General features: G+C 24.0%; 42 protein-coding genes and 1 pseudogene. 22 read left to right on the top strand and 21 right to left on the bottom strand.

Annotated elements, in window-relative coordinates; all coding sequences use genetic code 11:
- Window positions 1-75 precede the first annotated feature (75 nt).
- The 3 genes from nifS to cysS all read right to left on the bottom strand — a co-directional run bounded on the left by nifS (window position 76) and on the right by cysS (window position 4,514).
- Entirely contained in the window at window positions 76-1,275 is a 1,200-nt protein-coding gene (gene nifS, locus Q0087_RS00255; protein WP_297897028.1) for a cysteine desulfurase NifS, read from the bottom strand.
- A 571-nt stretch (window positions 1,276-1,846) separates the two neighbouring features.
- On the bottom strand, window positions 1,847-2,815 hold the full coding sequence (cysK, locus tag Q0087_RS00250) for a cysteine synthase A (RefSeq protein ID WP_297896960.1): 969 nt from the start codon (window positions 2,813-2,815) through the stop codon (window positions 1,847-1,849).
- A 262-nt stretch (window positions 2,816-3,077) separates the two neighbouring features.
- Window positions 3,078-4,514: a cysteine--tRNA ligase gene (gene cysS / locus Q0087_RS00245; protein WP_297896958.1), complete on the bottom strand. Its 1,437-nt coding sequence runs from the start codon at window positions 4,512-4,514 to the stop codon at window positions 3,078-3,080.
- 1,281 nt (window positions 4,515-5,795) lie between these two features.
- Between cysS and Q0087_RS00240 the strand changes: the two genes are divergently transcribed.
- From Q0087_RS00240 to Q0087_RS00180, 13 genes and pseudogenes are all read left to right on the top strand, one after another.
- Window positions 5,796-7,094: an O-acetylhomoserine aminocarboxypropyltransferase/cysteine synthase family protein gene (locus Q0087_RS00240; RefSeq protein ID WP_297896956.1), complete on the top strand. Its 1,299-nt coding sequence runs from the start codon at window positions 5,796-5,798 to the stop codon at window positions 7,092-7,094.
- Window positions 7,095-7,875: 781 nt separating this feature from the next.
- Window positions 7,876-9,345 carry a homoserine O-acetyltransferase gene (locus tag Q0087_RS00235; protein ID WP_297896955.1) on the top strand — a complete coding sequence of 490 codons (1,470 nt, stop codon included), beginning with the start codon at window positions 7,876-7,878 and terminating at the stop codon, window positions 9,343-9,345.
- Window positions 9,346-9,447: 102 nt separating this feature from the next.
- A complete protein-coding gene (cysE, locus tag Q0087_RS00230) occupies window positions 9,448-10,086 on the top strand; it encodes a serine O-acetyltransferase (RefSeq protein ID WP_297896952.1) in 639 nt (212 codons plus the stop codon).
- A gap of 295 nt (window positions 10,087-10,381) precedes the next feature.
- A pseudogene (locus Q0087_RS00225) lies at window positions 10,382-10,747 on the top strand (transcriptional regulator); the annotation flags it as partial.
- Window positions 10,748-11,224: 477 nt separating this feature from the next.
- Window positions 11,225-13,030 carry an asparagine synthase-related protein gene (locus Q0087_RS00220; protein WP_297896948.1) on the top strand — a complete coding sequence of 602 codons (1,806 nt, stop codon included), beginning with the start codon at window positions 11,225-11,227 and terminating at the stop codon, window positions 13,028-13,030.
- A 265-nt stretch (window positions 13,031-13,295) separates the two neighbouring features.
- The gene (locus Q0087_RS00215; protein WP_297896946.1) at window positions 13,296-14,381 is read left to right on the top strand and encodes a metallophosphoesterase; all 1,086 of its coding nucleotides are present in this window, start codon (window positions 13,296-13,298) and stop codon (window positions 14,379-14,381) included.
- A gap of 81 nt (window positions 14,382-14,462) precedes the next feature.
- Window positions 14,463-14,678, top strand: a complete 216-nt coding sequence (gene gatC / locus Q0087_RS00210) for an Asp-tRNA(Asn) amidotransferase subunit GatC (protein WP_297896943.1) — start codon at window positions 14,463-14,465, stop codon at window positions 14,676-14,678.
- Window positions 14,679-15,008: 330 nt separating this feature from the next.
- Window positions 15,009-15,494 carry an amino acid-binding protein gene (locus tag Q0087_RS00205; protein WP_297896941.1) on the top strand — a complete coding sequence of 162 codons (486 nt, stop codon included), beginning with the start codon at window positions 15,009-15,011 and terminating at the stop codon, window positions 15,492-15,494.
- A gap of 56 nt (window positions 15,495-15,550) precedes the next feature.
- On the top strand, window positions 15,551-16,570 hold the full coding sequence (locus Q0087_RS00200; RefSeq protein WP_297896938.1) for a homoserine dehydrogenase: 1,020 nt from the start codon (window positions 15,551-15,553) through the stop codon (window positions 16,568-16,570).
- 104 nt (window positions 16,571-16,674) lie between these two features.
- Window positions 16,675-17,889 (top strand): cofactor-independent phosphoglycerate mutase, encoded by a 1,215-nt coding sequence (locus tag Q0087_RS00195; RefSeq protein ID WP_297896936.1) that lies wholly within the window; start codon window positions 16,675-16,677, stop codon window positions 17,887-17,889.
- Window positions 17,890-18,397: 508 nt separating this feature from the next.
- Entirely contained in the window at window positions 18,398-20,002 is a 1,605-nt protein-coding gene (gene pyrG / locus Q0087_RS00190; protein ID WP_297897008.1) for a glutamine hydrolyzing CTP synthase, read from the top strand.
- A gap of 1,361 nt (window positions 20,003-21,363) precedes the next feature.
- Window positions 21,364-21,864, top strand: coding sequence for a hypothetical protein (locus Q0087_RS00185; protein WP_297896933.1), 501 nt, complete (start codon window positions 21,364-21,366; stop codon window positions 21,862-21,864).
- 262 nt (window positions 21,865-22,126) lie between these two features.
- Window positions 22,127-22,504 (top strand): hypothetical protein, encoded by a 378-nt coding sequence (locus tag Q0087_RS00180; protein WP_297896930.1) that lies wholly within the window; start codon window positions 22,127-22,129, stop codon window positions 22,502-22,504.
- Between the two features lie 129 nt (window positions 22,505-22,633).
- Here Q0087_RS00180 and Q0087_RS00175 read toward each other — a convergent pair whose 3' ends face one another.
- The 5 genes from Q0087_RS00175 to hdrC form a co-directional block, all read right to left on the bottom strand.
- Window positions 22,634-23,314 carry a TIGR00289 family protein gene (locus Q0087_RS00175; RefSeq protein ID WP_297896927.1) on the bottom strand — a complete coding sequence of 227 codons (681 nt, stop codon included), beginning with the start codon at window positions 23,312-23,314 and terminating at the stop codon, window positions 22,634-22,636.
- An 85-nt stretch (window positions 23,315-23,399) separates the two neighbouring features.
- On the bottom strand, window positions 23,400-24,197 hold the full coding sequence (locus Q0087_RS00170; RefSeq protein ID WP_297896925.1) for a hypothetical protein: 798 nt from the start codon (window positions 24,195-24,197) through the stop codon (window positions 23,400-23,402).
- 553 nt (window positions 24,198-24,750) lie between these two features.
- Window positions 24,751-26,004, bottom strand: coding sequence for a methanogenesis marker 16 metalloprotein (locus Q0087_RS00165; RefSeq protein ID WP_297896923.1), 1,254 nt, complete (start codon window positions 26,002-26,004; stop codon window positions 24,751-24,753).
- Between the two features lie 395 nt (window positions 26,005-26,399).
- Window positions 26,400-27,386 (bottom strand): ferredoxin:CoB-CoM heterodisulfide reductase subunit HdrB, encoded by a 987-nt coding sequence (gene hdrB / locus Q0087_RS00160; RefSeq protein ID WP_297896920.1) that lies wholly within the window; start codon window positions 27,384-27,386, stop codon window positions 26,400-26,402.
- A gap of 9 nt (window positions 27,387-27,395) precedes the next feature.
- Complete coding sequence (gene hdrC / locus Q0087_RS00155; RefSeq protein ID WP_297896918.1) at window positions 27,396-27,989, bottom strand: ferredoxin:CoB-CoM heterodisulfide reductase subunit HdrC; 594 nt, start codon at window positions 27,987-27,989, stop codon at window positions 27,396-27,398.
- A gap of 690 nt (window positions 27,990-28,679) precedes the next feature.
- Here hdrC and Q0087_RS00150 point away from each other — a divergent pair.
- Together Q0087_RS00150 and Q0087_RS00145 are read left to right on the top strand one after the other, a co-directional pair.
- Entirely contained in the window at window positions 28,680-29,432 is a 753-nt protein-coding gene (locus Q0087_RS00150) for a HesA/MoeB/ThiF family protein (RefSeq protein WP_297896916.1), read from the top strand.
- Between the two features lie 135 nt (window positions 29,433-29,567).
- Window positions 29,568-29,768, top strand: coding sequence for a MoaD/ThiS family protein (locus Q0087_RS00145; protein WP_297896911.1), 201 nt, complete (start codon window positions 29,568-29,570; stop codon window positions 29,766-29,768).
- 589 nt (window positions 29,769-30,357) lie between these two features.
- On the opposite strand, the gene Q0087_RS00140 is transcribed toward Q0087_RS00145, so the two are convergent.
- Both Q0087_RS00140 and thiI read right to left on the bottom strand, forming a co-directional pair.
- Complete coding sequence (locus tag Q0087_RS00140) at window positions 30,358-31,569, bottom strand: FAD-dependent oxidoreductase (RefSeq protein WP_297896907.1); 1,212 nt, start codon at window positions 31,567-31,569, stop codon at window positions 30,358-30,360.
- Window positions 31,570-32,042: 473 nt separating this feature from the next.
- On the bottom strand, window positions 32,043-33,188 hold the full coding sequence (gene thiI, locus Q0087_RS00135) for a tRNA uracil 4-sulfurtransferase ThiI (protein ID WP_297896902.1): 1,146 nt from the start codon (window positions 33,186-33,188) through the stop codon (window positions 32,043-32,045).
- A 739-nt stretch (window positions 33,189-33,927) separates the two neighbouring features.
- Here thiI and Q0087_RS00130 point away from each other — a divergent pair.
- The 5 genes from Q0087_RS00130 (at window position 33,928) to fdhD (ending at window position 39,753) form a co-directional block, all read left to right on the top strand.
- Complete coding sequence (locus tag Q0087_RS00130; RefSeq protein WP_297896897.1) at window positions 33,928-34,086, top strand: hypothetical protein; 159 nt, start codon at window positions 33,928-33,930, stop codon at window positions 34,084-34,086.
- A 541-nt stretch (window positions 34,087-34,627) separates the two neighbouring features.
- Window positions 34,628-35,497, top strand: a complete 870-nt coding sequence (gene nifH, locus Q0087_RS00125; protein WP_297896894.1) for a nitrogenase iron protein — start codon at window positions 34,628-34,630, stop codon at window positions 35,495-35,497.
- Window positions 35,498-35,678: 181 nt separating this feature from the next.
- Window positions 35,679-37,220 (top strand): nitrogenase component 1, encoded by a 1,542-nt coding sequence (locus tag Q0087_RS00120; protein WP_297896891.1) that lies wholly within the window; start codon window positions 35,679-35,681, stop codon window positions 37,218-37,220.
- Between the two features lie 96 nt (window positions 37,221-37,316).
- Complete coding sequence (locus tag Q0087_RS00115) at window positions 37,317-38,663, top strand: nitrogenase component 1 (protein ID WP_297896888.1); 1,347 nt, start codon at window positions 37,317-37,319, stop codon at window positions 38,661-38,663.
- A 328-nt stretch (window positions 38,664-38,991) separates the two neighbouring features.
- Window positions 38,992-39,753 (top strand): formate dehydrogenase accessory sulfurtransferase FdhD, encoded by a 762-nt coding sequence (gene fdhD, locus Q0087_RS00110; protein WP_297896885.1) that lies wholly within the window; start codon window positions 38,992-38,994, stop codon window positions 39,751-39,753.
- A 58-nt stretch (window positions 39,754-39,811) separates the two neighbouring features.
- Here the strand turns inward: fdhD and Q0087_RS00105 are convergent, their stop codons facing one another.
- Window positions 39,812-40,354: a nucleoside monophosphate kinase gene (locus Q0087_RS00105; protein ID WP_297896882.1), complete on the bottom strand. Its 543-nt coding sequence runs from the start codon at window positions 40,352-40,354 to the stop codon at window positions 39,812-39,814.
- Window positions 40,355-40,643: 289 nt separating this feature from the next.
- Window positions 40,644-41,387, bottom strand: a complete 744-nt coding sequence (locus Q0087_RS00100) for a 4-phosphopantoate--beta-alanine ligase (RefSeq protein ID WP_297896880.1) — start codon at window positions 41,385-41,387, stop codon at window positions 40,644-40,646.
- Window positions 41,388-41,629: 242 nt separating this feature from the next.
- On the opposite strand from Q0087_RS00100, the gene Q0087_RS00095 reads away from it, so the two are divergent.
- Window positions 41,630-42,655, top strand: a complete 1,026-nt coding sequence (locus tag Q0087_RS00095) for a M42 family metallopeptidase (protein ID WP_297896877.1) — start codon at window positions 41,630-41,632, stop codon at window positions 42,653-42,655.
- Between the two features lie 560 nt (window positions 42,656-43,215).
- On the opposite strand, the gene Q0087_RS00090 is transcribed toward Q0087_RS00095, so the two are convergent.
- Complete coding sequence (locus tag Q0087_RS00090) at window positions 43,216-44,265, bottom strand: Coenzyme F420 hydrogenase/dehydrogenase, beta subunit C-terminal domain (RefSeq protein ID WP_297897005.1); 1,050 nt, start codon at window positions 44,263-44,265, stop codon at window positions 43,216-43,218.
- Window positions 44,266-45,158: 893 nt separating this feature from the next.
- Between Q0087_RS00090 and Q0087_RS00085 the strand changes: the two genes are divergently transcribed.
- Window positions 45,159-51,878 (top strand): DUF3320 domain-containing protein, encoded by a 6,720-nt coding sequence (locus Q0087_RS00085; RefSeq protein ID WP_297896875.1) that lies wholly within the window; start codon window positions 45,159-45,161, stop codon window positions 51,876-51,878.
- An 81-nt stretch (window positions 51,879-51,959) separates the two neighbouring features.
- On the opposite strand, the gene Q0087_RS00080 is transcribed toward Q0087_RS00085, so the two are convergent.
- The 8 genes from Q0087_RS00080 to Q0087_RS00045 form a co-directional block, all read right to left on the bottom strand.
- On the bottom strand, window positions 51,960-52,271 hold the full coding sequence (locus tag Q0087_RS00080; RefSeq protein WP_297896872.1) for a hypothetical protein: 312 nt from the start codon (window positions 52,269-52,271) through the stop codon (window positions 51,960-51,962).
- A 31-nt stretch (window positions 52,272-52,302) separates the two neighbouring features.
- Window positions 52,303-52,653: a hypothetical protein gene (locus Q0087_RS00075; RefSeq protein ID WP_297896869.1), complete on the bottom strand. Its 351-nt coding sequence runs from the start codon at window positions 52,651-52,653 to the stop codon at window positions 52,303-52,305.
- A 123-nt stretch (window positions 52,654-52,776) separates the two neighbouring features.
- The gene (locus Q0087_RS00070) at window positions 52,777-53,064 is read right to left on the bottom strand and encodes a hypothetical protein (RefSeq protein ID WP_297896866.1); all 288 of its coding nucleotides are present in this window, start codon (window positions 53,062-53,064) and stop codon (window positions 52,777-52,779) included.
- A 16-nt stretch (window positions 53,065-53,080) separates the two neighbouring features.
- Complete coding sequence (locus Q0087_RS00065) at window positions 53,081-53,389, bottom strand: hypothetical protein (protein WP_297896864.1); 309 nt, start codon at window positions 53,387-53,389, stop codon at window positions 53,081-53,083.
- 189 nt (window positions 53,390-53,578) lie between these two features.
- Window positions 53,579-54,088 carry a PsbP-related protein gene (locus Q0087_RS00060; RefSeq protein ID WP_297896861.1) on the bottom strand — a complete coding sequence of 170 codons (510 nt, stop codon included), beginning with the start codon at window positions 54,086-54,088 and terminating at the stop codon, window positions 53,579-53,581.
- A gap of 130 nt (window positions 54,089-54,218) precedes the next feature.
- On the bottom strand, window positions 54,219-54,419 hold the full coding sequence (locus tag Q0087_RS00055; protein WP_297896858.1) for a hypothetical protein: 201 nt from the start codon (window positions 54,417-54,419) through the stop codon (window positions 54,219-54,221).
- A 27-nt stretch (window positions 54,420-54,446) separates the two neighbouring features.
- Window positions 54,447-55,193 (bottom strand): hypothetical protein, encoded by a 747-nt coding sequence (locus tag Q0087_RS00050; RefSeq protein ID WP_297896855.1) that lies wholly within the window; start codon window positions 55,191-55,193, stop codon window positions 54,447-54,449.
- A 25-nt stretch (window positions 55,194-55,218) separates the two neighbouring features.
- The coding region (locus tag Q0087_RS00045) for a right-handed parallel beta-helix repeat-containing protein (protein ID WP_297896852.1) at window positions 55,219-57,671 on the bottom strand (2,453 nt) is incomplete at its 5' end.

Genomic DNA, 57,671 nt, shown 5'->3' with positions numbered 1-57,671 from the left:
AATTTAATGTACAATTTAAAATAACAATTTAAGGTTATATTTAGTTTTACATTTAAAATTATAATTTTATAATAATTAAATATCACAACTCTTTGTATTATCTTTCCATAAAGAATCGTCTTTATTCCAAATTGAAGACATACTTCTAAGTCTTTCAACAATTGGAGGTATTTCTTTAATAACAGTTTCTATTTCTTCTTCTGTATTTTCGGGACCAATTGTTAACCTTAAAGATCCGTGCGAATCTACATCTTCTAAGCCTATAGCTTTTAACACATGAGAAGCAGTAAGTTTTTTTGATGAACATGCAGAACCAGTAGATCCATCAATTCCTTTTGCATCAAGCATAAGTACTAAAGATTCTCCTTCAATACCAGTAAACCTGAAATTAACATTTCCCGGAAGTCTTTTTTCGATATCTCCATTAACATAAGATTTTTCAACAGAATTTAATATTCCTTCAATCAATTTATTTCTTAGATTTGTTAAATAATAAATATTTTTTTCTAATTCTTCATTAGCTAGTCTACATGCTTCCCCTAAACCAACTATTCCTGCAATATTTTCAGTTCCTGGAGATAAATCTTTTTCTTGACCTCCTCCATATAAAATAGGTTCTAATCTAGTTCCTTTTCGTATGTATAATGCACCTATTCCTTTTGGGCCATAAATTTTATGGGATGATATTGAAAGTAAATCAACATTTAGTTCATTAACATCTACGGGTATTTTGCCAACACTTTGGACAGCATCTGTATGAAATTTAATATTATTTTCTTTAGCTATTTTTCCTATTTCTGAAATCGGTTGAATAGTCCCAATTTCATTATTAGCATGCATAATGGTTATTAATATTGTTTCTTCTTTAATAACGGATTTTAAATCTTCTATTCTAATTATTCCTTCTTCATAAACAGGGAGATATGTAATTTCGAAACCTTTTTTTTCAAGTGCAGAGCAAGTTTCCATTACTGCTGGATGTTCTATTGCTGATGTGATAATATGATTTCCTTTTCCTGAATTATTGAGTTTATATGCGATTCCTTGTATTGCGATATTATCAGATTCAGTTCCCCCGCTTGTGAATATTATCTCATCATTATTTGCACCAATTAAATCAGCTACATATCCTCTAGCTTCTTCCATACCTTTTTTAGCTTCTCTTCCAAGTGAATAGAATGTAGATGCATTTCCAAAAGATCTTGTAAAATAAGGTTCCATTACTTCAAATACTTCTTTCCTCACAGGTGATGTGGCTGAATGATCCATATATATCATAATATCACTCCATTAATAATTTACTATCTTGATATTTTGTTATTTATGTAAATTTTAAATTTAAGTTATTTTTATTATGTATGTAAAAATTAATCAGTAATATATCAATAGTTATTATATTTTTCTTTTATATTAAAACTATTGAAAATTTAATAATCAATATTATCTCTAAATAGATTTTTAAATTATTATTTGCTATAAATTATTTTCATTTTTGGAATATTTTATTTTCAAAATACAATTTTTTTAATTATAATTAATATAAATATTAAAATGAATGTTTATCAAATCATCTATGTATAATATCTAGGTGATTTTATATTAATTAAATTGATAATAAATTTCTAATTAATTATTAGTTAATTTAGGATAATAATTATTTAATTAAGTTATAGATTTATATAAAATAAACCTATAATTCGTTTATTATTCAAAATTTAGGGATTTAAGAGTTAATAGATATAAATATAAAAAAGAAGTATATAAAAATGTTTTTTATATATTTTTAAATATTTTTAATATTATAATAATTTTGTCAATTTATTACATTTAATGTAAAATTTAAATATTATAATACATCAGAATATTCTTTATAAATATCTTCAAATACCCAATCCATTGAAAGATATCTTTCACCAGTATCGGGTAATATTACTACTATTCTTTTTCCTTTATTTTCTTCTTTTTTAGCTAATTGGATTCCTGCATATGTAGCAGCTCCTGAGGATATTCCTACAAGAATACCTTCTTTTGCAGCTAAGTTTAACATTGTTTTAGAGGCATCTTCATCTCTAACTGGAATGATTTCATCTATTAGTTCACTTTGATATATATCAGGTACAAATCCTGCACCAATACCTTGTATTCTGTGAGGACCTGGGTTTTCTCCAGATAATACTGGGGAATAGGCAGGTTCAACAGCTACAATTTTAACATTAGGATTTTTATCAGTTTCTTTTAATTTTTTACCAATTCCAGTTATTGTACCTCCAGTACCCACACCTCCTATTACAATATCAACTTTTCCATTGGTGTCATTCCAAATTTCTTCGGCAGTAGTATTATAATGTGTTTCAACATTCACGGGGTTTGAAAATTGACGAACCGAAAAACTATTTTCGATTTCTTCTAATAACTCATCAGCCTTTGATATTGCACCATTCATTCCATTTGCACCGGGAGTTAGTACAATTTCTGCTCCAAAGATAGCTAACAATTTTCTTCTTTCAATTGACATGGTGTCTGGCATAGTTAAAATAAGTCTATAACCTCTACTAGCTGCAACAAAAGCAAGTCCAATACCAGTATTTCCACTAGTTGGTTCAATAAGAACAGTTTTTTCATCTATCAAACCTTCATCTTCTGCTTTATCAATCATTCCAACAGAAATCCTATCTTTCACACTACTAAGTGGATTAAAAGACTCTAATTTTCCCACTAATTCTGCTTTCAAATCAGAACCTTGATTATTTAATCTTAGTAATGGTGTGTTTCCTACTAATTCAGATACATTATTTGCGATTTTTTTACTAGTCATTTTTTCATCTCGATATAAACTCTTTAATTAACTCTTTTTAATTCAATAATTCTTTTAATAATCTTGAAATGAACTAAATATTAACTGAATAGATTTTACTATATTTTGAATTATTTTAGTGTTCTAATTGATACATATTTTAAAATATACTCTGAATAAATAACAATCTTGAAATAACAAATCTTGAGGATATAATTTTAATCATAATACTTTTGAGAATATTATTTAAATTAATATTAAAATTATTATTATATCAAAATTATCAATCTTCTATTTCAATTTCTAATTCATTTAATTTATCTCTAATTTCATCAGATAATTGATAATTTTTCGATTCTCTTAATTTTTTTCGTGTATTGACAATAATTTCCAATAATTCAGAAGATTTGTCCTCTTTAATTTCATCTTTTATTTCAAACAAATTAATTCTAAATATTGAATTAAAATCTTTTAAAAGCAACAAAGATTTTTCAAAGAATTTGTAATCATCTATACAAATTTCATTTTCTTTCTTTTCATTTATTGATTTAATATTACTATTAATAGTTTTTGTAAAGCTTAAAATAGTTGCTAATGCACGTGGAGTGTTAAAATCATCTTCCATGTTTTTTATAAATTCTTTTTTAGCCAAATCAACTTCATCCAAATTATTTGTAGATTCTTTATTATTTAAATCATTATCAATTTCTATTGAAGTAAATTTTTTTAACTTTACTAAAATCTCATTTAAATTATCTAATGTTTTGTTTAATCTATTAAGATTTTTTGAAGCTTGTTCTAATGATTTTGAGGAAAAATCAATTGGACTTCTGTAGTGAGTTGAAAGTACAAAAAGCCTATATGCCATAGGATCCCATTTTTCAATTAAATCTCTAATTGTTATAAAATTTCCAAGAGATTTTGACATTTTAACACCATCAACATTTAAAAATCCTGTGTGCATCCAATATTTTACCATTGGCTCTTTTCCAGAAATTGCTTCCATTTGTGCTATTTCAGCATCATGATGTGGGAAGATTAAATCAAGACCTCCACCATGAATATCATATTGAGGACCAAAGTATCTTTCAGTTATTGCAGTATCTTCAATGTGCCAACCAGGCCTACCATTTCCCCATTTTGATTCATAATATGGTTTTTCATTAGTTTTTTTCCATAAAGCAAAATCTTTAGGATCTTTTTTCGATGAATCAACATTTATTCTATGAGAATCTAATTTTTCCAAATCTCTATTAGAAAGTTTTCCGAAATCTTTGAATTTTGCAGTTTCATAATAAACTCCTGTTTCGGTTTCATAAGCAAATCCTTTATCAATTAATACTTGAATTTGATTGAAAATCTCATTCATGTGATATGTAGCTCTAGGATAAAGATTTACAGAATCTACATTAAGTTTTTTCATATCTTCTTTAAACCTTTTTTCATAATATATAGCCAAATCTGATGGGTCAATGTTATTCTCTTTAGCTCTCATGATAATTTTATCATCAATATCAGTAATATTTTCTATATAAAACACTGAATATCCAATAAATTCTAAATATGATTTTATCATGTCAAAAGCTATATATGTTCGACCATGCCCTATATGAGCGTCGTCATATACAGTAGGGCCGCAAACAAAGAGATTAATGTTTTTATCATAACTTTTTTTCTCAAAGAACTCTTTTTCTCTCTTCATTGTATTATATATTAACATTTTTTACCTCTTTGATTTTATATATTATTTCTATTAGTTAATATTTCCTATTAAAAATATTTAAATTATTTATGTATAAAATATAAATTACATAAATAAATTATATTTAATAGATGATATTACAATTGTTATATTTATAATTATAGTATTTAAATATTAATAATTATACTATTAAAATACAGATTATACAAGAGTTAAATATAATAAGATTTAAATATAATATATAACAATTGTTATATTTATTATTATATAAAATTTTAATTATTTATAATAATATTTAGCTATATTTTTCATGATTATACTAAAAAAACTTCAACATGAGAATAACTAATAAATTAAATCAAATTATTAGTAAATTTGTATTTCATATAAGTTTTATTCAGAATTTAAAATATAAATAAAATTACTCAAACAATAAATATTATATATATAAAAATAATGTAATATAACAATTGTTATATTATTCTTTATAGTATATAAATGTTATTAATAATTTTCAAATAATACACCAAAACATTTATAAGTAAAATATAACAATAGTTATATTACATTGTTATTATTAAGAATATCTTTAATATAGTAAATAAAAAAATTTAATGAAGAATATTATTATTATATCAATTAGATTTCAAACAATTTATTAAATAAAAAGATAATAATATTATAATATTAATTTAGTAGTTTATTATGATTTCTTAATAATGATAATTGAAAAAATTAAGAATGCTAATTTCTTGAGTTAAATAATAATAGTAATAATAATAATAATAATAATAATTTTAATCATGTTTCATATTTCAATTATATCTTTTATTTATTATAATTGATTTATTCTTTATTTATTATATTTATGATAGGATAATAATTATAATACTAATATGATAATAATTATAATACTAATACGATAATAATTATAATACTAATTCTATTTAGATAATTATAGTTCTAGAAGATTATATTTAAAATTGAAAAAAAATTTTATTTAACTAAAATTTTATTTAACTAATTATTAAGAATCATATAATTTAGAATATATTATTCTAAATATAATAATATTTTAATATATATTTTATAAAAATCATTTTATGAATAATGGGGTATTTTTATGTCAATTATATATTTTTTTGAATATATTATTAGACTATTGAATCTATTTATTTATAATGATTGGTTTAAAATATTTAATATTGTTTATTACTAATATTTAGGTTAATTATTTAAATTTAATTTAAATATAACTACTTAAGATTAAAATTCTTAAAACTAAAAGGTGTTTATAAAATGACAAATGATACTAACAAAAAATATGGAAACAGGACTAGAGAATTACATGCTGGACAAGAAGAACCAGATCCGGTTACTGGGGCACGTGCCGTGCCTATATATCAAACAACATCGTATGTGTTTAATGATACTGAACATGCAGCAAATTTATTTGCCCTTCAAGAATTTGGTCAGATTTACACTAGATTAACAAATCCGACTAATGATGTTTTTGAACAAAGAGTTGCAGCTATTGAAGGTGGAATTGCAGGTTTATCCTTTTCATCAGGTGCTGCAGCAATAACTACTTCAATATTAAACTTATCTAGTGTTGGAGAGAATATTGTCTCTGGTGATAACCTTTATGGTGGAACTTATTCCTTATTTAACAATACTTTTCCTAACTTTGGAAGAAAAGTAAATTTTGTTGATTCTCAAGATCTTGAAGCTTATGAGAATGCTATTGACTCAAATACAAAGGCACTTTATGCAGAATCATTAGGAAATCCTAAATTAGATATTCCTGATTTTGAAGAATTAGCTAAAATTGCTCATGAAAATGATATTCCTTTAATTGTTGATAATACTTCTGCGGTTGGACTAGTGAAACCATTAGAACATGGGGCAGATATTGTTGTTGATTCTGCAACCAAATTCCTTGGTGGACATGGGACTACTCTTGGAGGAGTGATTGTAACTGGTGGAGAATTTAATTGGGCGAATGGAAAATTTCCAGAATTCAGCACTCCTGATCCTGCATATAATGGATTAGTCTATACTGAAGCATTTGGTGAATTAGCTTATATTATAAAAGCTAGGGGAAATTTCCTTAGAGATGTTGGACCAACATTAAGTCCTTTCAATGCATTCTTGTTATTACAAGGAACTGAAACATTATCATTAAGAATTAAACAACATAGTGAAAATGCTCTTGAAGTGGCTAATTTCTTAAAAAATCATGATGCTGTTTCTTGGGTAACTTATCCTGGGCTTGAGGATGATCCATCTCATAAGAATGCTAAAAAGTATTTAAAAGGAGGATATGGTGCTTTAGTTGGCTTTGGTATTAAAGGAGGAATCGAAGAAGGTAAAAAATTCATAAATAGTGTTGAATTATTATCTCATTTAGCTAATATTGGAGATTCTAAATCTTTAGTTATACATCCTGCATCAACAACTCATTCTCAATTAACTCCTGAAGAACAATTAGCTACTGGTGTTACTCCAGATTCCATTAGATTATCTGTAGGGGTTGAAAATGTTGAAGATATTATAGCTGATATCGATCAAGCATTAAATAAAGCTGTTAATAAATAAATATGATTAAATTAACTGTCTTATAAATTTTAATTATTTTTGATAAAATTTTTTATCAATTATAATACCTTTTATTTATTTTATTTTTTAATAAAAAATTAAAATTAATATTACATGTTCCATTAGTACTTTTCATTATTTTTTTATATAAATAATTAAAATATATTTTAATTTATTTCACAATGTTTATTAATCAAGATTTACTAATATACTAAATATTACTATAGTTATATTTTTACAGTTATATTTGTAAATAAATTTTTATAATTATATTTTTAAAGTTATATTTGTAAATAAATTTTTACAATTATATTTTACAAATATATTTTTTAAAATATTATCAAAAGAATTTATAGTATTTTATTAATCGATTAAAAATTATATTAATTATTTAAAGTTTTAATATACAATTTAAGCAATAAATTTTGTTTATTATTAAATTAATAAAAATTAAATAAACTAAATTATTTTAAATTAGTTTTTTATCAAAATTAAATAAGAATATAACTTTATAATATAGGAATATATTAATATTTTAATATTAATAATTAGTATTAATAATATAATAAATTAATATTTATAGTCTAATAAATCAATAATAAATATAAATTATATATTGAATAAAAAGATAAAATATTAAATTAATATAATATTAAAAAAAATATATAATTAGATTATTAAATATTTTTAGATAATAAAATATAATTAGATTAGAAAATAGGTTTATATTTATTGTAATAAAGATTAATATTGATTAGAAATTATAATATATGTTGTTACTATGAAAAAAGAGTCTGTTGGTTCTGTTGAAACCAAGTTTTTCAATATGAATGAAGATTTAAAATTAGAATCTGGAAAAATTCTTCAAAATGTTACCATAGCTTATGAGACCTATGGTAAATTAAATAAGGAAAAAAATAATGCTATTTTAGTTTGTCATGCTTTATCTGGTGATGCACATGCTGCAGGTTGGCATGAAGGAGATAGGAAACCTGGGTGGTGGGAAATATTAATAGGTCCTGGAAAAGCACTGGATAGTGAAAAATATTTTATTATTTCTTCTAATATCCTCGGAGGGTGTAGTGGATCAACTGGACCGTCATCTATAAATCCTAAAACTAAAAATAATTATAATCTTGATTTTCCTGTTATAACTATAAAAGACATGGTTAAAGCTCAAAAAAAGCTAGTTGAATCTTTTGATATTGATGTTTTATTGGCTGTGGTTGGGGGATCTATGGGTGGAATGCAAGTTTTACAGTGGATTGTTTCATATCCAGATATGGTTAAAAAAGCTATTCCGATAGCAACTACTGCTCACTCTTCACCACAACAGATTGCATTTAATGAGGTAGGACGTCAAGCAATCATTACTGATCCAAATTGGAATAATGGCGATTATTATGACAAAGAAATTGGTCCTAGAAATGGTCTTGCTTTGGCTAGAATGATTGCTCATATTACTTATCTTAGTGATGAATCAATGTATGAAAAGTTTGGAAGAGACCTTAAAGATAAGAAAGAAGTTAGTTATGATTTTTCCATGGATTTTCAGGTAGAAAGTTATCTTCATTATCAAGGAGATGCTTTTGTTAAAAGATTTGATGCTAATTCATATCTTTATATAACTAAAGCAATAGATTATTTTGATCTTTCAAGTAATGGGTCTTTGATTGAGGGATTTAAGGATATCAAATCCAAAGTTCAAATAATAGGAATTGATTCTGACTGGTTATATCCCACTGATCAATCAAAAGATATATTAATGGCTTTAAATGCTAATAATGTTGATGTTAGTTATTCTGAATTAAAATCTACATATGGGCATGATGCTTTTCTTTTAGAAGGGGGGCAATTGAATTATGTTGTAGCTAATTTCCTCACAAATACTTTAGCAGAAGATTTAATGGCACTTAATGTTTCTACTATTAAAAAAGATGCTGATCTTAAAGATGTTGCAACATTAATGATGTCTGAATATGTAACACATCTACCAGTAGTTACTAAAGATAATAAATTGCTGGGAATTGTTACTGCATGGGATTTATCTAAATCAATTGCTATTAATTGCAGTAGTTTAAATCAAATAATGACAAAAAATGTCATTACATGTAAATCCGATGAAACCATAGATTCAATTTCAAGAAAAATGAGGGAAAATGATATTTCTTGTTTACCTGTAGTAGATGATGATTTTAGAATAGAAGGGATTATAACAACTGATCAAATTAGCCATCTTTTAAGTGACTAATCTATATTTTTTCTATTCTTCATTAAAATGATTATTGTCATTATTTAAATATTTATTGACATAATTAATCTCAATATTATAAATTATTTTAAATTGATTATCATGTTTAAACGAATGAAAGAAGATTTATTAATGGTTCACTTTAGAGATCCTGCTGCGAGAAGTTCTTTTGAGATTTTTTTTTGCTATTCTGGATTACATGCTATTTGGTATCATTTAATTTCTCATTACTTGTGGAATCATGGACATTATTTCTCAGCAAGGATTATTTCTTCTATTAATAGATTTTTTACAGGCATTGAAATCCATCCTGCTGCTAAAATAGGCCGTAGAGTTTTTATTGATCATGGCATGGGTGTTGTTATTGGTGAAACTGCTGAGGTAGGAGATGATGTCTTATTATATCAAGGAGTAGTCCTTGGAGGAACTAGCACTGCTAAAGAAAAAAGACACCCAACTGTTGGCAATGGGGTTGTTATTGGATCGGGTGCACTTGTAATTGGTAATATTTATTTAGGTAATGGTTCAAAAGTTGGTGCAGGTTCTGTTGTTTTAAAAGATGTTCCCACTGGTTCTACTGTTGTAGGTGTTCCTGGAAGAGTTGTTCATGAAAAAAGAAAATGTGCAATGGATCAAGAGCATCAAAAACTTCCAGATCCAGTTGCAGAAACATTGAAGAATATTGTTGAAAAACAAGAACTTTTAGAAAAAGAAATTGAAAACCTTAAAAAGGATAAATAGTTAATATATTATTAAAATAGTATTTTTTATTAAGGCTATTATTTTATTATTAGAATTGTCATAATTTTCATTTTTAATAATAGTTAAAAAATTGTATTTTAATAATTATTTTAAATTTATTATAATTTATAATATACTTAAAAATATTTTAATATACTTAAAAATATTTTAATATAATTAAAAATATTTTAATTAAAGATCATAGAAAATTAAATAGAATTAAATTTATTGAATATTATTTTGATAAATGTTATTTAATTAATAAATAGAATTATTATAAAAGAGTTGTTAAAAAATGAAACCACCATGTGAAATTGTTGTATGGTATTTGATACCGGGAATAAGATCTGTTTTAGCTAAAGAACTTTTTGGTTTAGGTATGAAGCAAAAAGAAATCTCTGCAGTTTTGGATATTACACAACCCGCTGTTTCCCAATATCTTAGTGACAAAAGAGGAAATGAAGTTGGGTTCTGTGATGAAATTTTAGAAATGATAAGGGAGTTAGCTATAGATTTAAAAAATGAAAAAGTTGATAAAAGAGAGTTAATTCCTAGAATGTGTGAAATTTGTAGAAAAACAAAAGCTGAAGATATTTTATGTATGTTACATAAAGAAAAAGATATTGTGCCTGAAGGTTGTAAGGCTTGTTTAGGTAGTGATGCTGATAATTCAGATGAAACAACTGATAAAAAAGGAAAAATTGTGACAGATATTTGTAAAGCTTGTTCGGATGATCCTGCTGATTATATTCCTTTTTATGACATTTGATTGTGCTATTTGCATATTATTTTAATATTACTTTTAAATTCAAATATCTTAACACATAAATATATAAATAATCAGTAGATATATTCTTATTAGATTATATTTAATAATAATAAATAATTATATTTTTAATGTTATATTGTTTAATGGCATAAATTTTTTATTGTTTATTAATATAAAATTTTATAAAAATATTGTTTAATTTATCATATTGTATTATTATTTTCTTATATCATAAATAATAAACTTTTATAGTTTTCTTATGTTTATTAATAATACTTTTCATGACATAATTAATAAAATTATTTTGCTACTAAATTTTTAAATTAAATAATTATGGATTCTTATATATGAAATAAGGATATTGATAAGATGGATAGGATAATTGGATTACAGGGATCTTTTAATAGTAATGTTTTAGCTTTAATGTTAAAATCTCTAAAAATTAATAATGATTCTTTTAAAAAAAATAATCAGTCAGGAATATTTCTTTTTTCTGATGAAAACTCTATTTATAATGATAATTTTTGTGATATTGAGTCTATAAGTGATTATAAAATAGGTTTAGGTTCTAATTATTCAAAAAATTCAATCAATAATTCTCAACCTATATCTTATAAAAATATAACTTTAGTTTTTGATGGGATTATTTATAACTATAATGAATTAAATAATTATTTAAATACTAATTATATTAATAAAAATTTTAATAAAAATGATGATTTAAATTCTTTTAATGAAATTAATAACATAACTGATGAATATGTCTCATTTTTCAATGATTTTAAACAAAATTTGAAAAACAAAAATATTTTTATTAGTGATAATTCTGATATTATTATTAATAATGATTCTGATATTATTAATAATGATTCTGATAATAATATTAATAGTGATAATGATAATATAAAAATAGATCAGGGTGTTTTATTAGCTAAATTAATATATAAATATCTTCAAAGTTCCTTAAATTTAAAAGAAGCTGTTAAAAAAGTTATTCCAATTATCGATGGGGAATATGCATTTGCTATATTTGATGGGAAAAATTTAGCTATTGCTCGTGATAGTATTGGTATTAAACCATTATATTATAATATTAATGATAATTCAGTAAACTCATTTAGCTCTGAAAAAAAAGCTTTATGGCAAATTGGTGTTAAAGATTCTGAAATTAATCAATTAAAACCTGGATATATTTTATATAATTGGAATTTGATTCCGCCAAATCAAAATCCATGGGATTTTAATTATAATAAAATAAATAAATGGGATATATTATCTCCTATAAATCTAGAAAGAGCGGAATACTATAATGAGCATAATAAAATTTTTGATATTGATAAGATGAATTATAATCAAATAAAATCTTATTTATTAAAATTACTTATGGATTCAACATATAAGAGAGTTTTAGATACTAATAAGGTAGGTTTAATATTTTCTGGAGGAGTAGATAGTACAATATTGGCTACTTTATTAAAAAATATTTCTGATAATGTTTTTGTAAAATTATATACTGTTGGTGTTGAAAACTCTAAAGATATTGAATGTGCTCAAAAAATAGCTAAAAAATTAGAATTACCTATTGAAACAAGAATTATTGATGAAAATATTGTTAAAAATAGTTTGGATCCAGTATTAGATGCTATTGAAGAACCAAATATTATGAAAATTGGTGTTGGTATGACTTTATATCTCGCTACAAAAATGGCATCAGAAGATGGAATTTCAGTTACTTTGGCAGGTCAAGGTGCTGATGAGTTATTTGGTGGTTATTATCGATATTTGACTACTTATAAAGATAAAGGCCCAAATGCTACCGAAAAAAGTATGATTCATGATATTGAATATGGGTATGATGTCAATTTTGAAAGAGATGATAAAATAGCCACATTTAATGGTGTTGATCTTAGAGTACCCTATTTGGATGAAAAATTGGTTAATTTTGCTCTAAAAATTCCGGTTAAATATAAAATAGATTCTGATGAAGACCTTATTAGAAAACAAATTTTAAGGGATTTAGCAATTGATTTAGGTATTGATAAAGAAATTGCAGAAAGACCAAAAAAAGCAGCTCAATATGGTTCGGGTATTCATAAAATACTGATAAAAAAGATTTTAAAAGATATTAATCTTGACGAAAAAATGGTTGAGATTATTAATAATTATTCTATCTAATTTTGTGTTTATTTTTATAATTAATATAATTATTATTTTATAATTTATTTCATATATTTTTAATATAGTATTTAAATTTATATTGTTTATATAATTCTATATAGTTATATACTAAATTATAATATATTATTATTGCATAGTAGATTATATTATAAAATTAGTAATATAATTTAGTAATCTATTAATTTATTAATCATATAATTTAGTAATCTATTAATTTATTAATCATATAATTTATTAATCTATTAATTTAGATGGGATTCTTATGAAAATCAACCTTATAAATATAATTAAAGACATTATTGGAACAGTATTTTTTGCTTTTATCCTATTTTTTGTAGCTTATATTAGTCTAAATCTTTTTATTAATGTAAATATTTATCTTTTATTTTCAATTTCTATATTATTATCTTTAATATATATATTTTCATCTTTTTATGAAAAGAAAGAATCAAGAAGAATTACGCAGTTACTTTTAGAATTTTCACATCTTCTTTTATGGTTTTCTTTAATGTATTTGATTCTATCTGTAGCCATTTATATTATATTATTTATAATAAAAATACCATTAATATATTTGGCCATTATTTATCTTACAATTATTCCTTTAATAACCATTTATGGCTATATTAAAGCAAATAAAATTAAAATAAAAGAACATGATTTATTTATTAAGAATTTGAAAGAAGAAATAAATATAATTCATTTTTCAGATGTCCATATTGGGTCATTGAGGGGTGAAAGGCTTTTAAAAGATATTGTTTCCAAAATTAATTCAATTGATGCGGATATAGCTATTTTATCTGGGGATTTAGCTGATGGAACATGCCCAATTGAAGTTGGTGATTTTTTACCATTAAGTGATTCAAAAATACCTATAATTTTTACTCCTGGAAATCATGATTATTATCCTGGGTTGGAAAATGTAATTAAAGCTGCTGAAGCTGCCAATTTAAAAGTCTTATTTAATGATAAATTGGAATTTAAAGGAGTTTCCATCCATGGTTTTTTTGTTTCTTCAGTATTAAAACCAGGTGTTGACATTGAAAATACTACTGATTTTTCAATGATAAATCCTAATGATATAAATATTATTATAAATCATTATCCTGTATTTTGGAAAGAATTTAAAGATATGGGTGTTGATATACAACTTTCTGGTCATACTCATGGAGGTCAATTTTACCCTATTAGGTTTTTAATAAGATTAATGTTTAAATATGTCCGAGGAGTTTTTAAAGAAGATGATAGTTATTTAGTTGTTAGTGATGGTGTTGGAACATATCAATCCACAATTAGATGGGGTACAGATGCAGAAATTCTTTTATTAAGATTAAAAAAGAAAATTTAAATTATTTTTAATGTTCCTTATTGCTATAATAATTATAATATACAAAACTTTTATATATGGTTTATTAGTAAATATTATATAATGAAGATTGAAAAAGATGCAGAAAAAATTCTTAAAGATTTTTCCAAGACGCTTGAAAATATACCTGACCTTGAAGAAACCCACTACATAGTGGATAATGTAAATCTAACACGAAATGATGTATCTGCTGAAAAAAATCCAGATAAAATCATGAAAAATGCTAAAACGGATAAAGAAGGTCATCTATTAGTTAAAAAAGCAGAATGGATTAATTAAATATTATTATTAAATAGATAATATTGTGTATTTCTATATAATATTTATCTATTAGATTTATTTTGTTATATTATTTTAATATTCAATAATATTAATAAAAAAATTTAAAAATTTATTTAATAATAATTATTTTATTTTAATTATTTAATATATTACTTAAAGTATTAATTAAAATTTATATTTAATATATTAATTATTCTATTTTTATAAATTATATTTTATAAATTATATTTTTATAAATTATTTTTCAATGATCTGCTTATAGAAATAATAAATTATATGATAATTTATTATAATAATTTTACAAAATATCATTTTTAAGGTGATAAAATGAAAATGGACTTAGTTTTAGAGCTTCAAGATATTCCAGGGCAGCTTGTATCAGTACTTGATCCAATCAGTATTTTTGGTACAAATTTAGTAACTGTAATTCACCAAAGGGATTTTAAAAATGAACGTGGTATGATTCCAGTTCAAATAACTATCGAAGGTGAAAGAGGAAATCTTAAACAGGTTATAGGAAAATTAACAGAAATGAATATAACTATTCTTGAAATTGATGGAGTAGTTGTGAAAGAAAAAATTAGTACAATTTTGATTGGCCATGTTATTGATACAGACATAAAAGATACTATGGATAAGATAAATTCTATTGAAGGAGTATCTGTTGTTAGTATGGATATTAAACTTGAAGAAGAGCTAGAATCTTCTGCTATGATTGTTGTTGAATCTGATCCTGATAAGAAAAATATTGTTCTTAATAAAATTCAAGATATTGCTAATGAAAAAGGACTTTCAGTTGTAAATGAAGTATAGAATTTAAAGGAAAATTTAATCATAATTTAATTAATTTTTATTTCAGAGGAATTATAATGAAAGATTTAAAAATTATCTTAATGGGTTTTGGTGCTGTTGGTAAAGGAGTGGCTCAAGCTATATCTATTAAAAAAGATAATATTGTAAATAAATTTGGTATTAATATTAAATTAGTTGCAGTTGCTGATTCAAATTCATCAGCTATTTCTAATAAAGGTTTAGACGAAAAACTTCTAATTGAAACAAAGGAAACTAGTGGTACACTGTCTAAATACCCTGAGTTTGGAACTGATGTTAATGGATTGGATGTATTAAATAAAGTTGATTATGACTTATTAGTTGAAGCTACTCCTACTAATATTGATAATGGTGAGCCTGCAAAATCTTTGACTATTCATGCCTTTAAATCAGGTAAAGATGTTGTAACATCAAATAAAGGTCATTTAGCTTTATATTTTTCGGAAATGTTAGATTTAGCTAGGGAGAATAATGTTGAATTTAAATATGAAGCTTCAGTTGGTGGAGCTATGCCTATTATAAATTTTGCTGAAGAAACACTTCCTAGTTCTAGTATATCTTCAATTATTGGAATATTAAATGGAACAACAAATTATATACTTTCAAGAATGACTACTGAGGGTTCATCATATAGAAATACTTTGGAAGAATCTCAACAATTAGGAATTGCTGAAACTGATCCAACTCAAGATGTTGAAGGAATCGATGCAGCTTGTAAAACTGTAATACTCGCTAATTCTATTCTAAAAGTTCCTGCAACTTATTCTGATGTTAAAGTTGAAGGAATTTCTAAAATAACTTCTGAATCAATTGAATTGGCTAAAAAAGAAGGTTATCTAATTAAATTAATAGCTGAAGTATCTAAAGAAAACCTTAGTGTATCTCCACGGCTTGTTAAAAAGAACAGTCCTTATGCTATTGAAGGCACATTAAATATGGCTACTATAAAAACAGACCTTGCTGATGAAGTTACTGTTGTTGGAAAAGGTGCAGGTTCTCTTGAAACAGCTTCTGCAATGCTTACAGATATAATTAATATAATAAAGAAAAAATATTGAAATAGAAAACATATTGAAATAGAAAAAATATTGAAATATTAAATATATGGCATCATAATAATGTTTCAATAAAAAATAATTTACTAAATGTAACAGGAATTAATATGAAATATGTAATTTTGATTGGAGATGGGATGTCTGATTATCCTATATCAGAATTAAATGATAAAACTCCTTTAGAAGTAGCTAATAAACCAAACATTGATGAATTAACTAAATATGGAAAAGTAGGACAACTTAAAACTGTTCCTGATAACCTTGAACCAGGCTCAGATGTAGCTAATATGAGTATATTTGGATATGATCCTCAAAAATATTATACTGGTAGAGGTCCACTTGAAGCAGGTAGTATGGGCGTAAAAACCAAAAAAAATGAAGTTATTTTCAGATGTAATTTAATAACTGAAAATAATGGAAAAATTGAGGATTTTAATGCAGGACATATTACATCTGAAGAAGCTTCTATACTTATCAATCATTTAAATAATGAATTTTTAAAAGATTCTATTTTAGATCAATTTGGTGATTTAAAATTTTATTCAGGAATTAGTTATAGACATTTATTTGTTAAAGAAGGTTCAAATCTTTCTAATTTAAAAACTACTCCTCCTCATGATATTGTTGGTCAAAAAATTGATGATTTTACAAAATGGGATAAAGATGAATTTTTAAATATAAAAAATATAATGTTATATTCAAAAGAAGTTTTAGAAAATCATTCTATAAATGAAGAAAGAATAGCTAATAATAAAAAACCAGCAAACATGGTTTGGCTATGGGGTCAAGGATTAAAACCTTCAATGCCAAATTTTCAAGAAATTTATGGATTAAATGGTTCTGTTATTACTGGTGTTGATTTATTAAAAGGACTTGGTGTTTTTGCGGGTTTAAAAAATATTAATGTTCCTGGAGCTACTGGTTATTTTGATACTGATTATAAAGCTAAGGGTAAATATGCATCTAAAGCTCTAAATGATAATGATTTTTTATTTGTTCATATAGAAGCTCCTGATGAGGCAGGTCATGCAGGGAATATTGAAGAAAAGATTAAAGCTATAGAAAGGATAGATAAACACGTTTTAGGGCAAATTAGAAATAGTATAAGTGAATATGGAGATTACAAAATAGCTATTCTTCCTGATCATGCTACTCCAATTGATATTAGGACTCATACTAGGGATCCAGTTCCTTTAGCTATTTATTCTAGTTTTGAAGAGGATTCTTCTGATGAAGTTAAGATTTATACTGAAAATTCTGTTGTTAATGGTTCATTAGGTATTGATAAAGCTCATAATTTAGTCCGTAATATGATAATATAATAATTATACAGATTTCCATTTAGATTAAATATTCATATTTCATATAATCAAATATTAAGATTTAAACCTAGTGAATATTAGGGTTTATAAAATTATTAATATATATCATATAAATTTAATCAATTATATAATAAATTCTTGTTATCATGATTAATTTATATGCTAATTGGAATAATATTAATGATATGTTAATAAACTAATATTATAATTTATATATTACTAATAACATAATATTATTAAGAATTTTATTAGTAAAAAGAGTATAATAATAAATATGTTCATTTAATAAGGATTATTATAGTATATGTTCTATATTAATAATAAATGGATATATTATAATAAATGCATTTATTTTAATAAAGATATTTTAATAATAAGAATATATTAATAATAGATATATTCATAATTAATAAGATAATCTTTTTTAATAAGATTAATTATTATTAATAAGGATATTCATAAGATAAATAATTATAATCAATTTAAATAAATAATTGGAGAGGATGTTCTGACAAAGTATATTATAATAACTGGTGGTGTTGTTAGTTCTATTGGTAAAGGGATTACTTCTGCATCTATTGGAAGAATTTTGCGATCTTATGGTTTAAAAGTAGGAGCTATTAAAATTGATCCTTATTTAAACTGGGATTCTGGTACTTTAAACCCTTATCAACATGGGGAAGTTTTTGTAACATATGATGGAATGGAATGTGATCTTGATTTGGGACATTATGAACGTTTTTTAGATGTTGAACTTCCTGGTGTTTCAAATATAACCACAGGTAAAGTCTATCAATCAGTTATTGAAAAAGAAAGAGAAGGTGAATTTTTAGGAGCTTGTGTTCAGATAATTCCTCATATAACTGATGAAATCAAATCGATGATTAGAAAAACCGCTGGAATTAATGATTATGATATTATTTTAATTGAACTTGGAGGTACTGTTGGGGATATTGAAAGTCAACCTTTTTTAGAAGCTTTAAGGCAACTTAGAAATGAGGAAGGTCCTGAAAACGTCATGTTTGTTCATGTAACTTTTATTCCTTATCTTAATGCTGCAGGAGAGTTTAAAACAAAGCCAACTCAACACAGTACTAAAGAACTTCGTAGTACTGGTATTAATCCTGATATGATTGTTTGTAGGAGTCAAGAACCTATTGATGAAGATTTAAAACGAAAAATCGCTCATTTTTGTGATGTTGCCCCTAATGCCGTCGTCAATGCTCCTGATGCATCATCTATTTATGAAGTACCATTAACTCTTGATAAAGAAAATGTAGGGAATTTTATTGCAGATAGGATCATGCTTGATGTTGAAACTAAAACAGCTGATTTAGATAAATGGAAAACTATTGTTAAATCTCTCCAAAAGGAAGATCCTATTGTTACAATAGCTATTATTGGGAAATATATAGAACTTGAAGATTCTTATATTAGTATTAGAGAATCATTATTACATGCTGCTGCAGAAATTGGTGTCAAATTAAACCTCAAATATATAAGTTCTGATGTTGAAGATTTGGATCAAAATGAACTAGAAAAGCTTGATGGAATTCTTATTCCTGGTGGTTTTGGTGAAAGAGGAGTAGAAGGTAAACTTGATGCTGTTGAATATGCTATAGTTAATAATGTTCCAATTTTTGGTATTTGTTTAGGTATGCATTCTATGGTTATACAGTTTGCTAGAAGAAACAATATGCAAAATGCCAATAGTACTGAATTTGATAAAGATAATAAATATCCTGTTATAGATCTTATGGAAAAACAGAAAAAGATTAAGCAAATGGGAGGAACTATGCGTTTAGGTTCTTATGATTGTAAACTTATTAAAGATACTAAGGCATATAATGCATATAAAAAAGATCTTATTGGTGAACGTCATAGGCATCGTTATGAATTTAACAATGATTTTAGAGATGAACTTCAAGATGCAGGACTTGTTATTTCTGGTATTTCTCCTGATGATTTTCTAGTTGAAATTATTGAACTTCCGAACCATCCATGGTTTTTAGGTTGTCAATTTCATCCAGAATTTAAATCAAGGCCTAATCGCGCTCATCCACTATTTGTATCTTTTATGGAAGCAGTATATGATTATTCTAAGAATAGATAGTTAATTTGCTTATTGGGAATATAATTTCTTATATCTAATATATTCATTATTTTTTTATTTTTAGTTTATTTATCAACTATTATTTTAGCATATTTTTTTAATATATTTTTTTAAATATTATTTTTTCTATTTTAACTTTTTTTTAAATCTTTTAAATTTTTTAAATTTTTTAAATATTTTAAATTTTTTACATATTTTTATATATTCTTATATATTCTTATATATTTTTCATATATTTTTATTTATTTTATCAATTTTTAATTTTATTATAATTTTATTACAACTATAACTTTAAATTTCAAAAACAATTATATTAATTCAAAGTAATATTATTTCTAAAAAAAGTATTAATTTAAATAATAGTTTTTACTAATAAATCAATAACCAAATAATTTAATTTTTCTTGTTTATTATTGAAAATCTAAAATTATTTCTAAAAATCAGGTTGATAAATTATGTTAGTAAGTACGTTATTTAGTAATTTTTTATTCGTTAACTATAAATTTAGCAATTTTTTAATTAAAAATTCTTTATTTTCTGTTTATCTAGTTCTTACAGATATATTTAAAAATTTTGAAAATTTTTTAATATTTTTCACACTATTAATGGTATTAATGTTCACGGTTATTGGAATGTTTTTTGATTTAAAATATAAAATAATACCAAATAAATTAACTTTTAGCTTATTTGTCTTTGGGATTTTAATAAATTCCATAATTTCAATATTTTTTAATAATTTTCTTATAATTACTAGTTCAATTATTTTCTCCATAGTAACTTTTATTTTATGTTACATACTATGGAAAATAGGCTTATGGGGTGGAGGGGATGTTAAACTGATTTCCGCAATCAGTGCCACTTTACCAATTCATCCTTTTTTAATAATTAATAATCAAGTGTTTAATTTATTTAATAATAATTTTCCAATAATAGCATTTTATCCATTTCCATTGACAATAATAGCTAATAGCTTACTAATTTCTTTTCCTATTTTATTATTATTTATTTTATTCAATTATTTGTATAGCATTATTCGTAAAATAAAAATAAATAATAATTTTTATAATATTAATTTTTATAGAAATTTTTTAATGAAAAAATTAAGAATTATTTTAAATAATTTTATTGATTTAATATTTAAATCATTTAATTTTCTATTTAAGCAATTAATTTTCATAATAATTTCTATATTTTTATTTTTATCATTGTCATTAGTGAATCTTATAAAAATTGATAATCTTTATTTTATTATAGAATTTGGAATAGTATTTAATTTAATATCTTCGATTACAAGTAATATATTTTTAAAGTTTAAAATATTTATTAAAAAGGGAACAAAAAAGCAGATAGATGTCAAATTTTTGAAAGAAGGGATGATAATTGATAATTTAGAAATTAATAATAAAATAATTGATATAAATGATCATCTTTCTGTTAGTCATAAACCTGATGAATTTAACAAGTCTACTAAATATTATAATTATATTAATGAAAATGATTTTGATAAATCTAATTATCATAAAAATAAAATTAATAACTATAAAATAAATAAAAAAAATCAATTTGACATTTTAAATTTTATACTTTTTAGATTTAATCTTATTGAAAGAAACTTTTTTTATAATGTTGCTATTAAAAAGATTAATGAAAATTTTTTTCTAACATCAAAAACTACAGCTGGACTTTCAAAAGGAGATATAATTTTAATTAAAAAACTTTTTGAAAATAAATATATTTCTAATAATATTAATATTAAAATAGGACTTCCTTTTGCACCTTCAATTCTTTTTGGCCTTATATTTAGTATTTTCATTGGGGACTTATCTTTTATTCTATATAAGTTAATAAGTATATTTTTTTAAATTCTATTATATTAAATAATTAAATATATTAATATCAGATTTTAAGTTTAATATTAATTCAAATGAGGTTAAAATGATTATTAAAAGAATAAAATTTTTAATTAAAGAAAAATATATAAATTTATTAATTTTTCTTATTCTATTTAAACATATAATTTCAATGAAAAATATATTAAAAATATATAATAAATTCTCTTTTAATAAGAATAATAAAGGTCAACTTTCAATAGAATTCTTACTAATTTCATTTATATTTATTTTAATGCTTGTTTCGATTTCATTACCTCTAACAGAAATAGCTATTGATTCAAGTATTAGTAGTGTAAATCTAATAGAAACGAAGTCTGAAATTTTAAAAATTGTGAATTCTATTGATGATGTATATTCCGATGGTGTAGGATCAAAAAGGACTCTTTTTGTTGAAATGCCTAGAGAAACAAATTTGAAAATTTCAAAAAATCAAATATTGAATAAAGGGATAGCTATTGGAACTTTATCTTCATTGAATGATTCAAAAACAATTAATATTACATTTGATGCTATAAATGTTGATTCAATAATGAATTTTAAAAAGAGTACTAATTATAAAATTATAATTGAATGGCCTTTAAATAATGAGAATATTATAGTAAAAATGTAAAAAGTAATTCGAATTTAAATAATTAAAATAATAAAAGATTATTAATTTAGTATTTTACTATATTCGATATATTTTATTAGTTTAAATTATGCTTTAATGTTTGAAATTTGTTTATTTTATCCTCTTTTATCATTTATTTAGTAAAGATGCTTTTTTAACATTAAAAATTCCACTATCTTTATTCCATATTTTCTCAGATTCTTCAATTTTAACCTTTTTTTTAAAGATTGGGCCATCAATTGCTAAAGTTTCAGCTTCTCCACCTTCAAATGCAATATTTATTTCATATTTTTTTTTAATTTCAATTAATTCATCAATTGCATTATTGTCTATTTTTCTACCGAGCCATGAATCATCAAGCCCATATGCAGAAACTCCAGTTATAATAATATTAAATCCTAAATCAACAATTCTTCTCATATATTCTTCTTCATCAATATGCCATAATGGTGCGATAGATTTAAGTCCTAAATCCTCACATAATTTATCAATTCTTGATTTTTGATAAACTGAAAATAGAGCTCCTGTATAAATTGCTTCTACTCCTTTTTCTTTAAGATTTTTTAAACTTTCTTTTAAATCAATAAGCTCTTTTTCCTTAATTCCTTTGGTTTTAGCTTTAATTATAGGAATACCTATGGCATCAGCTATTAAATCGGTTATATGTATATTAGGGATATGAAACATATAAGATTCATCATTTTCAGATTCTATTGATAGCAAAAATGCAACATCATCATTATTTTTAAGGGCTTCATAACAAGCCATTGTACTATCTTTTCCTCCAGAAAATAAAACTGCTGATTTCATATAACAACCTTTTTTAATTTAAGTATTTTTCAATTTTTATCTATCTATTTTCTAACTGTTTATTTATATATTTTTCAATTTTTATCTATCTATTTTTGATTTTTGCAATAAATCTTCTGATTCCCTCAAGAATATTATCAAAAAAGATACTAATCAATGCTACAACAAGCCCAATAATTCCTGAAATTAGAATAACATAATTATTATCTAACATTGACATTTTAGTATTATTAATAGCACTTTGAACAGGACCGTTAATTGAACTAATAACAATATTATTTGAATGTAAATAATCAGTAACTTCCTTAACACTATTTGATTTAGCATTAATATTTATTATCACAGACGAATATTTAACATTTATTCCACTAGAATACATTAACCACTCAGTCAAAGTACTAATAGCTTTACTTGGATCATAATTATGAGTGAAATTTATAGAAATAAGTCCTTCAGTATTAACAGAATAATTTTTAAAATTTTCATCAACTATTGGCACTTTATCTTCAATAATTTGCTTCGTGCTTTCAGAAAAGGGGTCTGTTTTGAGAATTATTCCTTTATTTATTACTGATATAACTCCTTCTTTTTGATTTAATTCAGAAATTAATTTATTCCTATCAACCGACGGTGATACTTCAATAATAATTGTTTCATTATTTTCGCCAATTGTTTCATATATTGATCCTACAACATAAGGCATTTCTTGATAAATAGGAGTTATAAAAAATGTTCCTCCAACTAAACCAACTACAAATCCAATAGCTAAAACAGAAAGAATATCTTTTTTTCCAATAATTGGTGTTAAAAGACCCATCGAAAATACAAATACCATTAACAAGATAAATAAGAAAATATAAATAATCGAAGTTATAATATCCATTAAATCATTCCTAGAAATAATAATTATTTTTAATTTTAATTATAATTAATTTAGCTAATATATAGTATAAATGTTTTGATGTAAAAGAAACATTAAATTTTCAAAAAACTTTTTGAGATATTTAAATTAATTTTTAGAGTATTAATATTTTTTTTATTTAATTAAAAATCTAAAGTAATAAATATGTTATAAGTTAAATTAATAAAAATTAACTTATTAAATTAGAATAATAAAAATGAAAATAAGACTATATTAATAAAAAAATAAGTAGAAAATAAAAATTTGGTTACAAAATATAATTTACAAAATAATAATAATAATAAATGAGATATAAAACTAATTAAAAATTGATAAGAGTAAATTTTATAAATAAATTGGGATATATTTGTTAAATTGATTTAATTATATTATTTTTTTTTATAATTAAATAATAATAAATAAAGCCACAATTTTTAAATTCAAATATAATTCCAATTTATAATTTACATATATAATTCCAATTTATAATTTACATATATAATTCAAATTTATAATTTATATATATAACTCAAATTTATAATTCAAATTCTCCATTATTTATTTCTTGTTTTAACTTAACTGAAATCTTTTTCCCTCTCTGTATATCTGATTGTCTGCAAGTAATAGGTATATTATGATTTTTGTTTTCAATTTCAAGATCAACTGAACCTAAATTTATGTTATATGTTTTATTTTTTGTAATATATGCACACAAACCACAACCAAAACATTTATCAAGATTAATTGTTCCATTATCATTAATCGCATTTGTTGGACATGCTTTTTGAACTTCAATGTTATCTTCTTTTTTGAAATTTGATGAATTAAAAGTAGGTCTTTCATCATAGCCTTCCCATACTTTATCATAACTAGTTTCAGTTAATGGCAAATGTCTTCCATGTATATCAGCAACTACAAGTGGAATGTCACTATTTACTATTTTAACATCATTAAAAATGTTTTCATTTAATATTGGTATTGGTATAGCAACTGAATCATATATTTCTGGCCCTGCTCCAGTTTTAAACCCTCCTATATATTCTGAAGACATTTTAAGCATATCTCCAGTTAACATTAGATTTGGTTTAGTATCAGAACTCCTAGTTCCAGAACCTAAAACTACTCCGGGGCCTCCATTAAACAATATTTTAGTTCCTTCTTTAATAACATTTCTCCCAACATCATTTTGCAAAGGATTTAAATCTCCACATCCTGAAAAAGAAAATTGGTCTAATCCTCCTTTCATTGGAATTCCATTAAAAATTGAATTAACTACATCATTTGCAGGATTTACAAATGCAGTATAATTTCTAAAAGCCATTCTAACCCCAATTATTTGTGCTCGTGGGATATCTTCGATGTTAACAGTAGTTTCAAATTTTTGACCATCAATTGCTTCAACTTCAACATCAATATCATTTCCACTTAATAAATCTTTAAAAAGGAAACCTCCTCCATATTCATGATCCCTTACGCTATGTTCTGTTCCATAGGCTATTACATCAACTGAACCTAAAAGTTCATTTGGGCATGGGCCAGGATAAGCAGGAACACCATTAAGATAGACTTTTTTAGCTTTTTGGAAAACTCCTGGTTCTGTGACTCCAATATGGAATATTGCAGCAGTACCGGACATTATACCACAAGTACCACAGGTTACAACATCCACATCATCAAATTTTATATCTTCTTCATTTTTTATTGCTTCTTTTATTTCCTGAGCAGTGAATACATTCGCATCACCTTTTTTTATTTTTTCTTTAATCTCATCTAAGCTTCTTTTTAACAAGTATCTCACCTTTTAGTGATTTATTTTAGATTTTTAATAATAATTTTTCTATTATCTAATTTAATTTCTATTTACTAAATTTCAATTTATAAAAATAATGATATAATCAGAAATAAATATTATTTAAAAATAAAATCTATTTTTAAAATTATTTTTATTATTTAAAATTATTTTATTGCTTAACAATTATTTTTTCATGTTTTACAACATTTTATTAAATTTTATTATATATAAATATTAACAATTGTTATATTCTTATATATTTAAATAATTACCTTAATTATTAGTTCATGATATTTTAAAATTTTAATTTTATTAAATAAAATAAATTTATAGTATATTTAATATTATAATAATTATTATATGGATATTTTATTTTAATATTATGATAATTATTATATAGATATTTTATTTTGGCTATTTTCAATTTTATCATTAACTTTTGATTTATTATTATCAGTATTCATCTTCTCAATTAGTGGTTCAATAGGAATTGTATGTGTTTGAATTCCAACAATTTTATATGGGTCTGCACCTAAAATTAAGGCGATAAATTGAGTAATATTTAAATGAACTGTTTTTAATTCAATATTTAACTTTTTAGAAATATAAGGTTGATATCTATCAAATTGCATATGACAATTAGGGCACATATGTATTAATATATCAACATTTTGATCATTTAAGGCTAAAAGTTTCTTTTCAGTCACTTCTAAAGATAAATCTTTATTAACAAATCTTTGCCTAAAACCTGCTCCACAAGTTGATCTTTTTTCATTATACCATCCAATTGTATCGATACCACAACTTTTTACTATTTCATCTAATAATATGGGATTCCTAGACCCATCTAATATATTATCATAAGAAACTTTACAATAGTGGCATGCATGATGTGTAGCTATTTTTATATTAGATAAATCTAATTTAATCTTTTTGCTGATTTCTTTTCTTTTATCAAATAATATATCAACAACATGAAGAATATTATTTTCAGTATTTATTGAATCTTTTTTATAGCTATCAAATCCACATTCATTGAATATTTCATTAATTTCATCTCTTAAATCGTCATTTTCATTTAATATTTCTGAAGATTTTTTATTTATTGCATAGCATGTTGCACACATTGCTACAATATTCTTCTTGTTGATTTTTTTAGCTAAATTAAAATTTCTAGCAGCTATTAATGTTGTTGAAAACTGATCAAATACATCACTGTAATGTCCTAGTCCTGTACAGCAAGATTGTTCATGATCAATTATATAATCAATATTTAATTTATCAAAAATATATTTAGTTGAAGATTCAATCCCTGGATATTCAGTACTAACTAAGCAACTTTTGAATAATAAAATATTTTTATCTGGTATTTTATCCATTTTATCACTTTATCCACTTTTCATTTTTTCCATCCTTTTATGGAATTTTGCTTTTTTAAGTAGTAAATTAACTTCTTTGATTGATTTTTTAGGCATTTTCACTGGACCTAAAGAAAGATCTTCTCTTATTTTATCAAGATTAGTTTTTAAATCTAACCAGCCATCAATATCATTATTCAAATCCATGAAAAAACTTTTTGGTATTCCTCCAATTCCAATATCTAAAAAGGTATTGCCATATGTTAAAAAAGGACTCACATGTTTTTTTGCTATTCCTTTGTTAATTGCAATCTGCCTCAGTACTTGATTAATTAAACAAACACTATTTTTCACAGGACAAACACTTTGGCAGGTATAACAATAAAAACAATCCCATATTTTTTCATCTGAAATTATAGTTTCGTCATTTTTAAGAACTTTATATACTATATCTCGAGGATTATAATCACTATGTGCTGCTGCAGGACATACTGAAGTACACATTCCACATTGAATACATTTAAGTAATCCTAAATCTTTAGGTGCTTCAATACTATTCAATATTTCTTTTGGAAGATTTATGGATTTTCTATAATTAATTTTTTTATCATTATCATATTTCATGTTCATTAGCTCTCGTTTAATCCTAACAATAATCTATTAAAAATTCTATTGATAAATAACCTATTAAAAAGTCTATTGATAATTTATCAATGTAATAAATAATGAAATAAGTATATTAATTAAATCAATTATGTTATTTTAAAATGATTAAAATTAATACAATTTATAACAATAATTAATAATTAGAATAAAATATTCTTATGAAAATATTTATATATAAGTTCGTCTTAATATAAAAATATAACTATTGTTATAAATAAGCTAAGAATTAAATAAAAATTAAATATATAATAAAATTAAAAAGATAAAATTATTTTTTATATTATGTTATTGATTAATTTTGTATTGTTATTAATGATGTTACTCAAATAATATATTATAATTCATTAATTTGTTATTTGGTAGATTTTGAATCATATGATTTGATATTTAGATATAATATTAATAATTAATCATATAATATGTGTAATATAATATATGTATATTCATTAACATATATACTATAATTAGAATCTATATACTAAATTGATAGGAATATAATTATTAATTATTTATTTAAATATTTAAAAATAAGAATTATTTAAAAATAAGAATTATTTAAAAATAAGAATTATTTAAAAATAAAAATTATTTAAAAAATATTAATTATAAAAAATATTAATTATTTATTTACAACAAGAAAGTGATTAAATGCCAACAAGATATATTGGAATGGGATATTGGGAAATTATTAGTAGACAAATGAGTATAGTGACAAAAAGTCAGCAAACCCGATTTAAAGAAGCTGAAGTAACTGTAATTGGATGTGGAGGAATTGGTGGTTCATTAATTGAACAATTAGCTCGTATGGGAGTAGGAAAAATTAATTTAATTGATAAAGATATTTTTGACCTTTCTAATATGAACCGACAATTAATCAGTGGATTAGAAACATTAGGTAAAGAAAAAAGTTACTCTGCAAAAGAGAGAGTTAGGAACATAAATCCTTATGTTGAAGTTAATGCATTTAATGAGGAATTAAATGAGAATAATGTTGAAGAAGTTATTGGAAGTTCTGATGTAGTTCTTGATGCATTAGACAATTTAGTTACTCGTATCATTGTAAGTAGGGCTGCTAGAAAGCTTGGCATTCCTTATGTTCATGGTGCAATTCATGGTACAATGGGTCAAGTTTCAGTATTCACTCCTGAAACAAAAACTTATGAAGAAATGTTCCAGTTACCCTCAGTTGATAGGGAACTAAATGAAGATACTATTAATGATGTTAATGGATTAAACAGGGGGGTTCCCCCAGTTATTGGACCAACCCCTAATATTGTAGGTTGTTTAGAAGCATTTGAGGCTTTTAAAATAATTACTGGAATTGGTGAAGTTATATACTCTCCTAAGCTTTTAACATTCAACATTTTAGATTTATCATCTTTTGATGTAATAGAACTATAAGTAATTTAGATTCATAATGAAAATAATTTTTTTTATCATGAATCTTATTTTTTATATTTTTTATATTTTTTATATTTTTTATAATTTTTTTAATTTTTATAATTTTTTTACTAATACAGAAAATAAGGTGTTATTATGAGTTTTACTTTAATATTTGAAAATAAAAAAGAAGATAGAGAGCTTGAAGGTGAAATAACAATTCTTGATGTTTTAAATGAGCTTGATGTTTCTATTGAAAGTACAGTTGTTAAAAATAATGGGGAAATTGTGGAAGAAGAAACCATAATTCAAGATGGGGATGAATTACAAGTCATACAAATTGTCTATGGTGGATAAAAAAATATAATTTAACTTCTATTTTTTTAATTTATATGATATATTAAATTTATTCATATGACAAAATAAGTTATTTAAATGGATATTATATTTTTTAATATTTTTTTTCTAGTTTATAATAATTATTATAATAATTTCTATAGTAATTTTAATATTCATATAATTCTTTCTATACTAATTTTAATATTCTTATAATAATTTTTATAGTAATTTTTATAATTATTATAATTATTCATCAATTCTTTTTTTTTATTGTTTATGTTGTTCGCATTGTTTTTATTTATTTTATTTATTCTTATTTTAGGTTGAAATTAATTTATATCAATATTTTGTTTTATTGGTAATATTTGAGTAATTATTTTTAAATTTAGATTTTTATAATAAATTTTAATCGATTTCAGTTTTATATATTTAAAAAAATTTAATATAAAGAATAATTAAATAATAAAAAAAAAATTTAATATAAAGAATAATTAAATAATAAAAAATAATTTAATATAAAAAATAATTTAAAAACATATATTTAGAAATATATACTTACAAATTAAAATATATACTTAAAATTAAAATATATGTTAAATTTAAAAAATTAACTTAATTCATCTATAAGATGTTTTGATAGCCTTTTTGATAATCCTAAAATAGCTATTATTGGAGGAGCTCCTGGAGCTTTAGGAATAACACTTGCATCTGAAACAAATAATCCTTTATATTCTGTTTCAAGGTTAGTATCAACAATATCTCCAATTGCAGCTGTTCCTCCAGGATGAGCACCTCTCAAGCGTGTTGAAACAATAGTATTTGGATCTACACCTGCATTAACTAATATTGCACCTGCTGTAGCTGCTCCTTCTGCAATGAATCTCACATCTTTTATTGAATTTTCTTTAATTATCTCTCCATTAACAATTTTTCCGTGATTATCATCCGGAATCTTTACCATGACACTTAAAATGTCTCCTTTTTTAATGTTATCGTCGTCCATATTTTCATTTAATAAAACAGAATAATGGGGAGCAAGAACAAAATTTCCGCCAATGACTAATGCATTCATTGTAACTTCTTTATGGTAATTAATATCTTTTATAACGCCACCGACAGTAACAAATGGATCTAAAAACAATTTTTCACCAGCTTTTAATCCTAACTTCTGAAGAATAATTGCAGAATCAATAGCTCCTGCAGCTAAAACAACTTTATCGGATTTAATAATTTCTTCAGTTCCATCTGATTTTTTAACTTTCACTCCTTTAACTGAATCTTGATCAGTTATTATGTCTGTAACTTCAGTATTATCAATTAATTTAGCTCCATTTTCTATAGCTTCTTTTATAAAATCTTGTGAAGACCATTTAGCATCGTTTGGGCAACCCCAAGCACATTTACCACATTGGGTACAATCTTCTTCTCTGATAAATTTAGGCATTTTTATAACGGGAAGCCCAATAGATTTCGCAGCTTTAATGAACTTTTTAGTTCCTTCACCAAAATGCGAATCATCCATTTGATGAATATCTAATAATTCCTCTACTTCATCTAACTCTTTTGATATATCGACACCATATTCTTTTAGTTCTTCTTCAAGTAACCTAACACCATTTCCTGCTGCAACAACACTTGATCCTCCAACACAAGTTGTTTTTGAAAGATCTAAATAGTCATCTACTTTATCATAATATTTGTATGAATCTCCAACATTACAAAAAGGTCCTTTTTCAATTATAGTTACTGGAATTTTTGATTTAGCTAATTCCATAGCTAATATTGCTCCTCCTACACCAGAGCCAATAATTAATACCATAGTCTCACCATATTTTTATATATAAAATAATTCCTTTATTATATAATTTATTATATAATTTATTATATAATTTATTATTTTATGGATATTTTTTATTTTTTTAATAATTTTATATTTTATATAGTTTTTTTTTGAATAATTTATTAATAAATTACTTTTACAAATGATAAACATAAATTTAATCTATATATTATTAGATTATTACTAAAATATTTTTAACCATAATAATAATATTTTATAACAATTGTTATTTAATTTAAATTAATATATAAATATTACTATTTAGTGAGATATTTTAAATAATTAAATTTTTAATTAAAGTTTTATTTGTATAATAAAGTTCTTTATTAATTATTTAATTTATTTTAAAAGTAATAACATATTATAATTGATAAAATTTAATATTAGTGAATTAATATCAAAATTTTTATCATTAAAAAAATTTATTTATTGCACTTTTTTATAGTTTTTATTTAGTATAAGCTATTTACAGCTTTTTCAATTTCTATTTCTTGATCAATTGATTTTATTGCATCATTGACTCTTTTAAGTTCTGCTTTAGTTTCGGGATATCTTGGGACTGCAGAACAGCCTCCATCATTTATCTCAGATATTGGAAAAGTTCCAATTTTTCTAGATATTTTTTCTATCTCAATCTTATCTAATCCAATAAGTGGACTCAATATTGGAAATTCTGTATTTGCACGTGTAGCTAGAATATTAGGGAGTGTTTGAGATGCAACTTGCCCTACACTACTTCCATCTATTATTCCCAACGCATTTTCTTTTTTTGCAACTTTACTAGCTATTTTATACATTCCAGATTTACATAAAACGCAGGTAAGCTTTTCAGGTGCATTATCCTTACATTTTTGCAAATAATCACCATATTTTACAATTTTTGTTCTTATAGGGAATCCATAGGAATAATCATTGAGTTTATCAATTAATTTTTTAAAATTTTCTGTAACTTTTGGACCAGCAAAAGGATCATTATCAAAATGCATAGCTGTTATAGCACAACCTCTTTTCATCATTAAGTATGCAGCTACAGGGGAGTCAATACCACTAGAAACTAAAGCAACTAATCTTCCTTGTGAACCGAGAGGTAATCCTCCAGGTCCTTTTATTTTTTCATGAAATATATATGTTTTATCATCCCTAACTTCGATAAATATTTCTATATCTGGATTAGAAAGGTCAACAGGAGCATCAGTTTTTTTTATAATTACTGATCCTGAAAATCCTGCAATCTCTTGAGATGAAAATTCATGTTCTCCTACTCTCCTACACCTTACTGCAAATTTTGTATTTGAATTTATTAAGTTTTTTTCCATAAGTTTTTCAGTATATTTATTTAAATCATTTTCTATGTCTTTATGATTAGTTTTTGTTGGAATAGCAGGTGAAAAAGAAACAATTCCAAAAATTCTTTTTAATTTAATCATTGCTTCGGGAAAATTTTTTGGGTATATAAATATTCTGCCTTGGTTTATTTTTATTTTGCAATCAAATGCTGTTTTTATATTAGACTTTAGTTGTCTTTCAAATCTACTTCTTACTCTAGGACTTTTTAATCCAATTTCACCATATCTAGCTATTATAAGTTCTTGTTCCATATAATCTCTCCAAATTTCTTATTTTTATTTTCTAGGAAATTTTAATCATTAAAATATTTTTTATAGATATAAAAATAATATAATAATTATTTAATTTAAAAATAAAAATTTTTATTAAATATTAAATCTAATCATTTTTTTTATATTATTATAATTATTATATTATAATTATTATAACAAAAAATTTAAATAACAATTGTTATAAATAATATTTTGTTAGTTATATTTAAACTTATACCTTAGAATATCATCATAAAATCTCATTTGAAATATCTATTTAAAAAATTTAATTAAAAATATTTGATTAAAAAATTTTATTAAAAAGCTTTATTAAAAAGCTTTATTAAAAAGTTTTATTAAAAATTTATTATAAAATAATATTTGATTTAAAAATAATATTTCATTTGATAATTAAAAATTTCACGCTGATAATTAAAGGTTAATAACTAAATCGTAAAGTTTATATATTATAATAAATAATTATTAATAACGATTGTTATATTTAGATTATTAGTAAATAAAATAAATAATCGTGTGTTATTGTATAAAAAATTATGTAATTATATATAATTTTGTATAATTTTTTTATAATATTATACAATGTTAATTATATTAATATTATCTAATGTTAATTATATGTTATAAAATTAATTATATAATTAATGATATGTATTATAATAATTAACTATATGTTATTCTTATATGAAAAATATAATTAAATAAAGAATGGAGGCCTAAAATGATTTGTGATTTAAATATACTAAAATCTGTTGGATATATTTCAAAAATATCTAATAAATTAGTTGATTCTAGGCTTGCATTTGTATACAATGAATTTATATCATATAAATTGTTTTTAAGATATAAATCTTATTCTATTATTGATTTTATGTGTTGATTTAAACAAATAACTCTCATTTGCTATAACTGATAATAATTAATATTTAATTAGATAATTATTAATAAATAATTTTTTTAATGAATAATTTTTTAAAAATATATTAATTAAATTAATTAAATAATAAATTTAATAAAAAATATATAAATTATATTTAATAATTTAGATATTTTAAAAATAATTACATATTATTTAATATTATATTATTAATTTATATTATTATTATTATTCTATTAATTTTTAATTTAACTTATTCTATTAATATAATAAATAATTGTATTAAATAAGAATATATTAAAAATTAAAATAAAAAATTATAAATTAATTTTATTTGTTTTAAATATTATTTAGTTTAAATAAAATTATTGTCAGTTATATATTATTTAGAGTTGAAATATCACTTATTCTGTTTTTAATGTTTAATTTATAATTTTTTAAATTAAACCTTGATTTAATTTTATATTAAAGACAGGAAGAAAAAAATCAATAATATAACAATTGTTATATAATTCTTAGCTTAACTATTAATGAGGTAGAAAAATTGAAGAAAATAAAAGAAATTGCAATATATGGAAAAGGTGGAATAGGAAAATCTACTACCACCTCAAACATTAGTGCTGCATTATCAGATGCAGGATATAATGTAATGCAAGTTGGTTGTGACCCAAAAAGTGATTCTACTCACACATTAACTGGTGGAAAATCAATACCCACAGTATTAGAATCATTAAGAAAAGGAAGAGGGGCTTTAAAAGTTGAAAACGTAATTTTTGAAGGATTTAATGGAATTCATTGTGTTGAGGCTGGAGGCCCAGAGCCTGGTGTAGGTTGTGCTGGAAGAGGCATAATTACTGCAGTAGAATTTTTAAAACAACAAAATGTATATGAAGAATATGCTCCTGATGTTGTTTTATATGATGTACTTGGAGATGTAGTATGTGGTGGTTTTGCTATGCCTATAAGAGAAGGAGTAGCAGATCAAGTTTATACTGTTTCTTCAGCCGATTTTATGGCTATTTATGCAGCTAATAATCTTTTTAAAGGTATAAAAAAATATTCTACAGGTGGAGGGGCTCTTTTCAGCGGTATAATTGCAAATTCAATAACATTTTCTGCTCAAAAAGATATATTAAGAGATTTTATTGATCAAACAGATAGTACAATTGCAGGGTTTGTTCCAAGATCACTTACAGTAACTCAAGCAGAATTAGCAGGTAAAACAACTATTGAAGCAGATCCCGAATCTTCTCAAGCAGATGTTTACAGAGAACTTGCAAAAAATATTTACAATAATAAGAAGGAATATGTCCCATCTCCATTGGAAAGTGATGAATTAAAAGATTGGGCTGAATCATGGTCTGATAAATTATTAGATCTTAAAAGACAGGAAGAAGGTGATTTTAAAATATAAGATTAAACTTCTCATAAATCAAATATTAATCATAAAATTAGGTTATAACCCTTAATACAAGATAATTTATAAAAAAAATTAAATTAAGGGAGAATTTAAGAAAATATTCAAATTAGATAATAATGGCTGAAAATAAACAATAATGGTTATAAATATGAAAAATTTTAAAAGGAGTTAAAATATGGCAAAAAATGAACTTGATTCGGAGGATTATATTGTAGAACTTGATAAAAACACATGTCCTACTCGAGAACAACGTGCAAATGGAACTAATGTGTATTTCGGAAAGGCGAGCGAACTCTTAAATGATGCAAAAAAAGGAAATTTAAGATGTACAGAAAGAGGATTTCAACAGTCTGGAGGTTGTATTCTTAATTTTTACCTAGCTGTGAGAGTTTCTACAATAAGAGATGCGGCAATTATTTTCAATGGTCCTGTAGGATGTTCACATTCAGCGTTGGGTTATAAAGAATTGTATGGTGCAATTCCAGAAGCATTAGGAAAACCAACAAACTATAAACTTAACTGGTTAACAACCAATCTTGGTGAAGATGATGTAGTATTTGGAGCTAAGGATAAACTTATAGAAGCAATTAAAGAAGCACAAAAAAGATATAATCCAAAAGCTATCTTTATTTTAACTACTTGTGTTACAGGTATTATTGGTGAAGATATTGAATCTGCAGTTAATGAAATACAAAAAGAGATTGATGCTACTATAGTTCCAATACATTGTGAAGGTGTAAGGTCAAAGATCATGCAAACTGGTTATGATGCATTTTGGCATGGAGTATTAAAATATCTTGTTAAAAAGCCAAAAAAGAAACAAAAAGATTTAGTTAATATTGCAAGTATGTTATCATATGCATGGCAAGATAGAATAGAAATTGAAAGATTATTAGGTAAATTAGGATTAAGAGCAAATTTTATACCCGAATTTGCAAGTGTAGAGGACTTTGAACAACTTGGAGAAGCAGCAGTTACTGCACCTATTTGTCCGACTTATACAGATTACCTTTCAAGAGGACTTCATCAACACTTTGGAGTCCCATTTTTCATGTATCCGTCTCCAATTGGTATAAAAAATACTGATCAATGGTTAAGAGAAATTGGAAAATATACTGGAAAAGAAAAAGAGGTAGAAATATTAATAAAAGAGGAACATTCTAAATGGGTTCCTAAAATGAAAGAAATAACAACAAAATTCAAGGAGATTGAAGATTCAAGAGGAGGTAAGAGAATTGATGTTCTTGGTTCTCTTGGTCAAGGAAGACTTGTTACTCAACTCCCATATTTTGATGAATTAGGTGTTAAATCATCTTCTGCAATGGCTCAAGACTTTGATGATATATTAATAGATGAATTAGAAGACGTTATAAATAGAGTTGGTGACTTTGATGTAATGGTAAATACCTTCCAAGCTGCAGAACAACTACATATTACTGAGCATACTAAACCTGATATGGCTTTAACTTGCCCATTCCAAGGTGGAGCTTGGAAACGTGAGGGTTCTGTTTCAAGGTTACATTCTCTAAGAGGAGATCCAAGAAAATGGAGTACTCAAGCAGTTTATGCTGGTGCAGTTGCGTATGGAAACTTTTTATTACAAGCATTAAAGAATCAATCATTCCAAAGACTTTCAAAAGAGAAGACTGGAGTGAGTGTAAAGAAATGGTATTTAGACCAACCCGATCCATTATACTTTGCTGAAAAGGGAAAATAATGAAAAGTGATTATTAAAATGATTATTGATTAATGCTATTAATTTAATTTAATCATTTTTATTTAATCACTTTTAATTTTAAAAGGAGAGAAAAAAATGAGTGAAAATAAATCAGAAAATTATGTTGATGAATCAAGTTCTCCAAGAATAGTTGAAGCTCCAAGGTATGGTTGTACTTTATCTGGAGCTTATGAAGCAGCTGTTGGACTTAATGAAGGAGTACCAATTTTACATTCGGGTTCTGGATGTGGAATGAGTCAATTATTCGGTGCTAATTATGGAGGGGCACAAAACGCTCCTGGTGATTATGGAGGTTCTTCTACTCCATGTTCATGTCTTGTTGAAGAACATGTAATCTTTGGAGGAGAAGAGAAATTAAGGAAACTTATAGACTCAACAATAAAAATCTCAACAGGGAAATTTTTTACAGTAATTTCCGGTTGTGTACCATCATTAATTGGTGATGATGTAGATGCAGTAGTAAGTGAATTTAGAGATAAAGCTCCTATAATCCATGTTAATGCTCCTGGCTTTAAAGGAAATTCCTTTGAAGGATATGAACTTTTTTTCGAAGCACTTGCAGATCAATTTTTAACACCATCAGAAAATAAAGATAAAAAATTAGTTAATATTTTGGGTATTGTTCCATTTCAACATATATTTTGGAAAGGTGAACTTAGAGCAATAAAAGAATTACTTTCAAAAGTTGGAATTGAAGCTAATGTAATTTTTGGTGAATTTGATACTGTTGAGAAACTTGAAAAAATACCTGATGCTTCATATAATATTGTTTTATCATCATGGGTTGGCCATAGAGCAGCTAGTAAATTTCAAGATAAGTTTGAAACACCATTTATAAGTTTCCCAAGCATACCAATTGGACCTATACAGACTAAAAATTTCTTAAGAAAATTAGCTGAAATTTTACCTATTGATAAAACAAAATTAGAAGAATTTATTAATACAGAAGAAAGAAGAGCATACCGTACAATTGAATATGCAGGAGATATTCTCCAGTTTGATGTTCCTAATGTATATTTCGGTGTTGTAGCTGATTCAAACACTGCTAGTGGTATTACAAGATATTTGACTGATGAAGTTGGTCAACTCCCTGACGTGGTTATAATCACAGATAACCCACCAAAAGAATATAGAGAAAGCATTATAGAATCTATTACTGGTAGTGATGAGATAGAATTTACACCAGATATTATATTTGAGATTGATTCTTATAAAATCGGAGAAATTTTGAAAAATAGACCATTTTTAAATTTATATGCAAGCTCTCTTGAATCTGTTATAAAAGCAGAACTTGAAACAACTCATGTTACAGTTTCTTTCCCTTCATATAATAGATTAGTTTTGGGAGATAATTATGTAGGTTTTGATGGTGGACTTAATTTAATTCAAGATCTATTTTATGATAAGGCAGGTCCATTATAGCTCATGATTATCAAATTTAAATGTTTTTATTTTTTTTATAGGCATATGATCTTAAAGGGATAAATATATTCCTAATTATATTATCTATTGATATATAACTTCTTAAATTATGTAAATGTCTTTTAAGGAGTTATAATAATTTTATATTTAATTATTCAATTTTATATTTTTTTATAAATGATAAAAATCAAATTATATAATTTAATATAATTTATAATATCATTAGTAATAATATAAAATTATATAAATAGATTTTAAATAATTATTTTATTAATATTAGATATATTTATAAATATAAAATAAATGTAATGAAAAAGGATTTGAAAAAATGCCTATGACAAGTAAAATTGATACTTTAATTTATGATGATAATAAATTCACAGAAAATGAGGATATAATTGTTTCAGATGAAACAATAACTTTAGTCATAAACAAGACACTAACTAGAAGTTTTTCTATTAGTCCTGATTCTTTAAAAGATTTTAGTGTTGGCTACATGTTAGGGGAAGGTTTAATAAATAGTATCGATAATGTTGAAGAAATAGAAATTGATGGTAATAATATAAGTGCCAAAATTGATTTAGAAGATTTTGACATTAAAAAAGAATTGATAGTTGGTTCTGACTGTTTTGGAGGTTGGAGAAGTAAAATAGATTTTATAGATAAAGTTGAGTCCAATTTTATCATTGATCCTAAAGACTTATTAGAAAATGCTGAAAAAATCAGAGAAAAAGCAGTTATATGGAAAAAAACGGGAGGAACCCACATTGCTAGTTTTATAAATAAACAAGAAAATGAATTTATAAGTAGGGAAGATATTAGTCGACATGTTGCAGTTGATAAAGTCATTGGTGCAGCTGCTAGAAAAAAATTAGATTTTAATAATTCTTATATAATTTATAGTGGTAGGATGCCCGCAGATGTATTAATAAAAATAGCAAGAATTGGAATTCCTTTAATTGCCTCAAATGCAGCTCCAACTTTATCTGGATATACAGTAGCTGATGAAGCAAATATAACAATGGTTGGTTTTGTGAGAGGGGAGAGATTTAATGTTTATACTCATCCTGAACGTTTAAAATCAATATAATTTTAATAGGATATATTACAATATAAAACAATTAATAATTTAGTAAAACTAATATAAATTAACTTATTATATTTTTAAAAAAACTATTTATTTGTTTTTTATATTCTTCCAAACTATCTTCATTAATAAATATAGAATCTGATGTTGCTATAACAGCACCTATACCAAAATCTAACTCCCTCTGATCCCTTTTTAAAAATTCTTCATAAATTGAAGAATCATCATTACGATTTCTATTTTTAAGTCTATTAAATCTTGTTTTTGGTGAAGCAAAGACTGATAAAAGTAAAAATTCTTTAAAATTTTCTTTAAACATTTTTATTTCATATTGGCTACGTATGCCTTCTATTAAAAAAATATTCTCTAAATTATTCTCTTTATTTATATTTTTGATTTTTTCAATAGTTAATTTAGCTAAAACATATTCGCCAAATTCTTCTCTCAATTTTATTGAAGTTTCTCCAACATCAGCATTTCTTTTTTTAGCTTCTTCTCTAACTAAATCTCCCATATTAATTACCATGATTCCTTTTTCTTTAGCAAGCTTGGAAATTAAACTTTTCCCTGAACCGGGTAATCCTGAAATACCTACAACTTTCATAAAATTCACTTTAATTTTGTTTTAATATTAATTTAAAATTATATATAATTAAATTATAATAAAACTTAATTGTTATATTTTATTATATATTAAAAATTATTATATTTTAATAAATTTTATATTTATAAATAAAGATTATACTTATATAAAGATTATATTTAAATAAGCATTATATTGAAACTAATTCTAAAATTGAAATTAATTTCTAAAAATTACTATTAAATAAACATTATATTTTGATAATTATTAAATTTTAATAAAATTTATATTTTAAATATTATTATTATTATTAATTGTATTTGTCCAGATTAATATGCTCTAAGGATTTTTTAATATTATTTTCATTTGAAAAATCATCAATAATTCTTTTTAAATCATTATTATCTTTGGATTTTAATTTTTTTGCATATTCAATCATTAGAGGAATTGTTCTCACAATATTATCTACAATAGTTATATCTGCAATTTTAGCTGTTCTTGACAAAGGATTTAAATCAATAGCTATGATTTTCTTACCATTATTAGAAAGAACTTCTGCCCTATCTCCATCTTCCAAGGAAACTAAAACAAGATCCGCAGAATATATTCCCTCTTCACTAGCTGTAGCCCTAGGAGAATCAATATTATCAATATATTTTAAGTTTTTATCATCATTACCTAATATATTATTATATCCCAAATTTTCATAAATTTTAGAAATAATCTCAACACGTTTTTTTGTTCTATAAAATAAATTAATTTCAATTTTAGAATTAGTTTCATTAGCTAAATCAACAATTTCTTTTGCAGCTAGTGCAGTACTATTTCCATTGACAGATAAAACAGGATTTTTTGCTAAAAGAAGCATTGCTACACTTGTTTTAATCGCATTTTTAGAGGTTGGGGTGGTTTTTTCTCCAATGAGATAATCAAATGCTTCACCTCTGCCATGAGCAATCATTCCAGAATCAGCTAAATATCCCTCTTTATATGCATTTTTTATTTTTTCTCGTAAAATAAGAGATTTATATCTAGGATGACTTTTAGGTATCATACATACTTAAATAATATTACAAAGTTTATAAACTTATTGTTGATATAATTTATTAATTTTATAAGAATAATATTAATATTAATTATTAAATAAAAACTATTTATCATATTTTAAAAACTATTTATCCTATTTTTAATAAAATATTTATGTAATAATTCATATAAACTTATATAATCAAATATAATTTATTTGAATTTAAATATGCATTAATTACTTATCTTTATTATTCATATGGTGAAAAAATGAATTTAATGGAAAAATTATCAGTAACTCCAGGGATATCTGGTTTTGAAGGAAAAATTGTTGAAATTATTAAAGAAGAACTCAAAGATCATGTAGATGAATTAGAAGAAGATTTGATGGGTAATGTTATAGCTATTAAAAAAGGCGAAAAAAAAGGAACAAAGGTAATGTTAGCTTCCCATATGGATGAAATTGGATTAATGGTTCGCCACATTGATAAAAAAGGTTTTCTTCGTTTTACAAAAATTGGTGGAATAAATGATCAAATGTTACTAAACCAGACAGTAACAATTCATGGAGCAAATGGTGATGTTACTGGTGTTATTGGATCAAAACCTCCTCATGTCATGAAAGCTTCTGAGAGAAAAAAAATTGTTGAATATGATTCAATGTTTATTGATATTGGTGCTTTTTCAAAAGAAGAAGCTGAAGAATTAGTTACTGTTGGAGACCCTATAAGTTTTAAATCAGAATACGAAGAATTTCCTAACAATCTAATTATGGGCAAAGCTCTTGATAATCGTATTGGCTGTTATATTATGATAGAAACTCTAAAAAGAGTTAATACTAAAGCAACTGTCTTTGGTGTTGGAACAGTTCAAGAAGAGGTTGGTTTAAAAGGTGCAAAAACATCATCATTTAAGATAAATCCTGATATGGCATTTGCTTTGGATGTTACTATTGCTGGAGACCATCCTGGAATAAAAGAAGATGATGCACCAGCAAAAATTGGTGATGGACCAGCTATAATTTTAGCTGATGCAAGTGGAAGAGGAATTATTACTCCAGAGAAAATTAAAAATTTATTAATTTCATCTTCTAAAGAAGCAGATATCAAATACCAACTTGAAGTAAGTGAGGGTGGAACTACTGATGCATCTGCTATTCATTTATCTAGAGATGGAATTCCAACAGGTGTAGTTTCAGTTCCAACTAGATATATTCATACAACTGTAAGTATTGCAAGCATGGAAGATGTTGAAAATACAATTAATCTTCTTGTTAAAGCAATTGACAGTTTATAATAAAATATTATAAAATTAAAAAAATAGTATAAAATTAAATTTAGTACTTCATTAATAATTTATTAATATTTAAATATAATATTTAAATTTATTTAAATTCACCGTTCTATTGATATTTAAATTTAGTATTAAATTATTATTTAAATTATTTTTTATTATTTTTATATTTTTTATTCATTTTTAATAATTTATAATTAATTTACTATTTATTTTACATATTCTATTTTATTATTCTTCTATATTTTTATTATTTTTTTCACTTATTTTCATTTATTTTCATTTTTAACAGTTATCTTATTAATATTGAATTTATATATTAGTATTTTTAATTTAATTAATTTATTAAAATTTATAATCCCCGAAGAATATTATAATATAATAAATATTAAAAATTAGTAAAAAACTAAGGAAAATGATAAAACTGAAAATAAATAAAAAAATATCAATAAAAGTGAAAAAATAAAATATTAATAAAAAATAATTTAAAAATAGAAAAATAATGAAAAAATAATTTAAATAATTTTAAATATAAATAAATTAAAAAGTTTATTAAAAAATTATTACTCTAAAGCTTTAAAACCTATAGGAACAGTACTATATTTAGTTCCTGCAGCTTTTTTAACTTCTTCAACATCATTAGTTAATCTTGACACTGGTTTCCATGAAATTTCTTCATCTTCACCAACAATAGACACATTATCTACTAGATTTTTTTCAAGTAAGTACATTAATATTGAGGTAACTGCTGCTCCATCTTGCCCTTTTATTTTATTAGATCTTACAGAAATAATATCTATATATTCTCCTAAAGGTTTTGCTTTAAAGTTATAACCTAAAACATTTTTACTTAAAAAAGTTCTAGGACAAGCATAGTAACATGCATGACAATCTTCTTTACACTCGCCAAATTTTTGAGGTTTTCGATCATCAATTTCAACGATACCTATTGGACATACATATTCACAAGCTCCACAAAGTACGCATGCTCCTTCAGATATAACATCACTTTCTAAATTATCAAATTGGCATTTTGAGGAAATATCTTCAATTTCTTCATCACTTATATTTCTAGTATATAGTACAGGTCTTGAAACTTTTTCTCTAACATTGATATTTTCAAGATTTTTTTCTATCTTTTTACTAGCAATTTTTTCAATTATTTTTTTCCCTTTATCAGATATTTCTTTAGTTTCAAAATAACCTTCATTTTCTGCATTTTCAATAATTTCTTTTCCTTTTTCAGTTCTTATAATAACTGTAGACCATCCTTTAGGAGATCCAAGAGAACCTATTGAAATATCAGATATATCAGAAGTATAATCAAGACAAATATCACAATTTTTCCTTTTGAATGAATCAGTTTCAGATAAAGGAACTGTGAACATATCATTATTTTTTAATAGCACTTTAAATTTATTTTCTTCTATTCTAAAACCTTCAACATCATTAATATTAATATCTTTTTCTGTTAAAAATTTTTTTAAATAGGTATATGAAAAATTCTCCATACAAAATAAACCTATTTTTATATCAATTGAAGATCCTCCGGTTTTCTCAGAATATTTGTTAATTTTAGTAGCAGCTAATATTTGACAAGGGGTTCCAACCATAGCAGTTTTTATATTATCATTCAAAATATCACCTCTATCTCCATAAATAAAAGAATTCTAATGAAACATATTAATTTTAATTATTTTACAATCAATCTAATAATTAATCTACTAATTAATCTACTAATTAATCTAATAATCAATCTAATAATCATTCTAATAATTAATCTAATAATTAATCTACTAATTAATCTAATAAAATAAATTAATAAAATAACATAATAAAATATTATAATCCAATAACTTAATCATTATTAATCTTAAATAATAATTATATACTCATAAATATAATTTATTAAAATAATAATATATTGAGATAATTATATATTAAAGTAAATATATTAAAATAAAATAATAAACTATATGATATCTTAAAGCAATATATTCTAAACTAATTAATAGCTAAATTATATATTTATAATTAATAATATATAAGTTGATTAATATAATGTAATTTTATATACCTAATATAACTCAAATGAGTTTATAATCTTAAATTAATTTAAAAATTAAATTAATTTATATACACAAATTAATTTATATAAATATTTATTATTAAAAATACACTAATCTAAATGAACAATATTAATTCAATAATTATATTTGTTCTAATATAATTTAAATATTTCCTTTTATAATATCTTAATTTGAACATTTTTCAAAATATCTAATATATAATCTAAATTAATTGATTAAATATAATTTTTATCTACTAATGTATATTATTTAATATTTCTATTATAATTAATAATTTAATCTAATTTTTTGAAACAAAGTAATTTTAGGGCTAAATTTAAAGTTATTAGAAAACTTTATTAATAATTATAAGAATAAATATATAATGTATTTAGGATTGACTACCAATAACCTAATTTTTAATATTAGTGATACAAATGGGAAAAACATCTTCTAATAACATAAAAAAGGAGTTTGAAAAACTTAGAAATAATTTACTTGATTTAACTCTGAGAAATCAGTTGTTAAATTATAAACCTAGGTCTAAAACCCTTGAAGTAATCAATCAATCCCCAATGTCTGTTTATCAGACACTTATTTTGCAAAAAAAGAAGATGCAATTTGTTCCAAATAAAAAAGAACGAAATTCAAATTCGAAAGATGATGATAATAATAGTAGAAAATCAAGATTTTCTGCACTTTGGGAACATCCACCAATTGATTTAAGCATTTTTTCTGAAGGAGATAAATCTTTAAAAACCGATCTTACTCCAAAAGAACTTCAAAAAAGACTTTTTTATATTAATCAACAAGCAAATACCATGTTTCATGAGCAAGGTTATAATATTTTGTATTTAGCTATAGGTTTCTTAGAATGGAGAGATAATTTCAGACCAAATGAAGTTCACGCTGCACCCTTAATCTTAATTCCAGTATCAATTGAAAGGAAAAAAGTAGGAAAATCATTTTCTATTTATTGGAATGAAGAAGATATTCAATCAAACATTTCTTTACAAGCTAAATTAGCTGAAGAAGGAATTGAATTTCCTGAATTTAAAATAACATCTTATATTGAAGGTGTTGAACATTATTTAAGGGATGTTAAAAATGCAGTAAATAAAATGAAAAAATGGAAAGTTACAAAACACATATCCCTTGGATTCTTCTCTTTTACAAAATTTGTAATGTATAATGATTTGAATCCCGAAAGTTGGGAAGAAAATGTTGATTTAACAAAACATGCATTAATTGAATCTATATTCAATCCTACTAAAAACAAACATGATAGCTCATTTAATGAGGAAGATGTGGATAAAGAACTTTTATATAAAGACATGTATCAAGTTCTCGATGCAGATTCATCACAAATTGCAGTAATTGAAGATGTTAAATCTGGAAGAAATCTTGTTGTTGAAGGGCCACCAGGAACTGGGAAATCTCAAACAATTGTAAATGTTATAGCTGAACTTTTAGCTTCTGGAAAAAGTGTTCTATTTGTCAGTGAAAAAATGGCTGCATTAGAAGTTGTTAAAAGTAGATTAGATAATGTTGGACTTGGTAAATTTGTACTTGAATTACATAGTCATAAAACTAAGAGAAAAAAATTATTAAAAGAACTTCAAAAAGCACTAAATGTTAGAGCTATGGATGATATTAACATTAATCAGATTCTTAGAAAACTAGAAAAATTAAGACATCAATTAGATGATTATGCTGAAATTATTCACCAGCCAGTTTATAATGTTCAAATGTCTCCCTTTGAATTATATGGCATGAAAGAATATGCTGAAGATCATTTTCACAAAAAAAATGCATCTAATTTGAGTAATATATTACCTTTAGTGAGGTTTAAATCTCCAGAAGAGTTTACTCTTAAAGATTTGGATGATATGATTATTGATCTTGAAAACTTAGCTGAACTTCATAGTACTATATCTAAAAATAATCCTTGGAGTAAATGTAGTCCTAAAAGTTTACTTCCCTCTGATTTAAGAGAAATTGAGATGCTTATTAATGATACTTTAGAATCATTAAATGATTTTTCCTATGAATCTGAAAATTTATATGAAAATTTTGGAATAAAAACAGCTAATACATTAAGAGAATATGAAAGATCACTAGAATCAATAAAACTCCTTGATGATAGGACTATTGGTTTAATTGATAGTGCTATTTTAACAAATAAATGTTGGATTAATAATCCTCGGAAAGTTAATGAACTTATTGAAAAATTAGAAAATTACCAAATGACTTCAAGAGTTATGGATAAGTTCAATGACAATATATATAGTGAAAATTTAGAGGATTTACTATTGGATCTTGAAAAAGAGACCAATAAAAGATTTAAATTCTTTGGTGGAAAGAATCATCGTGAAGAATTAAAATATTTATATAAAAAAGATGTTCCTAATGATAAAATTGCACTTAAAGATTTAAAAGCAGTTAAAGAACATTTGAAATTTAAAAAAGAATTAAATAATGTTAATAATTTAGGAACTGAATATTTTGGTGAATTATGGCATTATGATGCATCTATAACTGATTTAAAATCAGCATCAAATTTTATGAGACAATTCAATCATTTATTAAAAGAAGGAATATACAATGAAAATACAATAAATTTACTTTCAAATTCATTTTTTGAAATCGACTCAAAGAGCGAAATAAAAAATTATTTAGATTTAGGAGATAAATTTATTGATAAACTTTCTAAATTGGAGTCTAAATTAAATCCTAGAAGTAAATTAATATTTAAAAAAGAAACAAAAGATGTTCATTTTGATAAATGGGAAAAACAATTAAAATTATGGAGAGGGCAAATTTCAAGTTTACATCTATGGTCTCAATATTTAAACACAAAAAATGCATGTATGTCAACTTCAGCTAACTTGTTTGTAAAAACTGTTGAAAAGAGAAATATAAAAAAAGAGGATGTTAAACCTCTTGTTCTTGGAAATTTTGCAGATAGTTTACTGAATATTGTATTTGCAGAGAATGAAACTTTAGCTACATTTATTGGTGAATTACATCAAAATAAAATTTCAGAATTTAAAGATTTAGATGCAAAAATAATCGAACTTAATAGAAGAAGAATCTTTCAAAAACTAAATAAAAAAGTTCCAAAAGTTTTTGGTGCAGCTGAAAATCCTGAAGCTAAAACATTGGCAGGAGAATTCACAAGAAAAAGAGGTCACCTACCAGTAAGAACATTGCTTGAAAAATCAGGAGGTATAATAAAACAAATTAAGCCCTGTTTTATGATGAGCCCCTTATCTATTGCCCAATATTTAGATCCTACAAATCCTAAATTACAATTTGATGTTGTTATTTTTGATGAAGCTAGCCAAGTAAAACCTGAAGATGCTCTTGGTGCTTTTATGAGGGCCAAAACAGCTGTTGTAATGGGAGATACCCAACAACTACCACCTACTTCTTTCTTTGATCAAATGACTGGAATTGATGATATTGAAGAAGTAGCTACTGCATTAGATATGGAAAGTATACTCCACTTATGTAAACTTTCATTTCCTGTTAAAATGTTAAAATGGCATTATAGGAGTAGGCATGAGTCATTAATTGCTGTTTCAAATAAAGAATTTTATGATAATGATTTATTGGTTTATCCTTCACCTTCACACAATACTAATGAATTAGGATTAAAATTTAGGCATGACCCAGATACTGTTTATGAAAGAGGTAAATCTTCTGCAAATCCACTTGAAGCAAGGGCTGTAGTAAAAGAAATATTTAAACATTTTGATAAATATGGAGATACAAAAAGTCTAGGAGTTGGAACATTTTCTGTAGCTCAAATGAATGCTATTTTAGAAGAACTCGAAATCGAAAGAAAATTACATCCTGAATTAGAACCTCTATTTTCTGATAAAATGGAAGAGAGATTTTTTGTTAAAAACCTTGAAACCATTCAGGGAGATGAAAGAGATGTTATTTTGATTAGTGTTGGTTATGGGTTTGATCAAAATAGAAAAATGTCCCTTAACTTTGGTCCATTAAATCAAGATGGTGGAGAAAGAAGATTAAATGTTCTCATAACCAGAGCTAGAGAAAAATGTGTAGTATTTTCTAATTTTAAAGCCCATAATATTCATTTAACTGCTAATCCTCCATTTGGTGTAAAAGCTTTGAAAGAATTTTTAGAATATGCTGAAAATATATCTCAAGGAAAGGTTATCAACAACTTTGAAAGTGATGAACCTTTTGAAGATGCAGTTTATACATTTTTAAAAAATAATGGATACACTGTAGATAAAAAAGTTGGCTGTGCTGGTTTTAGAGTTGATTTAGCTATTGTTGATGAGCATAATCCTGGGAAATATATTGTAGGAATTGAATGTGATGGAAAAATTTATTCATCATCAAAAGTAGCTAGAGATAGAGATAGGCTAAGAGAACAAATACTAAACGGCTTAGGATGGAATTTATATCACCTTTGGTCAACTGATTGGTATAGGAATAGAGATTTAACTAGAAATAAGTTATTATCTGCAATTGAAGAAATTAAAGCTAAATCACTCATTGATGAATTAAAGTCAATGAAAATCCAAAAAATTCCTTCTAAAGATGATAATCTTAAAATTGTAAATCCTATTGGTGAAGAAAACACTGAAAATGAACAAGATAACTTAATTAATGAAGAAACTAGTGAAATAAAGAAACAAAAAATTGAAATAAGCCAACAAGAAAGTGAAATAAATCAACATGACAGTTCCAAAACTGAACAAGATAATATACTAAATCAAGAAGATTCCTTAAATAATAACGATTTTAGCAATGAAGAACTTGAAAATCATATTGAAATGGAAAATGAAAAAGAAATCAAAGGCCAAATTGAAAATGATTTAAATGATTCTGATATTGAAAATATAAATATTATTTCTGATTTAAAGAATAATAATACTAACAATAATACTAACAATAATACTAACAATAATACTAATAATAGTACTAATAATAGTACTGATAATAATAGTAATAATAATCCTGCTAATAATACTAATAATAGTAATAGTAATAATAATCCTGCTAATAATACTAATAATAGTAATAGTAATAATAATCCTGCTAATAATACTAATAATAGTAATAGTAATAGTAATAATATTGATAATAATTATGATAATGAAGATGACAATAATTATAATTATGATAATAATAATAATGTTATTGAAATAGAAATGGGTGATATTAGATCTAAAGTTATTAATGAAGATAAAATTAACACCAATAATCAAAATAACAATAATAAAATTAAAAAAGAAATAGTTACTGAATTAAATCATTCTAATAAAGAAGATTATAATCCCTCAAAAAATTCTATAAATAAAGAAAATACTAATAAAAAATCAAAAATTAGATTCAGATCACATTTAATTGATGAAATCAATGATAAAAGTGATAATAGCTCCGATAAAGTTAATAATAACCATAAAAAGGATAATAACGAATCGAATATTGATTTAAATAATGAAAATAATTCAAATACAGAAAAAAATTTTAATTCTGATTATAATGATGATGAACTTGAAAAAGAGATAAATAAAGCTTTAAATCAAATTTCTAATTATTCAAATAATATTCAAGATGATGAATATTCCGATAATTCTGTTGAAGATGATTATGTCAAAAATAGTTTAGATAATAAAAATAGAATTATTGATAAAAATAATAATACTAATAATAATACTAATAATAATATTAATAATAATAAAAATAATAATAATAATACTAATATTAATGATGAGAATAATTGTGATAATAAAAATAAAGATGGGGAAAATAATTTAGAAAATTCAAATGAAAACTTCTCTAAAGATATCTCAATCGATATTCCTAATAATACTCCTAATAATATTCCTAATAATATTCCTAATAATTTATCTAATGATAATTCTAATAATCTAAATAATGATGTTGATAAAGCTAAAAACGATTTTAATAGAAACATTAATGATAAACTTAATGAAGATATTATTATTGATTTAAATAATGACATTAATATGGATAAATCCCAAAATATTTCTGAAAATGAAGAAGATAATGAGTACTCAGCTAATAATCTTAAAGAAGATGAGGAATATTCGGATAATTATCTTAAAGAAGATAATGAGTATTCAGATAATAATTTTGATGGATTAAACATATATGAAGGAATATCTAACATTGATAATCCTCTTAGAAGAAATAGTTTCAATTATAAGAAAAATAGGGGAAGAAATAACCAGCCTCAAAACATTAAAGAAAGAATGCGTTCTGTTTCTGAATCTATAAATGAAATTAAAAATGAAGTTAAATATATAAATAATTCTTTAAGAGAAATTGAAAACCCTACAGCTCCAAAAAAGGTTTTTGTCATAGATAGAACCATTCCTTTTGAAGAATACAATGATCCTTCTGATAATATTAATAAAAATTATAATAATGAAAATTATAATGATAATTTTGAGGATATTTTTAACATAAAAAACAATGATAATCTAGAAAATATTATAGAAGATTTAAATGAGGATTATGTAAAAATTGAGAAAGAAAGGGCTAAAGAAAAAAATAAACTTAAAGAAAGAGATTTGACAAGAAGTACTGATAAAAACAAAATTTCTAACTCAATTATTGATTATGAATTTGCTAGAGATATACCAGTTAGTAAATCAGAAGAATTTTATAATTTATCAGAAAAAAAACTTTTGAATATTGTTGATAGTGTTGTATCTATTGAAGGACCTATACATATAAGTGAATTTACTTCTAGAATAAAAGAAAGTTGTAATCTTAAAAGAGCAGGCCCAAAATTTAAGAAACATATTAATAAATCAATATCAATAGCTGAAGAGGATAATTCAATATTAATTATAGACGATTTTTTATTCCCAATAAATTGGAACAAAACTAATGTTAGGAAAAGGAAAAATCCAAATATTGATTTAATATCAAATGAGGAAATTGAAGAAAATATAAAACTTGTATTAAACTATATCAGCCCAATTGATCAAAAAGAGTTAATAAAAAAAGTTTCTAGAAATTTTGGATTTAAGTCTACTTCAAGAAAAACATCCCAAAAAATTAATGAAATTATTGATTACATGATTTCTAAACAAATTATCAATAATTTCGATGGCAAAATCGAAATGAAAGTAAATTAACAGCTTAAAATTTATTCAATGGAAATTTAATACAGTAAAAAAAAGAAGAATAAAGTTAATTATAAAATAGTTATCATAACTTTACATGTTCATGATTATGAATATTCCAAATATTGAAATGAAAAATCCAATAGTAAAGGTCATTAGTATTTTTTTAGTTAAATCAGATTCTTCAATATCATTTTGGTTTTTTCCACCTTTTAAATTGCGTAGATATGAATAAAAAGTTTTAGTTATTAGTAAAACTATTATTAGTAAAATTATTCTTAATATTTCATTATTTGAGAAACTAAAGTTTGGGAAAAATTCAGTATTAAACCAAGCAAAAATAATTATAATATCTAAGAAAAAAATAACACTCAAAACAACAGATGTAAATTTACCAACTTTCATAAAAAAACTTCCCTAAAAAGATATTATTGTTTTAATCATTGCCCAGAGTAGCTAAAAGTTTAAAATAAGTTCTACAAGCACAAACAACATCCTCAGCAATTATTGTATCTCGATTGTTATTAACAGCACTACAGCCAGCCAAAAAAATCCAACAGCGCCAAACATCAGCATCAAACCCACTAGAAAAAGGATAACCATCATCGGGATTCTCATCAAAAATTTCCCCAGAGCAAGTCCTTTGGAATGCTGATTTAATTTTATCAATTTTTTTAAAGAGTTTTTTTGCATTTTTATTCCATTTTATGTCTTTAAGTTTCATGAAATATTCTTTATTAGGATTTTCAAAATAGGTATTCCTATCAAAATTATATAAAAGCATCATGATTTTATGAGACAAAACAAAAACATTCGAAAGGCTAGTTTCTTCATTGTTAAAATCAAGGATTGTGAAAACTATCTGATTTAAAGATGCATAATCATCAACCCCTATTGTTCCTTTAATTTTTCAAGGTAAAATATAATAAAATTTGCTTGGAAACAAAACTTCTTTAGAGTATCCAATTTGAGGTATTTCCTCAATAAATTTATCTGAAGCCCATAAAATATAATAATTAGAATCAGCAAATTTTTTTTTAAATTTTCCAGTGCTTTTAATGAGAACTTTAAAGTTTTTATTATTTGATAAATTCCATATGTATTCAAAAACATTATTTAATCCTTTTAGATTTGGATATTCCATTAAAATTTTTTTTGATGAATTTTTTATTTTCATTCTCTTTTTTTCAACACTCATTATCATATGCTCCTTATTACGGTAAAAAGGGTAAATACTTTTTAAGAGTAGAATATCCCTTCTTTAGAAAATTTTCTGTTGGTTTCAAGACATTATCATTAAATTTATTTCCAAGATCATTTAAATAATTACCTGCTTTACTAGGTAAGGATTTAATAGTATTATAATAATTAACAGCCTTTTTAGCTAATTCTATACTCACTTTTTTAGCATACTTGAAAATATCCTCTAAACCATCAACTTGATAATCAGACAATATTTTAGAAGATAATTTCTTCACACCATCCCTTTTTTTCTCAACACGATTCTTTAAATATTCCTCCATAAAAATTTCTCCATAAATAATTTTTAGCATGAATTTTACAAATTATTCATTCTTAAATCCCTTAATATAGAGATTATAATTTAATTCTAAGTCCCTATTTATGAATTTGATATGAAAATGAAGAAATAAAATTTAAAGTATTGGTTTTTTTTATCTTGTTCAGTTTTTTGATTTAATTATGGCCTCAAATTATTTAAAATGGATACTATTTTTAACAAAGTTGAAGTCATTATTTATTATATTAAAATCATTAGTTAAAAATCCAATAATATACATTTTATTGTTACTTTCAAAGATTAAATCTCTCTGATAAAGTTGTTTTCCATTTTTAGTAATATTAGAACTTATATCATAAGCTTTTTGACCATCAACCATGGTTTCATTTATTTTTAAAACCTTATATTTTACCTCAAAATTAGAATTATCCTGTAAAAAACCATCAATTGATTTTTCAAAAGAGGTATTTGAAATATCATAAATATCTAAATTCATAGTATAAAACAAACTACGAAATGTTAAATTAAAATTAGTATTTTTATCTTCAATCCAAATACTAGGATAATCAAAAGAAATATCACTATTATTAAAATGAGAAACTCCTAAAAGACGGTTATTACTAATAAAACTATCAGATAAAAGATAAACCCCTCCAACAATTAAAACAACTAATATTAGAATACTAATAGACTTCTTATTCATAAAAAAAACCCCTTTACCTCTTTTTTAAGGAATGGTAAAAATAAACAATTTTATAACCACCCAATCTAAAATATTAATAAGATCTCCAATTCAAGATATATCTATCCATAAAAAAAGGAATAATAAATTATTAACTTTCTTCTGCTTTTAAATAAATATAAAACCTTTTTGTAATATACACTAACACTACTAAACCAATCAATCTCATAATAGGATTTTCAGAAAAACTGAAATCTGGAAACAAGTTAATAACAATAGCTATAACGATAAATGATAGAACAAAAAAGAAAATCACAGAACAAAAAATAGCTAAATTTTTACCCAACTTCATAATAAAACACCAAACTAGTTAAAACTTTTACTCTATATTTATATTAAAAAACTTATAAAAAGTCTTAAAACCCATAATAACATCTTCAATCATCATACAATCACTATCATTATTAACAGCAGAACAAGCAACCAAAAAAGTCAAAATAAAACGATTAGAAGAAGTTGATGCAAGGTTTATTAAGGAAAATGGATTAATAGCAATGTAATCTATCATATCAGTATGTATTGAATATATCTTCTCAAATAGCTTTTCTGCTTTTTTATTCCATTTAATTGATTTTAGTTTTTTAAAAAAGTCCTCATCAATAGGGTTGAAATCTATGTTTTTATCAAAATCATAACCTAAATCCATAACTCTCTCAGTTAAAGAAAAGTCTTCACTAATATCAACATTTTTTTCTAATGATATTATATAACTGCAAAAACTAAAAAACACCCAAAAATGTTCAAATAATATTGTATCACTCCATAATGATGGAACATATATAATCTTAATCTTAGATCTTTTAAGAATTGTAGCATAATTAAATAAAGGAAACTCTTTTTTTAAAAAATTAGGATCCAAACTATTTTTATGAAGTTTATCCAAATTATTAATAACATCCCTTGCATTTTTTACGTAAAATTGAAAAGTTTTCAAATTATATAAATCTAAGGTTTGATTCAAAATATTTTCTAATCCTCCAACTTCTGGAAACTTCTCCAATATCTTTGAAACCCTCTCTTTTTCTCTTTCCATTTCTTTTTCCATGTCATATTTTATTAAAGCCATTGATGAACATCCTTTTTATCTTTTTTTACAATTTAAAATTTCTTATTTTATTATAAAAATTAGTTAATACGTTTTTACCTGCATTATAACCACTTTTTAAACCATTATAAATCTTATTTCCAATATCCACAACACCTTTCTTTAAACCATTGAAAGTATTTGTCAAAAATGTTTTAGTTCCACTATAAGCTTTTTGAGCTGATACCTTAATAAAATCCGCTTTGGCTTTAACGGTATTTTTCACAATAGTAACAGCTTTTTTCACTGCACTTAAAGCTTTATTTTTAGCATTTGATAATACTTTCTTTGATTCAATATTAGCTACTGTAAAGGCATTTTGAATATTAGAGGGACCATTATTAATAGCTTTAGAAATAGAATTATAATCTAAACGAATACCAAAATAAGTAGTGGCCTTTTTCATTAGATTTTGAAAACTAAATTTAGCAGCATTCTCTGTGAAAATCTTTTTTAAGTATGAATTAGTAGTTTGTAAAATAGCAGGAAAACCTTCATTAGCCATTCTAAAAGCAGCGCTATAAATCTCAATATTTTCACCTAATCGATTTAAAATATTGAATCGAGAAGATTTAAGAATTCTAACAGATAAAGAAGCAGGATTACCACCAATAAGCTTAACAAAATCCATACTAAAATCCTTTATAGCTGGTAAAGACATTTGAATCATCCAATTAGGCATAAACTTTTGAGCAATGTTTTTTAGTATAGACCCATATCTTAAAATTTTTGGCATAAGTCCTGTTGAGGTTAAGAATGCTATTCCTTTTGTACGTATGGAAGATGTTATACCAAAACTTATTCCTCCTGTTAGAATTGTTAATAATAGTGATACTCCATTAAATATAAATCCTCCAATACTCATATTTCCATTTTGATCAATACAAAAAAACACCTCTAAAAAATCCTTAATATATTGACCTACTGGAACACCTCCAATATAAAAGTTATCTAAAGCTTTATAACCAGGTATAGTAAGATAAGTATAATCAATCATCTTCCAAATATTACCTTTAGAGTGATATAAAGCATCCATAATTTTTCCAAAGCTATAAATCCCAATCTTCTGATCAAGAGGTAAACCTTTTAAAAGATATTCAAAAATGAATAAATTTAAAATAGATCCCTTAATAAAAAGAGAACTAAGAAAATCATCATATGATTTAGCAGAATTTGAATTTCCTTTAGATTTTTTTATACTTTTTAAAACAGAATTAGTTGTCTGAGAAATAAGAGCGTTATTAGCATTAATCCCTTCTTTTTTAAACAATTTCTTTATATAAAGGCTTAAATCATATAATCGGCCTTTCGAATCACCTATATAATATTTATATAAATTTTGTTCGTCAATTTTTGCTTTTAAAGTGTAAAAACCATACTGTTTTACTCTTATTTTTCCGTGTGCAATGTTTTTAGTTACATTATAATAATAAGGTTTATACTCCCCATCAAAGGTAAAGAAAACTTTTAAAGAAGGAATACTGCGTTTTAATTTCTTGTTTTTATTATCCCTGAATCTAACACTAATTCTATATGTTTTTTTAAGCTTTAAAACATCAGGAGCTATTAATCTTGCTACTACATATTTACTTATTTTCGCATTTTTAACATTATATACACTATTTTTACCCCACCAATTATACTCAGCATTAAAAGAACCCTTTAACCGATAAAAATTATATTTTTCATTAACAATGTAATTATAATTATAACGATTATCCTCACCGTTTTTTTGATATATCCCTATATTATTCTTTTTTATGGTATTTTGTATTAAAATATTCTTTATTCCATTGACATAAACACCATTTTTGTTTTTAAACACTAATGTTCTATTTAACCTGTTATAATTTCCTTTTATTATGATTCCATTAGCTCTATTATTACTAATTCTAAGCTTAAATGCTTTATTATAATCTCCTACTATATATAAGCCAGACGTATGGCCTTGTGTGATTGTTTGATTATAGGCAATATTGTTTATTCCATTGATTAATAATTGTGATTTCCAATTATTTTTTAAAACTTGATGGGTGATATTGTTGCTTTTTCCTTCAACATATAATCCACGGAAACGGTTATTTTGTATTTTATTTTTTGTAAAGTAATTATTATTCCCTTTAATAGCTATAGCCGAGTAATTGCCTTTTTTGGAATTATTAAGTAAAATATTATCTTTTATTTTGTTTTTATTTCCAATAATTCTTAAACCATTATAACCATTAAAATAAAAACGATTATTTGTTATATTATCACTATTGCCCTCAAAGGATAATCCACGAGCCTTATTATATGATACAGTATTATTATTTATTTTAAACTTACTGCCCTGAAGTATAAGGCCATTTTTATGATTATTATCAATTTTATTATATTCTAATATTCCGTTATTTCCTTTAATTACAATTCCATGACCTTTACCATAAGAAACATTATTATACCTTACTGTTGCTTTATTAC

Origin of the sequence: uncultured Methanobrevibacter sp. (assembly GCF_937881195.1) — an archaeon.
Taxonomy (GTDB): domain Archaea; phylum Methanobacteriota; class Methanobacteria; order Methanobacteriales; family Methanobacteriaceae; genus Methanobinarius.
Note: the sequence above shows the minus strand (reverse complement) of the source record. Positions and strands in the feature narration are given on the sequence as shown.

Bases quoted from the DNA above. Each gene is read 5' to 3' on its own strand.
- Q0087_RS00100 (WP_297896880.1), bottom strand. From the start codon at position 41,387: ATGATACCTAAAAGTCATCCTAGATATAAATCTCTTATTTTACGAGAA.
- Q0087_RS00065 (WP_297896864.1), bottom strand. From the start codon at position 53,389: ATGGAGGAATATTTAAAGAATCGTGTTGAGAAAAAAAGGGATGGTGTG.
- Q0087_RS00240 (WP_297896956.1), top strand. From the start codon at position 5,796: ATGACAAATGATACTAACAAAAAATATGGAAACAGGACTAGAGAATTA.
- Q0087_RS00090 (WP_297897005.1), bottom strand. From the start codon at position 44,265: ATGGTTGGAACCCCTTGTCAAATATTAGCTGCTACTAAAATTAACAAA.
- gatC (WP_297896943.1), top strand. From the start codon at position 14,463: ATGAAGATTGAAAAAGATGCAGAAAAAATTCTTAAAGATTTTTCCAAG.
- Q0087_RS00070 (WP_297896866.1), bottom strand. From the start codon at position 53,064: ATGAGTGTTGAAAAAAAGAGAATGAAAATAAAAAATTCATCAAAAAAA.
- thiI (WP_297896902.1), bottom strand. From the start codon at position 33,188: ATGGAACAAGAACTTATAATAGCTAGATATGGTGAAATTGGATTAAAA.
- Q0087_RS00180 (WP_297896930.1), top strand. From the start codon at position 22,127: ATGCTTGTTTCGATTTCATTACCTCTAACAGAAATAGCTATTGATTCA.
- Q0087_RS00175 (WP_297896927.1), bottom strand. From the start codon at position 23,314: ATGAAATCAGCAGTTTTATTTTCTGGAGGAAAAGATAGTACAATGGCT.
- Q0087_RS00055 (WP_297896858.1), bottom strand. From the start codon at position 54,419: ATGAAGTTGGGTAAAAATTTAGCTATTTTTTGTTCTGTGATTTTCTTT.
- hdrB (WP_297896920.1), bottom strand. From the start codon at position 27,386: ATGGATAAAATACCAGATAAAAATATTTTATTATTCAAAAGTTGCTTA.
- Q0087_RS00150 (WP_297896916.1), top strand. From the start codon at position 28,680: ATGCCAACAAGATATATTGGAATGGGATATTGGGAAATTATTAGTAGA.
- cysK (WP_297896960.1), bottom strand. From the start codon at position 2,815: ATGACTAGTAAAAAAATCGCAAATAATGTATCTGAATTAGTAGGAAAC.
- Q0087_RS00060 (WP_297896861.1), bottom strand. From the start codon at position 54,088: ATGAATAAGAAGTCTATTAGTATTCTAATATTAGTTGTTTTAATTGTT.
- hdrC (WP_297896918.1), bottom strand. From the start codon at position 27,989: ATGAAATATGATAATGATAAAAAAATTAATTATAGAAAATCCATAAAT.
- Q0087_RS00215 (WP_297896946.1), top strand. From the start codon at position 13,296: ATGAAAATCAACCTTATAAATATAATTAAAGACATTATTGGAACAGTA.
- Q0087_RS00105 (WP_297896882.1), bottom strand. From the start codon at position 40,354: ATGAAAGTTGTAGGTATTTCAGGATTACCCGGTTCAGGGAAAAGTTTA.
- Q0087_RS00080 (WP_297896872.1), bottom strand. From the start codon at position 52,271: ATGAAAGTTGGTAAATTTACATCTGTTGTTTTGAGTGTTATTTTTTTC.
- Q0087_RS00130 (WP_297896897.1), top strand. From the start codon at position 33,928: ATGATTTGTGATTTAAATATACTAAAATCTGTTGGATATATTTCAAAA.
- Q0087_RS00095 (WP_297896877.1), top strand. From the start codon at position 41,630: ATGAATTTAATGGAAAAATTATCAGTAACTCCAGGGATATCTGGTTTT.
- Q0087_RS00220 (WP_297896948.1), top strand. From the start codon at position 11,225: ATGGATAGGATAATTGGATTACAGGGATCTTTTAATAGTAATGTTTTA.
- Q0087_RS00145 (WP_297896911.1), top strand. From the start codon at position 29,568: ATGAGTTTTACTTTAATATTTGAAAATAAAAAAGAAGATAGAGAGCTT.
- Q0087_RS00115 (WP_297896888.1), top strand. From the start codon at position 37,317: ATGAGTGAAAATAAATCAGAAAATTATGTTGATGAATCAAGTTCTCCA.
- Q0087_RS00075 (WP_297896869.1), bottom strand. From the start codon at position 52,653: ATGATGCTTTTATATAATTTTGATAGGAATACCTATTTTGAAAATCCT.
- Q0087_RS00195 (WP_297896936.1), top strand. From the start codon at position 16,675: ATGAAATATGTAATTTTGATTGGAGATGGGATGTCTGATTATCCTATA.
- fdhD (WP_297896885.1), top strand. From the start codon at position 38,992: ATGCCTATGACAAGTAAAATTGATACTTTAATTTATGATGATAATAAA.
- Q0087_RS00235 (WP_297896955.1), top strand. From the start codon at position 7,876: ATGAAAAAAGAGTCTGTTGGTTCTGTTGAAACCAAGTTTTTCAATATG.
- Q0087_RS00140 (WP_297896907.1), bottom strand. From the start codon at position 31,569: ATGGTATTAATTATTGGCTCTGGTGTAGGAGGAGCAATATTAGCTATG.
- cysE (WP_297896952.1), top strand. From the start codon at position 9,448: ATGTTTAAACGAATGAAAGAAGATTTATTAATGGTTCACTTTAGAGAT.
- Q0087_RS00085 (WP_297896875.1), top strand. From the start codon at position 45,159: ATGGGAAAAACATCTTCTAATAACATAAAAAAGGAGTTTGAAAAACTT.
- cysS (WP_297896958.1), bottom strand. From the start codon at position 4,514: ATGTTAATATATAATACAATGAAGAGAGAAAAAGAGTTCTTTGAGAAA.
- Q0087_RS00200 (WP_297896938.1), top strand. From the start codon at position 15,551: ATGAAAGATTTAAAAATTATCTTAATGGGTTTTGGTGCTGTTGGTAAA.
- Q0087_RS00120 (WP_297896891.1), top strand. From the start codon at position 35,679: ATGGCAAAAAATGAACTTGATTCGGAGGATTATATTGTAGAACTTGAT.
- Q0087_RS00170 (WP_297896925.1), bottom strand. From the start codon at position 24,197: ATGGATATTATAACTTCGATTATTTATATTTTCTTATTTATCTTGTTA.
- Q0087_RS00205 (WP_297896941.1), top strand. From the start codon at position 15,009: ATGAAAATGGACTTAGTTTTAGAGCTTCAAGATATTCCAGGGCAGCTT.
- Q0087_RS00050 (WP_297896855.1), bottom strand. From the start codon at position 55,193: ATGGCTTTAATAAAATATGACATGGAAAAAGAAATGGAAAGAGAAAAA.